54 protein-coding genes, 4 tRNA genes and 1 riboswitch (1 of these 59 running past the window's edge) are annotated in these 56,031 nt (G+C 73.0%); of the genes, 34 read left to right on the top strand and 24 right to left on the bottom strand.

Features of this window, described 5'->3' with window-relative positions:
• Positions 1–104: 104 nt before the first annotated feature.
• From gdhA to CCO02nite_RS12920, 4 genes are all read left to right on the top strand, one after another.
• The gene (gene gdhA / locus CCO02nite_RS12935) at positions 105–1,439 is read left to right on the top strand and encodes an NADP-specific glutamate dehydrogenase (RefSeq protein ID WP_146843566.1); all 1,335 of its coding nucleotides are present in this window, start codon (positions 105–107) and stop codon (positions 1,437–1,439) included.
• Between the two features lie 96 nt (positions 1,440–1,535).
• The gene (rsgA, locus tag CCO02nite_RS12930) at positions 1,536–2,567 is read left to right on the top strand and encodes a ribosome small subunit-dependent GTPase A (RefSeq protein ID WP_146843565.1); all 1,032 of its coding nucleotides are present in this window, start codon (positions 1,536–1,538) and stop codon (positions 2,565–2,567) included.
• A 134-nt stretch (positions 2,568–2,701) separates the two neighbouring features.
• A complete protein-coding gene (locus CCO02nite_RS12925; RefSeq protein ID WP_146843564.1) occupies positions 2,702–4,501 on the top strand; it encodes a carboxypeptidase-like regulatory domain-containing protein in 1,800 nt (599 codons plus the stop codon).
• Positions 4,502–4,504: 3 nt separating this feature from the next.
• Entirely contained in the window at positions 4,505–6,412 is a 1,908-nt protein-coding gene (locus tag CCO02nite_RS12920; RefSeq protein ID WP_146843563.1) for an O-antigen ligase family protein, read from the top strand.
• A gap of 21 nt (positions 6,413–6,433) precedes the next feature.
• Here the strand turns inward: CCO02nite_RS12920 and CCO02nite_RS12915 are convergent, their stop codons facing one another.
• Both CCO02nite_RS12915 and CCO02nite_RS12910 read right to left on the bottom strand, forming a co-directional pair.
• A complete protein-coding gene (locus CCO02nite_RS12915; RefSeq protein ID WP_146843562.1) occupies positions 6,434–7,369 on the bottom strand; it encodes a hypothetical protein in 936 nt (311 codons plus the stop codon).
• Entirely contained in the window at positions 7,362–8,144 is a 783-nt protein-coding gene (locus CCO02nite_RS12910; protein WP_146843561.1) for a hypothetical protein, read from the bottom strand. The genes CCO02nite_RS12915 and CCO02nite_RS12910 overlap by 8 nt, the downstream gene beginning before the upstream one ends.
• A gap of 110 nt (positions 8,145–8,254) precedes the next feature.
• On the opposite strand from CCO02nite_RS12910, the gene CCO02nite_RS12905 reads away from it, so the two are divergent.
• From CCO02nite_RS12905 to purM, 4 genes are read left to right on the top strand one after another with little or no spacing between them, the layout of a single operon-like run.
• Positions 8,255–8,632 (top strand): sterol carrier family protein, encoded by a 378-nt coding sequence (locus CCO02nite_RS12905; protein WP_146843560.1) that lies wholly within the window; start codon positions 8,255–8,257, stop codon positions 8,630–8,632.
• 14 nt (positions 8,633–8,646) lie between these two features.
• Positions 8,647–9,042: a histidine kinase gene (locus tag CCO02nite_RS12900; RefSeq protein WP_246117539.1), complete on the top strand. Its 396-nt coding sequence runs from the start codon at positions 8,647–8,649 to the stop codon at positions 9,040–9,042.
• Positions 9,043–9,071: 29 nt separating this feature from the next.
• Positions 9,072–10,622 carry an amidophosphoribosyltransferase gene (gene purF / locus CCO02nite_RS12895; protein WP_146843559.1) on the top strand — a complete coding sequence of 517 codons (1,551 nt, stop codon included), beginning with the start codon at positions 9,072–9,074 and terminating at the stop codon, positions 10,620–10,622.
• The gene (gene purM, locus CCO02nite_RS12890) at positions 10,619–11,758 is read left to right on the top strand and encodes a phosphoribosylformylglycinamidine cyclo-ligase (protein WP_146843558.1); all 1,140 of its coding nucleotides are present in this window, start codon (positions 10,619–10,621) and stop codon (positions 11,756–11,758) included. The genes purF and purM overlap by 4 nt, the downstream gene beginning before the upstream one ends.
• Before the next feature lie 211 nt (positions 11,759–11,969).
• On the opposite strand, the gene CCO02nite_RS12885 is transcribed toward purM, so the two are convergent.
• Positions 11,970–12,173 carry a DUF3073 domain-containing protein gene (locus tag CCO02nite_RS12885; RefSeq protein WP_146843557.1) on the bottom strand — a complete coding sequence of 68 codons (204 nt, stop codon included), beginning with the start codon at positions 12,171–12,173 and terminating at the stop codon, positions 11,970–11,972.
• Positions 12,174–12,606: 433 nt separating this feature from the next.
• Between CCO02nite_RS12885 and CCO02nite_RS12880 the strand changes: the two genes are divergently transcribed.
• The gene (locus tag CCO02nite_RS12880) at positions 12,607–12,810 is read left to right on the top strand and encodes a BldC family transcriptional regulator (RefSeq protein ID WP_146843556.1); all 204 of its coding nucleotides are present in this window, start codon (positions 12,607–12,609) and stop codon (positions 12,808–12,810) included.
• A gap of 132 nt (positions 12,811–12,942) precedes the next feature.
• On the opposite strand, the gene CCO02nite_RS12875 is transcribed toward CCO02nite_RS12880, so the two are convergent.
• From CCO02nite_RS12875 to CCO02nite_RS12845, 7 genes are all read right to left on the bottom strand, one after another.
• Positions 12,943–13,293 (bottom strand): DUF3618 domain-containing protein, encoded by a 351-nt coding sequence (locus tag CCO02nite_RS12875; protein WP_146843555.1) that lies wholly within the window; start codon positions 13,291–13,293, stop codon positions 12,943–12,945.
• The gene (locus tag CCO02nite_RS12870; RefSeq protein WP_146843554.1) at positions 13,290–13,685 is read right to left on the bottom strand and encodes a phage holin family protein; all 396 of its coding nucleotides are present in this window, start codon (positions 13,683–13,685) and stop codon (positions 13,290–13,292) included. The genes CCO02nite_RS12875 and CCO02nite_RS12870 overlap by 4 nt, the downstream gene beginning before the upstream one ends.
• Positions 13,686–13,801: 116 nt before the next feature.
• A complete protein-coding gene (locus tag CCO02nite_RS12865; protein WP_146843553.1) occupies positions 13,802–14,242 on the bottom strand; it encodes a phage holin family protein in 441 nt (146 codons plus the stop codon).
• 34 nt (positions 14,243–14,276) lie between these two features.
• Entirely contained in the window at positions 14,277–15,512 is a 1,236-nt protein-coding gene (locus tag CCO02nite_RS12860; protein ID WP_146843552.1) for a cation:proton antiporter, read from the bottom strand.
• A 105-nt stretch (positions 15,513–15,617) separates the two neighbouring features.
• Positions 15,618–15,690, bottom strand: a tRNA-Phe gene (locus CCO02nite_RS12855).
• Between the two features lie 53 nt (positions 15,691–15,743).
• A tRNA-Asp gene (locus tag CCO02nite_RS12850) sits at positions 15,744–15,817 on the bottom strand.
• A gap of 31 nt (positions 15,818–15,848) precedes the next feature.
• Positions 15,849–15,921 (bottom strand) — tRNA-Glu (locus CCO02nite_RS12845).
• Positions 15,922–16,097: 176 nt separating this feature from the next.
• Here CCO02nite_RS12845 and CCO02nite_RS12840 point away from each other — a divergent pair.
• The 6 genes from CCO02nite_RS12840 (at position 16,098) to CCO02nite_RS12815 (ending at position 23,101) form a co-directional block, all read left to right on the top strand.
• A complete protein-coding gene (locus CCO02nite_RS12840) occupies positions 16,098–16,448 on the top strand; it encodes a metallopeptidase family protein (protein WP_146843551.1) in 351 nt (116 codons plus the stop codon).
• Between the two features lie 884 nt (positions 16,449–17,332).
• Positions 17,333–18,241, top strand: coding sequence for an LLM class flavin-dependent oxidoreductase (locus CCO02nite_RS12835; RefSeq protein ID WP_146843550.1), 909 nt, complete (start codon positions 17,333–17,335; stop codon positions 18,239–18,241).
• 52 nt (positions 18,242–18,293) lie between these two features.
• Complete coding sequence (locus CCO02nite_RS12830; protein WP_307724051.1) at positions 18,294–18,776, top strand: NUDIX hydrolase; 483 nt, start codon at positions 18,294–18,296, stop codon at positions 18,774–18,776.
• A 27-nt stretch (positions 18,777–18,803) separates the two neighbouring features.
• On the top strand, positions 18,804–19,448 hold the full coding sequence (locus tag CCO02nite_RS12825; RefSeq protein WP_146843548.1) for a TetR/AcrR family transcriptional regulator: 645 nt from the start codon (positions 18,804–18,806) through the stop codon (positions 19,446–19,448).
• A 96-nt stretch (positions 19,449–19,544) separates the two neighbouring features.
• On the top strand, positions 19,545–21,854 hold the full coding sequence (locus CCO02nite_RS12820; RefSeq protein ID WP_146843547.1) for an MMPL family transporter: 2,310 nt from the start codon (positions 19,545–19,547) through the stop codon (positions 21,852–21,854).
• A gap of 146 nt (positions 21,855–22,000) precedes the next feature.
• Positions 22,001–23,101, top strand: a complete 1,101-nt coding sequence (locus CCO02nite_RS12815; protein WP_146843546.1) for a DNA glycosylase AlkZ-like family protein — start codon at positions 22,001–22,003, stop codon at positions 23,099–23,101.
• A 90-nt stretch (positions 23,102–23,191) separates the two neighbouring features.
• Here the strand turns inward: CCO02nite_RS12815 and CCO02nite_RS12810 are convergent, their stop codons facing one another.
• Positions 23,192–23,926, bottom strand: a complete 735-nt coding sequence (locus CCO02nite_RS12810; RefSeq protein WP_146843545.1) for a GntR family transcriptional regulator — start codon at positions 23,924–23,926, stop codon at positions 23,192–23,194.
• Between the two features lie 144 nt (positions 23,927–24,070).
• Here CCO02nite_RS12810 and CCO02nite_RS12805 point away from each other — a divergent pair, with 144 nt between their 5' ends.
• The 4 genes from CCO02nite_RS12805 to dhaK all read left to right on the top strand — a co-directional run bounded on the left by CCO02nite_RS12805 (position 24,071) and on the right by dhaK (position 27,396).
• Positions 24,071–24,925 (top strand): class II fructose-bisphosphate aldolase, encoded by an 855-nt coding sequence (locus tag CCO02nite_RS12805; RefSeq protein WP_146843544.1) that lies wholly within the window; start codon positions 24,071–24,073, stop codon positions 24,923–24,925.
• Entirely contained in the window at positions 24,922–25,698 is a 777-nt protein-coding gene (locus CCO02nite_RS12800) for an HAD-IA family hydrolase (protein WP_146843543.1), read from the top strand. The genes CCO02nite_RS12805 and CCO02nite_RS12800 overlap by 4 nt, the downstream gene beginning before the upstream one ends.
• Complete coding sequence (gene dhaL / locus CCO02nite_RS12795; RefSeq protein ID WP_246117538.1) at positions 25,695–26,315, top strand: dihydroxyacetone kinase subunit DhaL; 621 nt, start codon at positions 25,695–25,697, stop codon at positions 26,313–26,315. Before CCO02nite_RS12800 ends, dhaL begins: the two co-directional genes overlap by 4 nt.
• Before the next feature lie 85 nt (positions 26,316–26,400).
• Positions 26,401–27,396 carry a dihydroxyacetone kinase subunit DhaK gene (gene dhaK, locus CCO02nite_RS12790; RefSeq protein ID WP_146843542.1) on the top strand — a complete coding sequence of 332 codons (996 nt, stop codon included), beginning with the start codon at positions 26,401–26,403 and terminating at the stop codon, positions 27,394–27,396.
• Positions 27,397–27,442: 46 nt separating this feature from the next.
• Here the strand turns inward: dhaK and CCO02nite_RS12785 are convergent, their stop codons facing one another.
• Both CCO02nite_RS12785 and CCO02nite_RS12780 read right to left on the bottom strand, forming a co-directional pair.
• Positions 27,443–28,078 (bottom strand): cysteine hydrolase family protein, encoded by a 636-nt coding sequence (locus CCO02nite_RS12785; protein WP_146843541.1) that lies wholly within the window; start codon positions 28,076–28,078, stop codon positions 27,443–27,445.
• Complete coding sequence (locus CCO02nite_RS12780; protein ID WP_146843540.1) at positions 28,075–30,942, bottom strand: FAD-binding and (Fe-S)-binding domain-containing protein; 2,868 nt, start codon at positions 30,940–30,942, stop codon at positions 28,075–28,077. The genes CCO02nite_RS12785 and CCO02nite_RS12780 overlap by 4 nt, the downstream gene beginning before the upstream one ends.
• Positions 30,943–31,045: 103 nt before the next feature.
• Between CCO02nite_RS12780 and CCO02nite_RS12775 the strand changes: the two genes are divergently transcribed.
• Both CCO02nite_RS12775 and CCO02nite_RS12770 read left to right on the top strand, forming a co-directional pair.
• The gene (locus CCO02nite_RS12775) at positions 31,046–31,741 is read left to right on the top strand and encodes a GntR family transcriptional regulator (RefSeq protein WP_146843539.1); all 696 of its coding nucleotides are present in this window, start codon (positions 31,046–31,048) and stop codon (positions 31,739–31,741) included.
• 81 nt (positions 31,742–31,822) lie between these two features.
• Positions 31,823–32,464, top strand: a complete 642-nt coding sequence (locus tag CCO02nite_RS12770; RefSeq protein ID WP_146843538.1) for a DUF2510 domain-containing protein — start codon at positions 31,823–31,825, stop codon at positions 32,462–32,464.
• A gap of 13 nt (positions 32,465–32,477) precedes the next feature.
• On the opposite strand, the gene CCO02nite_RS12765 is transcribed toward CCO02nite_RS12770, so the two are convergent.
• Positions 32,478–32,897, bottom strand: a complete 420-nt coding sequence (locus tag CCO02nite_RS12765; RefSeq protein ID WP_146843537.1) for a VOC family protein — start codon at positions 32,895–32,897, stop codon at positions 32,478–32,480.
• 170 nt (positions 32,898–33,067) lie between these two features.
• Between CCO02nite_RS12765 and CCO02nite_RS12760 the strand changes: the two genes are divergently transcribed.
• Positions 33,068–33,403, top strand: coding sequence for a hypothetical protein (locus tag CCO02nite_RS12760; RefSeq protein ID WP_146843536.1), 336 nt, complete (start codon positions 33,068–33,070; stop codon positions 33,401–33,403).
• Positions 33,404–33,465: 62 nt separating this feature from the next.
• Here the strand turns inward: CCO02nite_RS12760 and CCO02nite_RS12755 are convergent, their stop codons facing one another.
• On the bottom strand, positions 33,466–35,019 hold the full coding sequence (locus tag CCO02nite_RS12755; protein WP_246117537.1) for a vWA domain-containing protein: 1,554 nt from the start codon (positions 35,017–35,019) through the stop codon (positions 33,466–33,468).
• A gap of 1,052 nt (positions 35,020–36,071) precedes the next feature.
• Here CCO02nite_RS12755 and CCO02nite_RS12750 point away from each other — a divergent pair.
• Complete coding sequence (locus CCO02nite_RS12750; protein ID WP_146843591.1) at positions 36,072–37,394, top strand: DUF6421 family protein; 1,323 nt, start codon at positions 36,072–36,074, stop codon at positions 37,392–37,394.
• A 436-nt stretch (positions 37,395–37,830) separates the two neighbouring features.
• On the opposite strand, the gene CCO02nite_RS12745 is transcribed toward CCO02nite_RS12750, so the two are convergent.
• Positions 37,831–38,943 carry a YcjF family protein gene (locus tag CCO02nite_RS12745; protein ID WP_146843534.1) on the bottom strand — a complete coding sequence of 371 codons (1,113 nt, stop codon included), beginning with the start codon at positions 38,941–38,943 and terminating at the stop codon, positions 37,831–37,833.
• Between the two features lie 167 nt (positions 38,944–39,110).
• Here CCO02nite_RS12745 and CCO02nite_RS12740 point away from each other — a divergent pair.
• The 6 genes from CCO02nite_RS12740 to CCO02nite_RS12715 all read left to right on the top strand — a co-directional run bounded on the left by CCO02nite_RS12740 (position 39,111) and on the right by CCO02nite_RS12715 (position 43,868).
• A protein-coding gene (locus CCO02nite_RS12740) for an IS3 family transposase (RefSeq protein WP_186812694.1) occupies positions 39,111–40,270 on the top strand; the annotation gives its coding sequence in 2 pieces (ribosomal slippage) (positions 39,111–39,389 and positions 39,392–40,270; 1,158 coding nt in all).
• A 117-nt stretch (positions 40,271–40,387) separates the two neighbouring features.
• Positions 40,388–41,059 carry a hypothetical protein gene (locus CCO02nite_RS12735; protein ID WP_146843532.1) on the top strand — a complete coding sequence of 224 codons (672 nt, stop codon included), beginning with the start codon at positions 40,388–40,390 and terminating at the stop codon, positions 41,057–41,059.
• 675 nt (positions 41,060–41,734) lie between these two features.
• A tRNA-Lys gene (locus CCO02nite_RS12730) sits at positions 41,735–41,807 on the top strand.
• A gap of 42 nt (positions 41,808–41,849) precedes the next feature.
• Complete coding sequence (locus CCO02nite_RS12725; protein ID WP_246117536.1) at positions 41,850–42,461, top strand: class I SAM-dependent methyltransferase; 612 nt, start codon at positions 41,850–41,852, stop codon at positions 42,459–42,461.
• Between the two features lie 49 nt (positions 42,462–42,510).
• Entirely contained in the window at positions 42,511–42,906 is a 396-nt protein-coding gene (locus CCO02nite_RS12720) for a PadR family transcriptional regulator (RefSeq protein WP_146843589.1), read from the top strand.
• Positions 42,903–43,868, top strand: coding sequence for a permease prefix domain 1-containing protein (locus CCO02nite_RS12715; protein ID WP_146843531.1), 966 nt, complete (start codon positions 42,903–42,905; stop codon positions 43,866–43,868). Before CCO02nite_RS12720 ends, CCO02nite_RS12715 begins: the two co-directional genes overlap by 4 nt.
• Here the strand turns inward: CCO02nite_RS12715 and CCO02nite_RS12710 are convergent.
• Positions 43,826–44,476: a GyrI-like domain-containing protein gene (locus CCO02nite_RS12710; RefSeq protein ID WP_146843530.1), complete on the bottom strand. Its 651-nt coding sequence runs from the start codon at positions 44,474–44,476 to the stop codon at positions 43,826–43,828. The genes CCO02nite_RS12715 and CCO02nite_RS12710 overlap by 43 nt on opposite strands.
• A gap of 64 nt (positions 44,477–44,540) precedes the next feature.
• Positions 44,541–45,125, bottom strand: a complete 585-nt coding sequence (locus CCO02nite_RS12705) for a hypothetical protein (protein WP_146843529.1) — start codon at positions 45,123–45,125, stop codon at positions 44,541–44,543.
• Positions 45,126–45,182: 57 nt separating this feature from the next.
• Positions 45,183–45,298: riboswitch (SAM riboswitch) on the bottom strand.
• A 94-nt stretch (positions 45,299–45,392) separates the two neighbouring features.
• On the opposite strand from CCO02nite_RS12705, the gene CCO02nite_RS16245 reads away from it, so the two are divergent.
• Positions 45,393–46,193 carry a M15 family metallopeptidase gene (locus tag CCO02nite_RS16245; protein WP_281284602.1) on the top strand — a complete coding sequence of 267 codons (801 nt, stop codon included), beginning with the start codon at positions 45,393–45,395 and terminating at the stop codon, positions 46,191–46,193.
• Here the strand turns inward: CCO02nite_RS16245 and CCO02nite_RS12690 are convergent.
• Positions 46,190–46,606: a PNPOx family protein gene (locus CCO02nite_RS12690; RefSeq protein WP_146843527.1), complete on the bottom strand. Its 417-nt coding sequence runs from the start codon at positions 46,604–46,606 to the stop codon at positions 46,190–46,192. The genes CCO02nite_RS16245 and CCO02nite_RS12690 overlap by 4 nt on opposite strands.
• Before the next feature lie 952 nt (positions 46,607–47,558).
• On the opposite strand from CCO02nite_RS12690, the gene cysS reads away from it, so the two are divergent.
• Genes cysS through CCO02nite_RS12670 form a run of 4 tightly spaced genes read left to right on the top strand, consistent with a single transcriptional unit; the run spans position 47,559 to position 51,247 of the window.
• Positions 47,559–48,980, top strand: coding sequence for a cysteine--tRNA ligase (cysS, locus tag CCO02nite_RS12685; RefSeq protein WP_146843526.1), 1,422 nt, complete (start codon positions 47,559–47,561; stop codon positions 48,978–48,980).
• Complete coding sequence (gene rlmB, locus CCO02nite_RS12680; RefSeq protein ID WP_146843525.1) at positions 48,980–49,978, top strand: 23S rRNA (guanosine(2251)-2'-O)-methyltransferase RlmB; 999 nt, start codon at positions 48,980–48,982, stop codon at positions 49,976–49,978. The genes cysS and rlmB overlap by 1 nt, the downstream gene beginning before the upstream one ends.
• Positions 49,978–50,445 carry a PTS sugar transporter subunit IIA gene (locus tag CCO02nite_RS12675; RefSeq protein WP_146843524.1) on the top strand — a complete coding sequence of 156 codons (468 nt, stop codon included), beginning with the start codon at positions 49,978–49,980 and terminating at the stop codon, positions 50,443–50,445. Before rlmB ends, CCO02nite_RS12675 begins: the two co-directional genes overlap by 1 nt.
• 1 nt (position 50,446) lies before the next feature.
• Positions 50,447–51,247 (top strand): copper homeostasis protein CutC, encoded by an 801-nt coding sequence (locus CCO02nite_RS12670; RefSeq protein WP_246117535.1) that lies wholly within the window; start codon positions 50,447–50,449, stop codon positions 51,245–51,247.
• On the opposite strand, the gene CCO02nite_RS12665 is transcribed toward CCO02nite_RS12670, so the two are convergent.
• From CCO02nite_RS12665 to CCO02nite_RS12645, 5 genes are all read right to left on the bottom strand, one after another.
• A complete protein-coding gene (locus CCO02nite_RS12665) occupies positions 51,213–52,508 on the bottom strand; it encodes a DUF4032 domain-containing protein (RefSeq protein WP_146843523.1) in 1,296 nt (431 codons plus the stop codon). The genes CCO02nite_RS12670 and CCO02nite_RS12665 overlap by 35 nt on opposite strands.
• Positions 52,509–52,622: 114 nt before the next feature.
• Positions 52,623–53,747, bottom strand: coding sequence for an ABC transporter ATP-binding protein (locus CCO02nite_RS12660; protein WP_146843522.1), 1,125 nt, complete (start codon positions 53,745–53,747; stop codon positions 52,623–52,625).
• Between the two features lie 148 nt (positions 53,748–53,895).
• Positions 53,896–55,410 (bottom strand): outer membrane protein assembly factor BamB family protein, encoded by a 1,515-nt coding sequence (locus CCO02nite_RS12655; protein ID WP_146843521.1) that lies wholly within the window; start codon positions 55,408–55,410, stop codon positions 53,896–53,898.
• Positions 55,410–55,952 carry an outer membrane protein assembly factor BamB family protein gene (locus CCO02nite_RS12650; RefSeq protein WP_146843520.1) on the bottom strand — a complete coding sequence of 181 codons (543 nt, stop codon included), beginning with the start codon at positions 55,950–55,952 and terminating at the stop codon, positions 55,410–55,412. The genes CCO02nite_RS12655 and CCO02nite_RS12650 overlap by 1 nt, the downstream gene beginning before the upstream one ends.
• 31 nt (positions 55,953–55,983) lie before the next feature.
• Positions 55,984–56,031: the 3' portion of an outer membrane protein assembly factor BamB family protein gene (locus tag CCO02nite_RS12645; RefSeq protein WP_146843519.1), read on the bottom strand. The gene runs 1,464 nt beyond the window's last position; only the last 48 of its 1,512 coding nucleotides appear in the window; the start codon falls outside the window, past its right edge; its stop codon occupies positions 55,984–55,986.

Genomic DNA, 56,031 nt, shown 5'->3' with positions numbered 1-56,031 from the left:
TCGTCCCGCCCCAGTGGTCCCGTCGGACGCCCGGTGACGGCGGTTAGCCTGGCCGTTCCTGAGCAGAGCAGAGCAGAGCAACGCGGAGCAGAGCGGAGCCCACCATGCAGGTCCAGCTGGAGCGTGCGCGCGAGCAGGTCCTCGCGCGCAACCCCGGGGAGCGCGAGTTCCACCAGGCCGTTCACGAGGTCTTCGACTGTCTCGAACCCGTGCTCGCCAAGCACCCGCAGTACGTCGACGGCGCGGTGCTCGAGCGGCTGTGCGAGCCGGAACGGCAGATCATCTTCCGCGTGCCGTGGATCGACGACGCCGGCCAGGTGCAGATCAACCGGGGTTTCCGGGTGGAGTTCAACTCCGCGCTCGGGCCGTACAAGGGCGGGCTGCGCTTCCACCCGTCGGTGTACCTCGGGATCGTGAAGTTCCTCGGGTTCGAGCAGGTGTTCAAGAACGCGCTCACCGGCATGCCGATCGGCGGCGGCAAAGGTGGCTCGGACTTCGACCCGCGCGGCAAGTCCGACGGCGAGGTCATGCGCTTCTGCCAGTCCTTCATGACCGAGCTGTACCGGCACATCGGAGAGCACACCGACGTCCCGGCGGGTGACATCGGCGTGGGCGGCCGGGAGATCGGCTACCTGTTCGGCCAGTACAAGCGCATCACCAACCGCTACGAGTCGGGGGTGCTCACGGGCAAGGGCCTGACGTGGGGCGGTTCGCTCGTGCGCAAGGAGGCCACCGGCTACGGCACCGTGCTGTTCGCCGAGCGCATGCTCGCGACGGCGGGGGAGTCGTTCGACGGTCGTCGGGTCGTCGTCTCCGGCGCGGGGAACGTCGCGCTGTACGCGATCGAGAAGGCCCAGCAGCTCGGCGCGCACGTGGTCGCCTGCTCGGACTCGTCGGGCTACGTGCTCGACGAGCGCGGCATCGACCTGGACCTGCTGCGTCAGGTCCGCGAGGTCGAGCGCGGGCGCGTGAGCGAGTACGCCGAGCGGCGGGGTGCCGTGCACGTGGCGGACCGGCGGGTCTGGGAGGTCGGCGCGTACGTCGCGCTGCCGTGCGCCACGCAGAACGAGCTCGACGACGACGACGCGCGCGGGCTCATCGCCTCGGGTGTGCGGGTGGTGGCGGAGGGCGCCAACATGCCGACGACCCCCAAGGCCGCGGCGCTGCTGCAGGAGGCGGGCGTGCTGTTCGCCCCGGGCAAGGCGGCGAACGCGGGCGGGGTCGCGACGTCTGCGCTCGAGATGCAGCAGAACGCGAGCCGCGACTCGTGGACCTTCGAGTACACCGAGGCGCGGCTGGCCCGCATCATGCACGACATCCACGACCGCTGCCTCGAGACGGCCGACGAGTACGGCGTGCCCGGCAGCTACGTCACGGGCGCGAACATCGCGGGCTTCACGAAGGTCGCCGACGCGATGCTCGCGCTCGGGATCGTCTGAGCGCACGGACCGGGCGGGCTCGCGGGCTCGCTCCGGCGGGCGCGCGCGGTCCGAAATCGGTGGAACCCGGTGGGGTGTCGGCCTAGCGTCGGCGATGTGGTCGAACGGGTCCGGGTGGTGCGCGCCGACAGGGGCGCGGTCCTCGTGCTGCCCGCGACGAGCGCCGGGGACGGTTCCGGGCCCGACGAGGGTGGCGCGGCGGCCGAGCGCGTGCCGCTCGACCGGGACGGCACGCTGCCCCTGCTCGACGCGCGGTCGCACGACGTCCCCTCGGTCGGCGACTGGCTGGTGCTGGCCGACGGGCACGCCCGCATCGAACCCCGCCGGACCGCGCTCGTGCGCGACAGCGCCGGGCGCACCGCGCAGACCCAGACGCTCGCGGCGAACGTCGACGTCGTGCTCGTCGCCGAGCACCTCGACCCCGACCCCGACCTGGGCCGCGTCGAGCGGCTGCTCACGCTCGCGTGGCGATCGGGGGCGACGCCCGTCGTCGTGCTGACCAAGGCCGACCTGGTCCCGGACCCCGACGGGATGACCGCCGACGTCGCCGCGGTCGCGCTCGGCGTCGACGTGCACGCGGTGAGCGTCGTGCGCGACGAGGGGCTCGACCCGGTCCGGGCGCTGCTGACGCCCGGCGCGACGCTCGTCGTCGTCGGGCCGTCCGGCGCCGGCAAGTCCACGCTGGTCAACGCGCTCGCGGGCCGGGAGGTCATGGCGACGGGCGGCCGACGGGCCGACGGTCGCGGTCGGCACACGACGACGCACCGCGAGCTCGTCCCGCTGAGCGGGGGCGCGGTGCTCATCGACACCCCCGGCCTGCGCGGGATCGGCCTGGTCGCCGACGCCGACGCGCTCGCGACCACGTTCGCCGACGTCGACGCGCTCGTGCGATCGTGCCGGTTCTCCGACTGCACCCACGAGCGCGAGCCGGGCTGCGCGGTGCTCGAGGCGCTGGCGCTCGGCGATCTCTCGGAGCGCCGCTACGACTCCTGGCGCCGCCTCGAGCGGGAGGCCGCCTACCAGGAACGCCGCGCCGACGCCCGGCTGGCGGCCGCCGAGAGGGCCCGCTGGAAGCGGATCACCCAGGACCACCGGCGCGGGCGTGGCCCGGGCGCACCCCGCCCCTGAACGTCGCAACATCCGCAGATCGGGCGCCCCCTGACGCATTCGGGTGACGAGGGGACCGTGCCCGGCCGGACGCCGGGATCGCGCCGCTAACCTTGCGCGGTCGGCGCCCGTGCCGATCGGACGAGAGGTGTGTCATGAGGTTCGCGAGGGCGATCGCGCTGGGGGCCGTGACCGCGGTGACGGGGGGCCTCCTGGCAGCCGTACCGGCAGCGGCGCAGGCCACGGGAGCGCCGGCGGCGAGCGCCGCGGCCACCGTGTCCGTGACGCTGACCGGCAAGGCGGTGCGGGCCGACGGGCGCGCGGTCGACGAGGTCGGCGTGTTCGTCGTACCCGCCGCGAGGTGGGTCGACGAGGACGCGGCGCCGGTCAGCACCGCGCTGGTCGCCGACAACGGGCGGTACTCCGTCACGGCGTCGGTGGCGGCGGGCAGCTCGCTCTACGTGCGGGTGGACGACTGGACGTCGTCGGACGGGTACATGGACCGCCTGTTCGTCGGGAAGGGCGGCAAGGCCGCGTTCACGTACGTGGGGCTCGCGCCGATCGCCGCGAAGGCCGGGACGATCGAGCTGGGCACCGCGACCGCGCCGAAGCTCAGCACGGTCCGGGTGACGACGTCGGCACCCGTGCACTGCGCCAAGCTGTTGCGCAAGAACGGCACGCTCGCCGCCATGGAGTGCGACTACACCGTGGACAAGAAGGTGTTCACGTTCACGGGGATGTACCCGGGCGAGTACACCGTCGGTGCGATGTGGAGCAGCTGGACGGATGCGCGCGCGACCGTCGACGTGTCGGCGAAGAAGGGCGTCACGACCGCAGCGATGCTCACGCTCGAGTCGCCGACGACGATGACCGGTGTCGTCCAGGACACGCAGGGCAAGGCTCTGGAGGGCATCGCCGTGTGGGCGAACGGACCCGACTCGCCGCGGACGGTCACGGACGCCACCGGCCGCTACGCGTTCAAGGGCCTCACGGCCGGGTCCTACGTGGTGGACTACTCCGGCGCCTCGGGCATGTCGAGCGCGTACCGCGACTACGTGACGCGGACCTCGACGGTGTCGGTCACCTCGGGCCGGGTCACGACCGCCGGGTCGACCCTCACCAAGGGTGCGCAGGTCACCGGCTCGGTGACGCCGCTCGCCAAGGAGACCTACGGCACGATCGTCGCGCTCGCGGCCGACGGTCACGTGCTCGCCTCGGACTCCTACTGGTCGTCCGACGGCAAGAAGCGGGACTTCGCGCTGCACGGTCTGCCGACCGGCACGCACACCGTCGTCGTCCAGGACGCCGCATCGGGTCGGTATGCCAAGTCCACCGTCGTGGTCTCCGGCACCTCCGCGCGCACCGTGGGTGCGCTCAAGCCGGCCGCCGCGCCCGTGACCGTGCGCGGCACGGTGGAGGGGACGACGGCAGGCTTCGTCTCGCTGCGCTACGGCACGTCCCCGCTCTACCGTGGGGCGATCGACGGCGGAGACGTCAAGCCCGACGGCAGCTACGCGATCACGCACGTCGTGCCCGGGATCTACGCGCTGCGGTCGCACCGCACGACCTCGACGGCGGGGTACGAGGGCAATCTGCTGAGCGTGACGGTCGGTGACGGCGTGGCGGTGCGCAGGATCCCGCAGCCCACCCGCAAGGTCCAGACGCTGCAGACCCTGGTGCGCACGAGCGTGACCTTCGACGGGCGCGCGCTCCCGGGCGTGGTCCCGTTGCCGCGCCGGACCCCCGCGGACCTGTGGGGCAACTGGACGAACGAGAAGGGCGTCGGTCAGGCGCCCTGGACCGGTCGCGCCTGGGACGCGGTGGTCCTCGAGGACGTGTTCTTCGCCTACCACTCGCCGTACTACTTCGTCGTCAAGTCGCCCACGAGCGTGACCAAGCCGGGCGATCTTGCCAACGTGACGGTCGCGCGGGTCGCGGGAGGGCCGACGGTCTAGCGCGTGGGCACCGTTCGCACCAGGGTGGTCGAGCCCGACGACGACACGGGCCACCGGGCTCGCGTCGCCGTCGGGCTCGTCGTCGCGGGCAGCGCGGCCTGGCTGCCGGGCGCACAGTTCGCGTTCGTGCTGCCCAAGCTCACGGTCGTGCTCGTCGGCGTCCTGGTCGCGACGACGGCCGCGGCGCGCGGTCGGCTGCCGCGTGGCGCGGCGGCGCTGCTCGGGGTCGGTGCGACCTGGCTCGGCGTCTGCGCGCTCCTCGGCGAGCGGCCGTGGACGGCGCTCGTCGGCGCGTTCGGCCGGTACGAGGGGATCCTGGCGCTCGCCGCCTACGGCGGTGCCCTGTGGACCGGCGCGCGACTGCTACGCGGTCGCACGAGCGATGCCGCCGCAGGGCCGCCAGCGCCCTGGCGCACGCTGGAGCGCACGGGTGCGGTCGTCGCGGTCGTCGTCGCGGCGGGAGCGCTCGTCGAGGCGACCGGTGCGCGACCGTTCGCCGGGTCCGCCGCCGAGCGCACGGGCTCGCTGCTCGGCAACGCCACGGACCTGGGCGTGGTCGGTGCACTGCTGGCGGTCCTGCTCGTCCGACCGGTGCTCGACGGGCTCGGGCCGGCCCGTCGGTCGCGCGGCGCACGGTCGGCCCCCACCGCGGACGCGGTGCTCGCGTGCGCCGGCGTGGTCGGCGGGCTCGTCGCCGTCGTGCTGTCCGGCTCGCGGGCGGCGCTGCTCGCGCTCGTCGTCGGCGCGGCCGTGGCGGCGGGCCTCGGGTGGTTCCTGGCGCGGGCGCGGGCCGGCGGCGCGGCCCGAGCACCGGTGGTGGCGCTGAGCGGTCTCGCCGCGGTCGGCGTGGTGGGCGCGCTCGTCGTGCCGGCGACCGCCGCCCGCCTGCTGGGCGAGGACGGATCGGCAACGGCGACGGTCTCGGGGCGATGGCTGATCTGGGAACGCACGCTCGACGTCGTCGGCGCGCACCCCTGGTTCGGGGTCGGCCCGAGCGGGTTCGCGCACGCGATCCTCACGGTCTCCGATGCCGAGTGGGCGCGGCGCGTCGGGTTCGAGCGACCGCTGGACTCGCCGCACTCCTGGCCGCTGCAGGTGCTCGTGGCGGGCGGGCTGCCGCTCGCGCTGGTGGCGCTCGCGCTGCTCGTCGTGCTCGCGCGGGCGTGGTGGCAGGCGGCCCGGGCGGACGCGGATCCCTGGCGGGCCGCGACCGCGACAGGCGCCGTCGCCACGGTCGCGGTCGCGCTGCTGACCCACGTCACGGGGGTCTCGACGCTCGGTCTCGCGCTGCTCGTCGCGGGCGGTCTCGTCTCGCGACGCGCGCCGGCCGACCGGACCCGCGCAGCGGCGGCGACGCGGGTGGCCTGGGGGTGCGCCGCGGCGGCGCTCGCGTTCGTCGCGGTGCTGGGCGTCGTCTCGCAGTGGCCGCAGCGCGCCGCCGGTGACGCCGCAGCGGCGGGGGACGCCGCGGCGTTCGTCGTCTCCTGCGACCGCGCCCAGGCGCTGCGCTGGTGGGACCCGGCGACGTCCTCGGTCTGTGCGCAGGACGCGGCCGCCGCGGTCGACGTCACCGTCGTCGCGGGTGTGGAGCCCGACCCCGCTCTGGTCATGGCGGCCATCGCGGCCGCCGACCGGGCCCTGCGCGCCGACCCCGACGACCGCGGGGCGCTGGCCGCGCGCGCGGTGCTGAACCAGTCCGTGGGCGAGCTGGAAGCCGCACTCGCCGACCTCGACGCCGTGCTGCGGCTGACTCCCGACGACCCGGCGACGCTGCTGCGCGCCGGGACCGTGCGTGCGTACCTCGGCGACGTCGACGGCGCGATCGCCGACTTCGAGGACGTGCTGCGCATCGACCCTGAGAACGAGGACGCGGCGGGCAACCTGGAGATCGTCCGCGCAGCGCGCGGCTGATCGCGACGACGGGAGACCAGATCAGTCGGGGGCGTCGTTCTGGAACTGGAACTGGACCCGCGCGGTCGAGTCGTCCGGGACGACGAGCGTCGTCGCGCTGGCCGACCACGTGTCGGGCACCAGGAACATCGCGTCCGGTCCCTGCACCAGGAGCCGCAGACCGCGGTACCGGTAGCGCGGCTCGTCGGTGCGAGCGGCGCACTCGGCGTCCGGTCCGTCGGCACCGGCCGGGAAGCACAGGTCGTCGGGCGGCGGGACCGTGTTCTGCAGCCGCATGTCCTGCGGCGTGTCCAGGATGACGGCGGGAAGCTCGTCGAGAGTGCGCGCGATCTCGTGCGCCCGGCCCGTGCCGGCCCACTCGGCGGCGGTGGACACGGACCAGAGCGTCGCGACGATCGCCATGGCCCACAGGGTCGCGACGAGTCCGGGCAGGTGCGCAGGCGCATGCCGCAGCCCGACGGCGGCGACGACCGCGCCGAGCGCGATCGCCAGGGTCGAGACGAGCTCGAGCTCCGGCGTGCGGTCCCGCCACCACGGGTAGGCGAGCAGGAGGGCCAGACCGATCGCGATCACGACGCACCCGACGAGCACCGCACGCCGCGCGAGCGCGACCACGCGTGCCATCCCGACGCCGCTCGGCCCGCCGGCCTCCGCGATCGCCGCGTCCTGCCGCCGGATCGCGGTCACGCGTCGCTCGACGCGGGTCACCGCCGCGGTCGCCCCGACCGACGCCGCCGTCAGGACGAGCAGCGGGAGCACGAGCGGCTGCGGGCTGCGCAGCACGAAGTCCTGCGTGGTCAGGCCGATCGTGGCCACGTCGACGCCGAAGTACGCGAACTGCGCGCTCGTGAAGACGTACCCGAAGTAGAACAGCGTCGCGCTGACCACCGTCAGTGGCGCCGCCACCTGCGTCGCGAGGCCCAGCCACGACGGGAGCGCGCGCGGCCCCTCAGCCATCGGTCGACCCGGTCGTCGGCTCGGATGCCGGTTCGGTCGTCGGTTCGGTCGTCGGCTCGGGCATCGGTTGTTCGAGCGTCGGTTCCGGGCTCGCCGACGAGGAGGTGTCGGCCGGCTCGTCGGGGACGAGGCCGTCGGGCGAGAACGGCAGGACCGCGCCGGTGGCCGTCTCGAACTGCGCGACGAGGTCCGCGCACGCATCGTCGTCGAGCGGTGGCCCGCAGGTGAACGTGCCGGCCACGCTCACCTGCGGCAGGTCGGCCGGGTCCGCCGCACCGTCGTGCACGAACCCGAGAGTGCAGCTGGTGGCGTCCGGGCCGAGGGTCGGGCACGCCGCGTCGGGGCAGCCCGTGGCGTCCAGCCGCCAGGCCGTCGTCGTCGAGAACGTGGCGCCGGTGACCTCGAAGGTGACCCCGTCCACGAGCTCGGGAGCGCCGGTCTCGGTGACCCACGAGTAGAAGAGGCACGCGGTGGTGAGGTCCGCGGCGAGCACCACGGTGCCGTCCCCGGGTGCGGCGTTGGTGAACGCGGGCTGCGGGCCGAGCTCGGGAAGCGGCGACTCGAGGCCCGTGCGGGCGGGCTGCGGCTCCTGGACGGGTGGCGGGCTCGGGGCAGCCGTGGTGGTCGGGTCGTCACCGGTGGAGCCGTCCGGGGCCGACGAGCACGCGGCGAGCGGCCCGAGGGCGACGAGGACGGCCGCGACCAGGCATGTCGCGATGCGGGAGGCGGTCGCGCTGCGCGCTCGTCGCCGTTCGGTCAGGTGCGATCGCATCATCTCGCCCACCTCCGTGGGTGCGTGGACCTGCTCGAAGCAGAGGAGCACGCCGCCCCGCCCTCAGATACGACGCACCGCCGGTCGGTGAGCCCCGGGGTGAGAATGGCCCGGTGCCTCCTCGACGCCGAACCGACCCGGTGCTCGGCCGCGCCGCGCTCGCGGCCTGGCGGGCCGATCCGCGTGCGGCCGACGTGACGGACCGACGGACCGCGGTGCGGTTCACGCTCGAGGAGCTCGCGGACGTGGCTCCCGGCAACGCGGTCGAGGTGCGTGTCCCGCCGGACGGAGCGGTGCAGGCGGTGCAGGGCCCGCGGCACACGCGCGGCACGCCCCCGAACGTCGTCGAGACCGACCCGCAGACCTGGCTCGCGCTCGTCACGGGCGCGCTGGCCTGGGCGGACGCGGTCGCCGACGGCCGGGTGCGCGCATCCGGCGAGCGGGCTGACCTCACCGCCTGGCTGCCGCTGCAGGCCGCGCGGCAACGCTGACCTAGGATCCTGGGGTGCCTTCCGACCCCCAGATCTCCGACGAGCACGCGTCCGACGAGCACGCGCCCGACGAGCAGCCCGTGCCGTCCGAGGCCGAGCTCCAGCGGATCGCCGAGCCGGCCAGAGTGCGGCGCGCGCCCAAGTACAGCGTCTTCATCGGCGTGGGGGCTGTGGTCGGCATCGTCGTCGCACTGCTCCTGACGCTGTTCCTCGGCGAGGGAGACGAGGCCGACGGCGCCCAGGACGGCCAGTCGTCGTCGGTCGCCTCGGGGCAGGGGTTCATCTCGTTCCTCGACGGCCAGGGCACGATCCGGTTCGTCATGGCGCTCACGGGCGGGGTCGTCGGCGGCTTCGCGGGCGGCGCGCTCGCCGTCGCGGCGGACCGCCGCAGCCGTGACCCGCTCGCCTGACCGCCAGGTCGATGTGCGACCATAGGCGCGTGGCCCCCCGCGCTGACGGACGACTGAACCACGACCTCCTCCCGGACGAGAAAGGCCCCCAGGACGCCTGCGGCGTCTTCGGTGTCTGGGCTCCCGGTGAGGAGGTTGCCAAGCTCACCTACTTCGGTCTGTACGCGCTGCAGCACCGCGGCCAGGAGTCGGCCGGCATCGCGACGAGCAACGGCACCCAGCTCCTCGTCTACAAGGACATGGGTCTGGTCTCGCAGGTGTTCGACGAGACGGCGCTCAACGCGCTGCAGGGACACATCGCGATCGGCCACGCGCGCTACTCGACGACGGGCGCGAGCAACTGGGAGAACGCGCAGCCCACGCTCGGCGCGACCGCCGCGGGCACCGTCGCGCTGGGGCACAACGGCAACCTGACGAACACCGCCGAGCTCGTCGACCTCGTCGCGGAGCGCTACGGCAGCCAGCGGCGCGGCGAGCTCGCGCGGGGCAACACCACGGACACGGCGCTGATCACGGCGTTGCTCGCGGGCGACCCGGACCACACGCTCGAGGCCACGGCGCTCGAGGTGCTGCCGCGCCTGCACGGGGCGTTCTCGCTCGTCTTCATGGACGAGCGCACGCTGTACGCGGCGCGTGACCCGCAGGGCGTGCGCCCGCTGGTGCTGGGCCGGCTCGAGCGCGGCTGGGTCGTCGCCTCGGAGACGCCGGCGCTCGACATCGTCGGCGCGAGCTTCGTGCGGGAGATCGAGCCGGGTGAGTTCATCGCGATCGACGCGGACGGGCTGCGCTCCTCGCGGTTCGCGACGAGCGACGTGCGCGCGGGCTGCATCTTTGAGTACGTCTACCTCGCCCGTCCGGACACGACGATCGCGGGCCGGTCGGTGCACGCGGCGCGCGTCGCGATGGGTCGCCGCCTCGCGGTCGAGCACCCCGTCGAGGCCGACCTCGTCATCCCCGTGCCGGAGTCCGGGACGCCGGCGGCGGTGGGCTACGCGCAGGCGTCGGGCATCCCGTTCGGGCAGGGGCTGACGAAGAACGCGTACGTCGGCCGGACGTTCATCCAGCCGAGCCAGACGCTGCGCCAGCTCGGCATCCGGCTCAAGCTCAACCCGCTGCGTGAGGTCATCCGCGGCAAGCGACTCGTCGTCGTCGACGACTCGATCGTGCGCGGCAACACCCAGCGCGCGCTCGTGCGGATGCTGCGGGAGGCGGGCGCCGCCGAGGTGCACGTGCGCATCTCGTCGCCCCCCGTGAAGTGGCCGTGCTTCTACGGCATCGACTTCGCGAGCCGGGCCGAGCTGATCGCCAACGGCCTGGCGGTCGACGAGATCGGCGCGTCGCTCGGCGCGGACTCGCTCGGCTACATCTCGGAGGAGGGGCTCGTCGCGGCCACGGAGCAGCCGTCGAGCCAGCTCTGCACCGCGTGCTTCTCCGGGCGCTACCCCATCGAGCTGCCGCCCGCGGACCGGCTCGGCAAGAACCTGCTCGAGCAGAACGAGCTTCCGCTCGGCGCGCCCGAGGACGGCCTCGTCTCGATCCTTCCCGGCGCCGGCGGCGCCACGGCCCTGGAGCACCCGTGACCGACGCGACCACCGCACCGGCCCCGCTGACCTACGCCGCGGCGGGCGTCGACACCGAGGCGGGCGACAAGGCCGTCGAGCTCATGAAGGAGGCTGTGCGTGCGACGCACGGCCCGCAGGTGCTCGGCGGCGTCGGCGGCTTCGCCGGACTGTACGACGCGACCGCACTGACCCGTTTCCGCCGGCCGCTGCTCGCGACATCCACCGACGGTGTGGGCACCAAGGTCGCGATCGCGCAGGCGCTCGACGTGCACCACACCATCGGCTTCGACCTCGTCGGCATGGTGATCGACGACATCGTCGTGGTCGGCGCCGAGCCGTTGTTCATGACGGACTACATCGCGACGGGCCGCGTGGTGCCCGAGCGCATCGCGGACGTCGTGCGCGGCATCGCGGCGGCCTGCCAGGTCGCGGGCGCCGCGCTCGTCGGCGGCGAGACCGCGGAGCACCCGGGCCTGCTCGCGCCCGACGAGTACGACGTGGCCGGTGCCGCGACGGGTGTCGTCGAGGCCGACGAGCTGCTGGGCCCCGAGCGGGTGCGCGCCGGTGACGTGCTCGTCGCGCTCGCGTCCAGCGGCCTGCACTCGAACGGCTACTCGCTCGTGCGTGCCGTGGTCCGCCAGGCGGGCTGGGGGCTCGAGCGGCACGTCGACGAGCTCGGCCGGACGCTCGGTGAGGAGCTCCTGGAGCCGACGCGCGTCTACGCGGCCGACTGCCTCGCGCTCGCCCGCCGTGCCGGGGTTGCCGGACTGCACGCCTACAGCCACGTCACGGGCGGGGGACTGGCGGCGAACGTCGCGCGCATCCTGCCCGCCGGCCTGGTCGCCGAGGTCGCGCGTGGCGGCTGGGTGCTGCCGCCCGTGTTCACGCTCGTGCAGCAGCTCGGTCAGGTGCCGTGGACGGACCTCGAGGGCACGCTGAACCTCGGCGTCGGCATGGTCGCGGTCGTCGCGCCCGATGCGGTCGACGGCGTGCTCGCGCACGCCGCCGAGATGGGGCTGCCGGCGTGGGAGCTGGGCCGCGTGCGCGACGCCGACCCGCAGACCGACGTCCCGGGCGCCCCCGGCTTCGTCGCGGGCACCAAGGGCGTCGCCGGCGGAGCCGTGCAGCTCACGGGCGCGTACCGCACCGCCTGAGACCGCACCGTCTGAGACCGGAGCGCCTGAGACCGGATCGGCTGAGACCGGACCGCCTGAGACTGCACCGGCTGAGACCGGGCCGCCTGAGACCGGGCCGGCATGAGACCGGACCGGCTGAGACCGCACCGGCTGAGCACAGTGCTCCGCCCGAGCGCTTACGCGGAGCCGTCAGGCCACGTGCGAAGGCGCCGCGGCGAGTGACGCGCGCTCAGCGCTCGTCGTCGATCCAGCGACGGTAGTCGTCGTCGTCGTCGTCCGAGGGCGCGGCCACGGACGGGCTGCGTCGATCGAGATCGTGGTGGCTGTGCGACGTGAGCTCCTGCTCGAGAGCTCGGTAGTTGGTGTCCGGGCTGAAGTACTTCAGCTCCCTGGCCACCTTCGTCTGCTTAGCCTTCTGACGGCCGCGCCCCATGGCATCGACCCCCTCTTACGTGGAAGCGGGGCGGCTCCGTGCTTGCACGTGCGGCCCCGGGGTGCTGAATCGTCTCTTCGTGCGGCAACGGTACATGCTCGCCGCGTATTCCGGCCACTCGCACCGACGCGACGCGGGTCACGTCGGTCGGTGGACGGGCCGACTCGGAGCGGGCGCCCGCGGCGGTTCGCCGCGCGAGGGCGATTCGTCCGGTTTACGGTGAGTCGTGTGCGCGCTCACCTGCAGGTTCGTCGTTCCGCAAGTCCCGTGTGTACGCTTTTGTAACGAAATCGTGTCCCGGAATGCACTCTATGTGCAGTCTGGCCATGCTAGAGGGAGCGTGGTTCGGGAGTCCTCGGGGCGCGTGCACGAACAGACTTTCCGGGCGAGCCGGAACCGCCGACCCGACCCGTCGCACGCCAGGAGGCATCCCGTGACCGTCAAGCCAGCACCCACCGAGAACCTGCTGACACCCTCGGAGGTCGCGACCCTGTTCCGGGTCGACCCGAAGACCGTGACCCGTTGGGCGAAGTCGGGCAAGCTCTCGTCGATCCGCACGCTGGGTGGGCACCGCCGCTACCTCGAGTCCGAGGTGCGTGAGCTCCTCACGGGCGTCCCGCAGCAGCGTTCCGAGTGAGTCAGTTCGGGGTGAGTCAGAAGGGCGGCGTGCCGCACTGAGGGGCGGTTCGTCGTCCCACGAGTGATCGGCGCGTGAGGCTGATCACCCCTGAGTCAGTCCCGCGTCAACCCCGTGCGCAGCGCGTCGCCGTCAATCGCGACCGCGTGCGCGCAGGTTCCAGACCACGCTCGACGCGACGACCACCACGACCGACGCCAGCACGATCCGAGCGCGACGACGCGCCTGCGGGTCGGCGTCGCCGGACACCGCGTCCGACACGAGTTGCTGCACGTTCGTTCGCGCGCTGCGCACGAGGTTCCGCGGCGTCAGGCGGCCGGTGAGTTCGTCGATCGTCTCCGCGAGCGCGAGGCGCGTCGCGGCGACGTGCGCCTCGATCGCCTCCATCTCGGGGGTGCGGAACGGCGGCTGCAGTGCGGCGGTCGTGTCCGCGTCAACGGTGGCGTCGCCCGGCTCCCGGTTCGCTCCGTGGTGTGTGCTCACGACGCCAGCCCGCCCTTCAGGGTCTCGATGTCCTCGTGGACGCTCTCGATCGCCGAGGTCGGCGCCGAGGCATGCTCGAGCCGCCGGCGGCCGAGCAACGCGAGCACGGCGATCACGATCAGCAGCACCACGGTCACGATCAGCGCGGACAGCCACAGGTCGACGACGAGCGCGAGCGCGATGATCGCCGTCGCCAGGATCGCCGGGATCACGTAGAGCGCGAGCAGGCCGGCGGCGGCCAGCAGGCCGGCCCCGGCGCCGGCGACCTTGAGCCGCCCGGTGACCTCGGCCTTCACCAGGTCGATCTCGGCCCGGATCAGGCGCGAGGTCTGTTCGCTGAGGTCGCTGAAGAGCTGGCCGAGCGACTTCTCGGGTGCCGGCTGCTTGGTCATGCTCCGCCTCCTTCGAGGGGTGCTGTGGGTCCTGACGTCACAGTCTGGTGGTTGGTTCCCGTCCACCGCGAGGCGAGCGGGCGACCGACCGGTCGATCAGCCGGTCGATCAGCCGGTCAGTCCGCCCAGGGGTGGACCTGCTCGCCCGCGGGGTGCAGCGGCTCCTTGACCCGGCTCACCTGGAACGGTGTGGACCTCGGCAGGTGGTTGCGCGCCCAGGCGGCGAGCCCGGCGCCGATGAGCACCAGCGCGATGCCGACGAGCAGCGCGGCGAGCCACGGCTCGACGACGTGCGCCAGGCCGAGCACCGCGGAGGTCGCGAACAGTGCGAGCCCGAAGACGGTGCTGAGCGCGGCTGCCGCGAACGCGATCGCGGACGGGCGCACCTGGACCGCGCGGGCCCGCACGCTCACGCCGACGGCGTCGATCTCGGCCTGGATCGCGTCACGGACGCGGTCCTCGGCCTGCTCGATCTTCTCGCGTGCGCGGTCGGCGATCGGGTCGGTGATCCGGTCGAACAGGCTGCGGTGCTTGTCGGGACCAGGGGTGGTGGTCACGTCTTTCCTCCAGGACGGGTGGCGTCCCGCCAGCCTAGTCAGCGGTGGGGTTGTCGTGCCGGGACTCCGGTCCGACAGGCGGCGGTCGCGGATCGGTGCGCGGCGGTGCGTCCTGGGCCGGGCCGCCGGCCGCCGCGGGCGCCAGGGTCCGCGCGAACAGCGGGAACGCCACGACGGTGATGACACCTCCGCCGACCAGGCACGCCGCGATGGAGGTGGACATCGAGCCGTCGTCGACCGCGATGCCCGTGAGTGCGACGAGCAGGGGCAGCGTCGTCGAGGTGTACAGGCCGAGGCGGACGCGGTCGCGAGCGGGCAGCCGCCCGCGGTACCAGAGCAGCCCCGGAACACCGCGCGCGACGAGGATGATCAGTGCGAACACGACGGGGAGCAGCGGGTTCTCGACGATCGCGTCGAGGTCGAGCCCCATCCCCGACGACACGAAGAAGATCGGGATGAACACGCCCCACCCCACGACGTCGAGCTTGCGTTCGAAGTCGTGGTTGTCCGCGGGTGCCCACGATCGCAGCACCATCCCGGCGAGGAACGCGCCGAGCACGGCGTCGAAGCCCATGGCCGTGGCCCATGCGAGCAGCGCGACGAGCAGCAGGAGCGTGAACCTCATCTCACCCTGCCCGGTCCCGTCGCCGAGCGGTCGCACGATCGCCTGCACGCGGGCGAACGTCGGACGCCGGCGGGCCAGCGTGAGCCAGACCACGCCCGTCGAGAACAGCGCGAGCGAGACCAGCGCCCCGGCGGTGCCCTTGGTGCCGAGGAACAGCGCCATCGCGACGATCGGCGCCAGCTCGCCGAGCGCGCCGTTCGCGATCACGTGCCCGCCGAGGGTGGTCCGGGTCAGGCCTTCGTCGCGCAGGATCGGGACGAGCACGCCGAGCGCGGTCGTCGTACCCGCGATGATCAGCGGCAGCCACGCCGAGACGGTGACGAACTGCGCCAGCAGCGCCACGAAGGCGAGCCCGATGACCGCGGAGGTGAGCCACGAGACCGCGGCGAGCCGGCCCTCGGGGCGGCGGCCGATGCCGGGGTCGATCTCGTAGCCCGCGAGCAGGAACAGGAACCCCATGCCGAGGTCCGAGAGCAGCGCGACGTCGGCCGCCGACGACAGGTGCAGGACCTCCGGACCGATCAGTGCACCCCCGACGAGCAGCACGACGACCTGCGGCAACCGCGACCTGGCCGGCATCGCGGCGACGACGACGAGCGCGATCGCGGACACGGCCACCACGGGCAGCAGGCGGGCGAACTCCATGGCGGCTCCAGGTGCTCGGGACTCGGCCCATTGTGGCGCGCGCGGCCGGGGAACCTGGGAACGACGAAGCCCCGCCGGCTGCTGCTGGCGGGGCTTCGTGGACGGTGGCTCCGACGGGCGTCGATCCCGTGACCTCACGATTTTCAGTCGTGCGCTCTACCAACTGAGCTACAGAGCCGCGGGGCATCCCCCAACGACGACGCCGGCCACGAATGACCGGCGCTTGTCGAGCGACCCCGACGGGACTTGAACCCGCGACCTCCGCCGTGACAGGGCGGCGCGCTAACCAACTGCGCTACGGGGCCTCGTGATGAGACCTTTCCACACACGTACTCGTACCCCCAACGGGATTCGAACCCGTGCTACCGCCGTGAAAGGGCGGGGTCCTAGGCCGCTAGACGATGGGGGCGTTCCGCCCCTGACGTCGAGGCGTCGGATGACCGGTGTAGAGCATACGGTCTGAGCCCCGGAACTCCAAAGCGGGCTCCGGGACCGCGGTCGGACCGGCCCGACGGGCGGTCCGACGACGGTCCGACGGGGGTCCGACTGAGGTCCGAGGGGGGCCGACCGGGCAGGATGGGCACCATGGTGGAGATGTCGCGCGAGGAGTTCGAGGACGCGGTCCGCGACGCGCTCGACGAGATCCCCGACGAGCTCGCGGCGATGATGGACAACGTCGTCGTGCTCGTGGAGGACGACCCGCCGCCGGGCGAGGACCTGCTCGGGCTGTACGAGGGCACCCCGCTCACCGAGCGCACGTCGTTCTGGGCGGCCGGCTCGCTGCCGGACCGCATCACGATCTACCGCAACCCCACGCTCGAGCTGTGCGAGGACCGCGACGACGTCGTCGAGGAGGTCGCCGTCACCGTGGTCCACGAGATCGCTCACCACTTCGGCATCGACGACGACCGCCTCCACGCCCTGGGCTGGGACTAACCCCCACCCCCTACCGCGCGCCCAGCCACCACCCCCCGCAGCGCGCCCACCCCCCGCCGCGCGCCCACCCACGCGCCGCGCCGCCCGTCAGTGCAGGGATCGGTGCAGGTCTCGGCGGGTGGGCCGTGCGAGTCCTGCACCCACAGCTGCATCGACGGGCTCGTCGCCAGCTTCGGCACTGACTCGTCGGGCGGGCGGCGCGGGTGCCCGCGCGGTTCGTCGGGGCTGGTGGGCGTGGGTGCAGGGATCGGTGCAGGTCTGGGCGGGTGGGCCGTGCGAGTCCTGCACCCATGGCTGCATCGACGGTTCGACCGGCGCCCTGCACTGGCTTGCCGTGGCGGGCGCTCGTCGGTGTGTGCGCGGGTCGGCGGGGCCGGTGGGCGGGGGGCAGGGATCGGTGCAGGTCTCGGCGGGTGGACCGTGCGGGTCCTGCACCCATGGCTGCATCGACGGGTTCGTCGCCAGCTTCGGCACTGACTCGTCGGGCGGGCGGGCGCGGGTGCCCGAGCGGTTCGTCGGGGCTGGTGGGTGTGGGTGCAGGGATCGGTGCAGGTCTGGGCGGGTGGGCCGTGCGAGGTCTGCACTGATGGCTGCATCGATGGGTCCGACGGGTGGTCGGCTCCGTCATGCCGGGGCTGGTGGGCGGGGGTGGGTGGGGGTCGTCGGGGTGGCGGGGATCGGTGCAGGGGTCGGTGCAGGTCTGGGTGGGTGGACCGGGCAGGTGCTGCACTCGTAGCTGCATCGACGGGCTTGGGCTGCGTCGGCGGGCTTGGGCTGCGTCGGTGGCGTTGGGTGCATCGGCGGGGTTGGGGTGCGTCGGGGGTTTGGGGCTGGTGAGGGTGCGTGGATGGGTGGGGGCGGGGCGGGGCGTTAGGGTCGGGCGCATGGTGCGGGTCGGGGTGGTGCTGCTGCCCGAGGAGCGGTGGGTGCGCGATCGTGCGCGCTGGCGGCAGGTCGAGGACTGGGGCTTCGACCACGCGTGGACCTACGACCACCTGAGCTGGCGCTCGCTCGCCGACGGCCCGTGGTTCGCGACGGTGCCGCTGCTCGCGGCTGCGGCCGAGGCGACGAGCAGGGTCGCGCTGGGCACGTTCGTCGCGACGCCCAACTTCCGGCACCCGGTGCCGTTCGCGAAGGACGTGCTCGGCCTGGACGACGTGAGCGGCGGCCGGCTCCTGCTCGGCCTCGGCTCGGGCGGGACCGGCTACGACGCGTCGGTGCTGGGGCCGCCGCCCACGCCCGGCGAGCGCACCCGACGGTTCGAGGAGTTCGTCGCGCTGCTCGACGCGCTGCTCACGCAGGACCGGACCAGCGCGCAGGGCGAGTTCTACACGGCCGACGACGCGCGCATGGTCCCCGGCACGCTCGCGCGGCCGCGGCCCCCGTTCGTCGTCGCGGCCGCCGGCCCGCGCGCGATGGCCGTGGCGGCCCGCTACGGGCAGGGCTGGGTCACCTACGGCCCGAGCTTCGCGCCCGACGAGACCGCCGCGGACCCGGTCGCGGCCCAGGACCGCTGGTGGGACGGCGTCGCCGGCCAGGCGCGCGCGTTCGACGACGCGCTGGCCGCGCACGGTCCGGCGGACGCGCCCGCGCCGCGGCGCTACCTCAACCTGGACGGGGCGCCGGTGTTCTCGCTCGCGTCGGTCGAGACGGCGCTCGAGGGGATCGCGCGGGCGCAGGCCCTGGGCTTCACCGACGTCGTCGTGCACTGGCCGCGCGCCGACGGCGTGTACGCGGGGGACGTCGCGGTGCTCGAGGCCCTCGCCGGCCGTCGGCCGCCCGCGTCGGCGTGACGGTGCCGATCGGACAGGGCGTGCCGGCCGGACAGGGCGTGCCGTGGGTGCGGTGAGCGCGGGGCTGCTGCTGCACCGGGCCGGGGTCGCCGGGCCGGAGGTGCTCCTGGTGCACATGGGCGGCCCGTTCTGGGCTCGTCGTGACCGGGCGTGGAGCATCCCCAAGGGACTCGTGGAGGCAGGGGAGGACCCGCACGCGGCCGCGCTGCGGGAGTTCGCCGAGGAGCTCGGAGTCGCTGCGCCCGCCGGTGTGGACGTGCCGCTGGGCGAGGTGCGGCAGTCCGGAGGCAAGGTGGCCGTCGCGTGGGCGCGCGCGGCCGACCTCGACGTGGGCGACGGGGTGCTGCACGGCAGTACCGCCGTGATCGAGTGGCCACCGCGGTCGGGCCGGAGCATCGAGGTGCTCGAGGTCGACCGCGCCGCGTGGTTCACGGTGGACGAGGCGCGCCCGCTCGTCGTCGCCGCGCAGACCGAGCTGCTGGACCGGTTGGTTACGCACGTCACATCGGCCGGGGGCCAGCCAGACTTGCACTAAGTGCAGTTACGGGCGCACTCTGGACCGGTGAGCACGCAGCGGTCCCGCCGGGACACCAACCACGACGCCCTCGCGGTCGTCGCCTTCGGGCTGGCGCGCGAGCACGGCCTGGACGGCTTCACGGTCGACGACGTCGCACGCGAGGCGGGCATCTCGCGGCGCACGTTCTTCAACCACTTCGCCGCCAAGGAGCAGGCGGTGTGCGAGTTCGCCCGGATCCACCTGCGCGCGGTGCTCGACCAGGTGATCGGGTCGTCCGAGCTCGTCGGGTGCGACCCGCGCGAGATGATCGACGCGGCCATCCGGGTCCTGCTGTCCCCGCCGCTCGTGGCGGACCTGCGCGCGCTCGCCGCGCTCGCGAAGGCGCACGTGACCCTGGTCCCGTACCTCGCGGTCGTGCAGCACGAGGCCGCCGACCAGGTCGCCCATCTCATCGAGAGCGTGCCGCCGCCCGGCGGCGAGGAACCTCTCGCCGACCTGCCGCTCGCCGTGCGCCGCGTCCTGCTGTTCGCCATCCCCGGCGCGGTGCTCGCCGCGGTGTCGTCGGTCTACGTCGGCCGCTACCCGCTGCGCGAGATCGACGGTGACGTGCCGGGAGCCGTCAGCACCGACGAGATCATCACCGCGCTGCGCCTCCTGCTGCCCGACACCACCCCCGCCGTACCTGCCTGACGGACGTACCTACCTGACGCACGTGCCTGCCTGACCTGCGTACCTGGCTGACCCCCACACCTGCCTGACCATCCCACGAACCTCTCGGAGCCCCTCGTGTCCTCGTTGTTGTACCGCCTCGGCAAGTTCGCCTACCGCGCTCGCGGTCGCGTCCTGCTCGGCTGGCTCGTCGTCCTCGTCGGCGTCATGGCGGCCCTCGCAGCGAACCCGCCGCAGACCTCCGCCGAGTTCACCATCCCCGGCACGCCGTCCCAGGAGGTGCTCGACCAGCTCGCGACCGCCATGCCGGCGTCCTCCGGGGGATCGGCGAGCATCACGTTCGTCGCTCCGGCCGGTGAGCGGCTCGACACACCCGAGCGGGCCGCCGCGATCGCGGCGGTCGTCGCCGATCTCGCCGACGTGCCGAACGTCGTGACCGCCGACGCCGCGCAGCAGCAGGAGGTCCCGGAGGACCTGGCCGCCGCGCTCACGCCCGCCGGCAACCTCACGATGGGTCCGCTGATGGACGGCGAGGCGCCCGTGACCGGGGTCTCGCTGTCGTCGGACGGCTCCGTCGCGGTCCTCAACGTCTCGTTCGACGACCAGCTCATCAACGTGCCCGAGGAGTCGACGGCCGCGGTCGTCACGATCGCCCAGGAGGCGACCGACGAGGGCATCACCGTCCTGCCGAGCGAGCAGCTCACGCAGGAGATGCCGGCGCCGTTCGGACCCGGTGAGGGGATCGGCCTGCTCATCGCGGCGATCGTGCTGTTCATCACGCTCGGCTCGCTCGTCGTCGCGGGTCTCCCGCTGGCCACGGCCATCGTCGGCGTCCTCGTCGGCGTCGGTGCGGCCTACGCGCTGTCCAGCGTGATCCCCATGACCTCGATGACCCCGGTGCTGGCCCTGATGATCGGGTTGGCGGTCGGCATCGACTACGCGCTGTTCATCGTGAACCGCACGCGGCGGCTGATCCTCGAGAAGGGGCTCAGCGCGCACGAGGCGACCGGCCGCGCGGTGGGCACCGCTGGTTCCGCCGTCTTCTTCGCCGGCCTGACCGTGCTGGTCTCGCTGTCCGCGCTGTCGATCGTCGGGATCAAGTTCCTCACGGTCATGGCGCTGATCGCCGCCGGCACCGTGGCGATCGCGGTGCTCGTCGCGCTCACGCTGCTGCCCGCGCTGCTCGGCTTCGTCGGCGACCGGGTGGTGCCGGACAAGCAGCGCGCGGCGTACGCGGCCCGCTCGGCCGCCCGCGGCTCGGACGACCCGCACGGCCCCGCGACCCGCTGGGCGCAGGGCGTCGTGAAGCACCGTTGGCTCGCGACCGGTGGCGTCGTGGTGGTCCTCGGCGCGCTCTCGCTGCCGGTGCTCGCGATGAACCTCAACCTCCCGTCCGCGGCGTCGGCCAACCTCGACTCGGTCGAGCGCCAGGCGTACGACGCGACCGCCGACGCCTTCGGCGAGGGTCTCAACGGCCCGCTGCTCGTCGTCGCCTCGTCGGACCAGGCCCTCACGCCCGACGAGATCGCGAACGCGCGTGACGCGCTCGTCGAGGTCGACGGCGTGGCGTCCGTGATCCCCGGCGGGATCTCGCAGGACGGCACGCTCGCGATCTACACCGTGATCCCGACGACCGGCCCGACCGACGCTGCCACGGCCGACCTGGTGAACGAGCTGCGCTCGGACGCGACCGCGCAGGCGGCGGGTACCTCGATCGGCGTCACCGGGGTGACGGCGATCAACATCGACATGTCGAAGGTGCTCTCCGACGCGCTGGTGCCCTACCTCGCGATCATCGTGCTGGTGTCGCTGGTGATCCTCATGCTGGTGTTCCGCTCGATCTTCGTGCCGATCACCGCGACCCTCGGCTTCGTCCTGACGATCGGTGCGGCGCTCGGTGCGACCACCGCCGTGTTCCAGTGGGGGCACCTGCACCAGCTGTTCGCGTTCGACACCCCCGGCCCGCTGCTGAGCTTCCTGCCGATCATCGTGACGGGCATCCTGTACGGCCTCGCGATGGACTACCAGGTGTTCCTGGTGTCCTCGATGCGGGAGTCGCACGTGCACGGGCACCCGGGCGTCAAGGGTGTCGTGCACGGCTTCCATGGCGCGGCCCGCGTCGTGGTCGCCGCGGCGGTCATCATGGTCTCGGTGTTCGGGTCGTTCATCTTCGGCGACGAGGCGATGATCAAGCAGATCGGCTTCACGCTGGCGTTCGGCATCCTCATCGACGCGTTCGTCGTGCGCATGACGCTGATCCCGGCGGTCATGGCGATCGCGGGGGAGAAGGCGTGGTGGCTGCCGCGCTGGCTCGACCGCCTGCTGCCGAACCTGGACGTCGAGGGCGACAAGCTCGTCCGTCAGCTCGAGGCGCAGGTCGCGGCCGAGGAGGCCACCGAGCCCGGGCGCGAGCCGGCCACCGTCTGACGCGCTGCCCCGCGACCGCCACCCGTCTGACGCGCTGCCCCGCGCCGCCACCCGGCGGTCGCGGGGCGGTGCGCTGTCGGTCGCCGGCGGACTCGCGGGCGCGGTGGACGATCTGCGCCGCAGCAGCCCGCTCGTAGGCTCGCGGCATGGAACCTGTGGCGCTGAGCCGGGAGGACGCGCGTCGCGTCGCCGTGCGTGCACAGGCGCTCACGGCGGACCGTCCGGACGGCGTGCTCGACACGGTGCGCCGGCTCGGGCTCGTCCAGCACGATCCCGTGGCGGCCGTCGCGCCGAGCGCCTACCTCGTGCTGTGGAGCCGGCTGGGCTCCCGGTTCCGGCCCGCGCAGCTCGACGACGCGCTCGACGCGCTGGATCTCGTCGAGCTGAGCGGACTGATCCGCCCCGCGCAGGACCTCGTGCTGTACCGCGCGGAGATGGCGGCCTGGCCCCTGCCGGACGCGCCCGACTGGCAGCACGCCACCTGGCAGTGGCTGCAGGACAACCGGCGCTGCCACGACGACGTGCTGGAGGCGCTGCGCGCGGATGGCCCGCTGACCGCGACCGAGCTGCCGGACACCTGCGCGCGGCCGTGGCGGTCGTCGGGCTGGAACAACCACAAGAACGTGCAGATGCTGCTCGCGGTGATGACCGAGTCGGGCGAGGTCGCGGTCGCGGGTCGGCGCGGCCGCGAGAAGCTGTGGGACCTCGCGGAGCGCATCTACCCCGACGAGCCGCCGCTCCCCGTCGAGGAGGCCCGGCGCGAGCGGGACCGGAGGCGGCTGCGCGCGCTCGGCCTCGTGCGGTGGACGGCGCCGACGACGATGGTGGAGCCGCTCGGCGCGGGCGACGAGGGCGTGCCCGCGGTGATCGAGGGGGTCCGAGGCCGCTGGCGGCTCGACGTCTCGTGGCTCGACGAGCCGTTCGCGCCGCGCACCGCGCTGCTCTCGCCTCTCGATCGACTCGTGCTGGACCGGGTGCGGATGGAGCGCGTCTTCGAGTTCGACTACACGCTCGAGATGTACAAACCCGCAGCGCAGCGACGCTGGGGCTACTACGCGCTGCCGGTGCTGCACGGTGACCGGCTCGTCGGGAAGGTCGACGCCAAGGCGGACCCCGCCGGGGGCACGCTCACCGTGCACGCCGTCCACGAGGACGGCGAGTGGTCCACGGCGATGCGCGCGGACGTGCAGGCCGAGCTCGACGACCTGGCGCGCTGGCTCGAGCTCGACCTGCGACTCCCGGGCTGAGTCGCGTGTGGCTGCCCGGGCCGGCGGTCGCAGGCGTCCTCGAAGTCCCAGAGCTCGCCGAGCGCTTCCTGGTGGAGAGATGTGCCGGGATCAGCGCTCGTAGTCGAAGCGCAGGCGGAGCTTGTCGCCGCGGAAGACGATCGACGAGTACTCGAACGGCCGCCCCTGACCGTCGGAGATGACGTCGTGCAGGAGCAGCGCGGGCTCGCCGCGGTGCATGCCGAGGTGCTTGGCCTCGGTCGTGGTGACGGCGTGGGCCTCGAGGTGCTCGCGCACGCGCCGCATGGGCAGCCCGTAGCTCTCCTCGAGCACGACGCAGAGCTGTCCGGTGACGACGTCATGACGGTCGAGGTCCGGCGCGAGCGCGGCGGGCACGTGCGAGCGGTGCAGGCTGATCGGCTCGTCCTGCACCGAGCGGACGCGCACGATCGTCCACGCCTCGTCGCCGTCGCCGAGCCGCAGCTCGGCGCGCACGCCGCTGGAGGGTGCCTCGAGCGCGCACGAGACGAGCTGCGTGGTCGTCGAGTAGCCGAGGCCCTCGAGCTGTTCGCGGACACCGCCGTACGCGGGGGAGACCGCGTCGATCTTGTGCGGCGCGACGTAGGTGCCCTTGCCCGGCACGCGCAGGAGCAGGCCGTCGTTGACGAGCTTGGTCAGGACGCCCCGGACGGTCATGCGGCTGAGGCCGTAAAGGCGGTTGAGCTCGTTCTCGGACGGGATCCGCTGGTTCGGCAGCCACTCGCCGCCGACGATCTTGGCGTGCAGGATCGCCTCGAGCTGGACGTAGAGCGGCACGGCCGAGCCGCGCTCGAGCACCTCCGTCACGACCCCTCCGTCCCCTGCTGCGCCCTGAACCGTCGCCGCATCGTAGCGGGGCACGTCCGAGCGTTGACCGGACTTGAGTAGACCTGTATAGACTGCCACACGATCCGGACGATTCGGACGTACGCCTCGACGAGGAGGTCTGCGATGTTCGCCTCGACCCTCGAGCTGGTCCGACGAGGCCGCGAGCAGGGGTATGCGGTGCCGGCGGTCAACGTGCTCGACGACCTGAGCCTGCGGGCCGTGGTCGCCGCGGCGGTCGCGGTGCGCTCGCCGCTCATCGTGCAGATCTCGGTCAAGACCGTCCGGTCGATCGGCACCGAGCTGACCACGACGATGTTCCGGCTCGCGACGCGCGACCAGCCCGTGCCGATCGCGCTGCACCTCGACCACTGCCCGGACCGCGCCGTGATCGACGACGTCGTCGCGGCGGGCTGGTCGTCGGTCCTGTTCGACGCGTCCGACCGCGACCTGGCGACCGCCGAGCGGGAGACCGCGGAGGTCGTCGCGCAGGCGCACGCGGCGGGCGTCGACGTCGAGTCCGAGATCGAGAACATCATCGGCGTCGAGGACGGCGTCGGCTCGGACGTCGCGCTGCACGCGTACACCGTCGAGGAGCTCGCCGCGGTCGCGGAGCGCACGGGTGTGGACCTGCTCGCCCCGCAGCTCGGCACCGCGCACGGCGAGTACCGTTCGGCGCCCGTGCTGCGCCCGGACCGGGTGCGCGCGCTCGTCGCGCTGACCGACCGGCCGGTCGTGCTGCACGGCGGCACGGGCCTCTCGGCCGACGACTTCCGCACGTTCATCGAGGCCGGCGTGTCCAAGATCAACATCTCTACCGCGGTCAAGACGTCGTACATGCGCTCGGCCGAGAAGCACCTCGCGTGGGCGCGCGAGAACGGCAAGTGGGACCCGCCGTCGATGTTCCGCGACATCTCGTCGGCCGTGCAGGCCGCGATCACCACGCACCTCGAGGAGTTCGGCTCGGCGGGTCGGGCATGAGCGCCATCGTCTTCGACTGCGACGGCGTCCTGGCCGACACCGAGCGCGACGGCCACCTGCCCGCGTTCAACGCGACGTTCGAGCACTTCGGGCTGCCGCTGCGCTGGTCGCAGGAACGCTACGGCGAGCTGCTCGCGATCGGCGGCGGCAAGGAGCGCCTCGCGACGGTCTTCGACGACGTCGACGACCTGCCGACCGACCCCGACGAGCGGCGCGAGCTCGTCGCGCAGTGGCACCGCGAGAAGACCGCGCGCTACACGCGCATGGTCGCCGACGGCGTGCTGCCCGCGCGGCCCGGCATCGCCCGGATCGTCGAGGAGGCGCACGCGGCCGGGTGGACGCTCGCGGTCGCGTCCACGTCCGCCGAGGCGTCCGTGCGCGCGGTCCTCGAGCACGCCGTGGGTCCGACGAGGGCGCGCGACGTCGCCGTGTTCGCCGGCGACGTCGTGCCGGCGAAGAAACCGGCCCCCGACATCTACCTGCTCGCGCTGCACGAGCTCGGGCTCGACCCCGACGACGTCGTCGTCGTCGAGGACTCGTCGAACGGGTTGCGCGCCGCGCTCGCGGCCGGTGGCCTCACCACGGTCGTCACCGTCAGCAGCTACACCGCCGACGAGGACTTCACGGGCGCCGCGCTCGTCGTCGACTCCCTGGGCGATCCCCCAGCGGTCCCGACGAGCGTGCTCGTCGACCCCCACGGCGTCGGGCCCCTCGACCACGTCGACCTGACCACCCTCACCCGCCTGCTGACCGCCCGGAAGGAGCACCTGTGAGCCAGGAACGCGTCGAGTACGTGATGAGGACGATCACGGACCAGTGCCTCGAGAACGAGAAGTACTTCGGCGACCTCGACGCGGTCGTCGGCGACGGCGACTTCGGCTACTCGCTCGCCCGCGGGTTCGAGATCGTCCGGGACCAGTGGGACACGTTCGACCGCTCCGACGCCGGCACGTTCCTGCAGAAGGTCGCGGTGACCATGAGCGGCCGCATCGGCGGCACGTCCGGGCCCATCTGGGGCACCGCGGTGCTGCGGGCGGCGGGCGTGGTCAAGGGCAAGACCGAGGTCACGGGCGACGACGTCGTCGCGATGCTGCGGGCCGCGATCGTGGGCATCCAGGCCCGGGGTGGCGCCGAGCTCGGCGACAAGACGCTCCTGGACGCACTCGCCCCGATGGCGGACACGATCGAGGAGCAGCTCGCCGCGGGTGCCTCGTCGGACGAGATCGCGAAGGCGGCCGCGACGAGCGCGCGCGCGGCCGCCGAGGCGACCAAGGACCTGCAGGCACGGCGCGGCCGCGCGTCCTACACGGGCGAGCGCAGCATCGGCTCGGTCGATCCGGGAGCCGTCGCGGTCGCGGTGCTGGCCGAGAAGATCGCCGAGGGGTGGTGATCGACCGTCGCACCGGCAGGACGCCGCACGCGGGGGCTGCGGCCGAGGAACCCACATCGTCGTGAGGCCCAGGAAGGCAGCTGAGATGAAGAAGTTCGTCAACGACCCCAGGAGCTTCGTGCCCGAGATGCTCACCGGCATCGCGCTCGCGAACCCGGACACGCTCAAGTACGTCCCAGAGTACAACCTCATCTACCGCGCGGACGCGCCGCGCGACGACAAGGTGTCGGTGATCCAGGGGTCCGGCTCGGGCCACGAGCCCGCGCACGTCATGGTCGTCGGGAAGGGCATGCTCGACGCCGCGTGTCCCGGTGACGTGTTCGCGGCGCCACCCATGGAGTACGTGCTCGAGACCGCCAAGCTGCTGCGCTCCGAGAAGGGCGTCCTGCTGCTGGTCAACAACTACACGGGCGACAGGATGGCCTTCGAGATGGCCCAGGAGCTCGCCGAGGCCGAGGGCATGCTCGTCAAGACGCTGTTCATCAACGACGACGTCGCGGTCCAGGACTCGACGTGGACCGTCGGGCGCCGCGGCGTGGCGGGCAACTTCTTCGTCATGAAGGCCGTGGGCGCCGCGTCCGAGGCCGGCGCCGACCTCGACGACGTCATCCGCGTGGGCGAGAAGGTCAACTCGGTGACCCGCACCATGGGCATCGCCCTGACCGCGTGCACGCCGCCCGCCAAGGGCTCGCCCCTGTTCGAGCTCGGCGACGACGAGATGGAGATCGGCGTCGGCATCCACGGCGAGCCCGGCCGCCGGCGCGCCAAGCTCGCGAGCGCCGACGAGATCGTCGACGAGCTGCTCGGCGCGGTCGTCCCGGACCTGCCGTACGCGTCGGGCGACGAGGTCGCGCTCATGATCAACGGCCTGGGCGGCACGCCGATCAGCGAGCTCTACATCCTGTACGGGATCGCGCACCGCAAGCTCGAGGAGAAGGGCATCCGCGTGTGGCGGTCCTACGTCGGCGAGTACTGCACCTCGCTCGACATGGCCGGCGCGAGCCTCACGCTCGTCAAGGTCGACGACGAGATCAAGGGCCTGCTCGAGGCGCCGGCCGAGATCGCGATCCGCGTCTTCTGACGGCGTCGGCGGGCGCGCGGCCCCGGGGTCGCGCGCCCGCCGTGCGTCAGTAGCCGCGTGAGCTGTCCGCCGTCGCGGCCGCACCCTGCAGCGTCGCGACGTACTCCGCGGTCGTCATCGGCTTGGAGAACATCGGGTAGTCGTAGGTGATCGCGTTGGCGTGCTCGGCTTCGGAGGTCGCGCCGACCGCGTCGGTGAGCGTGACGACCTCGAACCCCTTCTCGTAGGCCGAGCGCATCGTCGACTCCACGCAGCAGTTCGTGAGGAAGCCCGCGAGCACCACGGTCGTGATCCCCTTGGACCGCAGGATGAAGTCGAGGTTCGTCGAGCCGAACGCGTCCAGGCCGCGCTTGCCCTCGATCACGATGTCGCCGTCGACCGGCGCGACGTCCTCGACGATCGCCGCACCCCACGAGCCCTTGACGAACGCGTTGGAGTCCACGACGCCCTTGAGGATGCCGTAGGGGTGCGCGGTGATCTCGCCGTAGCCGGCCTGGAACGCGATCGGGCTGTGGATCACGGTGGCACCGGCAGCGCGCGTGGCCGCCAGGGCGGTCCTGGCGTGCGCGAGCATGTCGGTGCTGTCCATCACCGGCTGGACCGCGCCGTGCAGCACGCCGCCCTCGCTGGTGAAGTCGTTCTGGAACTCGATGAGGACGAGTGCCGTGGTGTCCGGGTTCATGCCTGCTCCCTTGCTGGATGTGAACTGGAGACGGAACCGGTGGTGCGGATCAGGGGGAGGGCCTGCTCGGCGAGCAGTTCGACGACGTGGCGGTACGGGACGCCGGTGGCCCGGGTCAGGCCGAGCTCGCAGGTGCGGTTGCAGCTCGCGTGCGCCTGCGCGCCGAGGCGCGTCACCTCGGCCGCCTCGCGACGGGTCGCGGACGCCGTGAGCTCCGGGTGCAGCATCCCGCGGTCGCCCGCGAACGCGCAGCAGCCCCAGTCGAGCGGCACGGTGACGTTCTCCGCGACCGCCTCGGCGACCGCCGTCAGCGCCGGGTTCAGGCCGAGCTGGGTCGACGAGCACGTGGGGTGCAGCGTGAGCGAGTCGAGGCGTCGGACAGGGCCGAGCACGGGCAGCACGCGCTCGGCGACGAACGCGACGACGTCGACCACGCGCGCCTCGTCGGCCAGCAGCTTGCGGAAGCCTTCCGTGCACGACGAGGCGTCGCACACGACCGGCAGGCGCCCGCCGTCCGTGGCCGCGCGGACCACAGGCAGCACCGCGTCGCGCATCGCGTCGTGGCCGGCGGTGATCCCCTTCGACGACCAGGGCGTACCGCAGCACAGCGCCTCGATCCCCTCGGGCACCAGGAGCGTGATCCCGGCCGCCGCGCACAGGTCCTCGAAGGCGACCTGGACGCCCGCACCCTCGTCGGGACCGAACATCACGTTGACGCAGGCCGGCAGGTAGACGGCGTCCGGGGCGGCGGTGGGGGCCGGCCGCCGTCGCGAGGCGCCACCGCGCGGGAGGTCCGGTGTCCAGCGGGGGACGGTGTCGTCGCCGAGCAGCGCCCGCCCGACTCCCGTCGCGGCCGTGACGGCGGGGGACAGCGGGCGGGGGACGGCGGCGGCGACCGTGAGCGCCGCCGACGCGGCCGCCGTCGTCGGACCCCAGCGCCGGGCGGCTGCGGTCCACGCGGCTGCGGTCGGCGCCGCCACGCGCTCGCGGCGCAGCTTCTTGACGAGCAGGCCCGTGTCGATCCCGACCGGGCACGCCGTGCCGCACATGCCGTCCACCGCGCACGTGTGCACGCCCGGGTACTCGTAGGCCCGCTCGAGGCGGCGCGCCGTCGCGGCGTCCCCGGCCAGCTCCGCGGAGCGGATCTCGCGCCGCGCGACGATGCGCTGACGCGGCGTGAGCGTGAGGTCGCGCGACGGGCACACCGGCTCGCAGTAGCCGCACTCGACGCAGCGGTCGACCTCGTCCTCGACCCGGGGCGCGAGCTTGATGTGCCGCAGGTGGGCGTGCGGGTCGTCGGACAGCAGGACGCCCGGGTTGAGCAGGCCGCGGGGGTCGAACAGGCGCTTGACCTCACGCATCACGTCGTACAGCTCGTCGCCGTACTGCCGCCGGACGAACGGCGCCATGACCCGGCCCGTGCCGTGCTCGGCCTTGAGCGAGCCGCCGTTGCCGAGCACGAGAGCGACGAGGTCCTCGGTGAAGCCGGCGTACCGCGCGAGCTGCTCGTCGGACTCGAACCGGTCCGTGAGCATGAAGTGCAGGTTGCCGTCCTTGGCGTGCCCGAAGATCACGGCGTCCTCGTACGCGTAGCGCGTGAACAGGCCGGTCAGCGACGTGCACGTGTCCGCGAGCCGCTCGACGGGGACGACGACGTCCTCGAGCAGGGCCGTCGTCCCGCTGCGGCGGGCGCCCGCGACCGACGTGTACAGGCCCTTGCGCAGGTGCCAGAGGTCGCGCCGGACGGCGGCGTCGCCGGTCAGCGCCGCCGGGGCCGCGGCGTGCAGGCCCGTGAGCGTCGGGCGCGCGGCTGCGGCGAGGTGCGCGAGCTCGTCGGGCGTCGTCGCCTGGTACTCGACGAGCAGCGCGGCCTGCCGGTCCACGGCGAGCGCCGCGACCGCGGCGGGGCAGTCCGCCAGGCCCTGCCCGACCCGCAGCGATGTGGCGTCCATGAGCTCGAGCGTCGCGGCGCCCGTCGCGACCAGCTCCGGCAGTGCGCGGCCGGCCGAGACGAGGTCGTCGAACACGAGCAGCGCGGTCGCGGCGTGCGTGCGCAAGGGGACCGTCCGGAACGTCGCGGACGCGACGAACCCGAGCGTGCCCTCGCTGCCGACGAGCAGGTGGGCGAGCAGCTCGGGCACGGTGTCGAAGTCGACGAGCGCGTTCAGGCCGTAGCCCATGGTGTTCTTCATCGCGAACTGCCGGCTGATCGTGGCGACCGACGCCGGGTCGTCCCGCACGCGGCGGCGCAGTGCGAGCAGGCCCGCGTGCAGGTCCGGCTCCCGTGCGCGCAGCAGTGCGTCCGCGTCGGCGGCGCCGGTGTCGACGACCGTGCCCGACGGCAGCACCGCGACCAGCGAGTCCAGCGTGCGGTACGTGTTCTCGCGCGTGCCGCACGCCATGCCCGACGAGTTGTTGGCGACGACCCCGCCGATCGTGGCGGCGACCTCGCTGGCGGGATCCGGTCCGAGCTTGCGGCCGTACCGGGCCAGCCGCGCGTTGACGTGCCGGACCGTGACGCCGGGCTGCACGCGCACGCGGGCGCCGTCGTCGAGCACCTCCACGCGCTGGAAGTGGCGGCGCACGTCGACCAGCACGCCGTCGCCGCCGGCCTGACCCGACAGGCTCGTCCCGCCGGACCGGAACGTGAGCGGCACGCCGGCGGCGGCCGTCTCGCGCAGCAGCCGGGCGACCTCGTCGGCGTCGCGCGGGGCGACGACCGCCTGCGGGACGAGCAGGACGTGCGACGCGTCGTGCGCGACGGTGCGTCGGCTCAGCTCGTCGGTGCGCACCTGCGCACGCTCGTCGACGCAGCCCCGCAGCAGGGCGGCGAGCGTGTCCGGCGTCGTTGCCGTCGGGGTCATGGAACTCCCGGGGATGGGGCGTGTTGCGATTGTCCGACAAGTAGACCTACATGACAATGGTCTCTTGACAGCGCAGGGTGGCGCATCTGCACGGGAGGACGCGATGGCGCGAGGGATCGTGGTGACGAGCCTCGTCGACGCCGTCGTCGAGGACCTGCGCACCCTGGTCGTGACCGGTGAGCTCGCTCCTGGCACACCGCTCACCGAGCTCGACGTCGCGACCCGCTACGACGTGGCCCGAGCGAGCGCGCGTGCGGCGATCGAGCGGCTGACCTCGGACAACGTGCTGGTCCGCGCCAACCACAAGACGGCTCGGGTCGTCGAGCTGGGGCCCGACGACGTGCGCGACATCTACCGCACCCGCACCTACCTCGAGTCCGAGGTGCTGCGCCGGCTGGCCGCGCGCCGGCTCGTCCCGGACGCGGCCCGCACGGCCAACGCCGAGATCGCCGCGCTGTGGGCGGCGGGGTCCTACGCCGTCGTCGAGCCGGACATGCGGTTCCACACGAGCCTCATCGACGCGCTCGGGAGCTCGCGCACCAGCGCGGTGTACCACTCGCTCGCGTTCGAGGTGAAGCTCTGCATGGCCCAGCTGCAGGGCCGGCAGCGGCTCAGCCCGGCGATCATCGTCGCCGAGCACGCGCGACTGCTCGAGCTCATCGGCGCGGGCGACGCCGACGGCGCCGCCGCGATGCTCGACGAGCACCTGGCGCGCGCGCGCGAGCTGCTCGCGGCATCCCTCGGTGGCGAGGCCGGGCCGGAGGCGTCCCTTCCGTCGTCGGCGCTGCCCCGCGACTGAGCAGCCGGCGCGGGCCCCGGCCCCTTCGCGACACGGCCCGGATGCGCGACCGGTGCCGGCAGGGCGGGCATCATCAGCGCCATGGACCCGACCGCGCCCGGCTGGTACGACGACGGCATGAGCCCGGGCATGCTCCGGTGGCACGACGGCGTGGACTGGACCGACCACGTCACGCCCGACCCGGGCGCTCGCCGCGGCTTCGTCGGCACGCCGATGCCCGCCCCGGTCACCGCGCCCGCACCGCCCGCCCCCACTCCGTCACCGGCGCCGCAGTCGGGCTGGGGCGCCGACGGTTGGCAGACCGGCTCGGCACCGACGGCGTTCGGCGCCGAGCCCGCCATCCGCCTGGGGCAGTCGGCGAACCTCGCGGACCGGGTCGTCGAGAACCCGGTCTACCAGCAGCACAGGGCCGAGGAGGCCCTCGCGCTACGTCGGCGCGCCCTGTGGATGTACGGGGGCGCGCTCGCGGTGCTCGGGGTCGTGACGGCGCTGGACGCCGCAGTGGGTCGGGCGGGTACGGAGTGGACGGTCGCGTTGGTCGTCGCCATCGTGCTCGTCGTGCGCGCCTTGCGGCACTACAGCAACGCCCGGCACCGGGGAGCTCCGCCGCTGGGCGCGCTCGGTTGGACGGCGGTCGCGGTCGCCGGCGTCGTCGTCGTCGGACTCTTCGTCGTGCTGCCCTGGCTGACTGCGATACAGGCCGTGAAGGACGCGACGACCTAGCCGCCCGCCGCGGTCAGGCGCTGGGTGCGGCCGAGATGTTGACCATCCACGCCGTGCCGAAGCGATCGGTCAGCATGCCGAACTCGTCGCCCCACGGCGCCACCACGAGCGGCTCGGCGATCGTCGCGCCCTCGGCGAGCCCGTCCCAGTAGCCCCGCAGCGTGGCCGCGTCGTCTCCCGAGAGCGAGATGGTGATCGACGACTCGGTGACCGGCTCGGTGCCGGCAGGCCCGTCCGACGCCATGAGCGTCAGGCCGCCCGGCGCGGTGAGCTGACCATGCATGACGAGGTCCTTCTGGGCGGGGTCCTCGCTCGCCTGGGACTCGCCGTACGTGGAGACGGTGAGCTCGCCGCCGAAGACGGACCGGTAGAACTCCAGGGCCTCGCGGGCGTTGCCGACGAAGCCGAGGTAGGGGTTCAGAGTGATGGACATGGTGTGCTCCAGGAATCGGGCGAACCGGACGCAGCCATCCTGCCCCCACCCACTGACACGCCCCATGGCTCGCATTCGGGCGGGCCGGGGCGGCATCGAACGAGAGACGGAACGGTGTCGGAACGGCGACATCGGCCATGAGCGGTCGACCTGCCCTCTACGGTGCGACCATGTCGAGCGAGCGCAGTGCGCTGCGGGTCCGGCTGCGCAGCGGGGCCGTGGTGATCGCCCTGGTCGTGGGCGCAGGCGCGAGCCTCGCCACCACCTCGGACAGCCCGGCGTGCCCGAGCACGACCGACGACGGCACGGTGAGCGACTTCTACGGCCCGCAGGAGAACGAAGCGGGCATGTGGCGACCGACGAGCCCGCAGGCGTTCGTCGGCGCCGGATACATCGCCAGGCACGTCCTGGCGCGACGGGCGCCCACGCCGCGGTCCGCCGTGTGGTCGCCGTGCTCGCGTGCGCCGCGGTCGTCGTCGTGCTGCGTCGATCCGTCCGACGCGTAGCGCGTCCGGTGGACGTGTGCGCGGCGGCGTCTCAAGCGAGCGTTGGCACGTAGCCCGGGACGTCAGCCTTCCTTCGACAACGCCTGATCGACGATCTCGCGGTACTCGTCGATCAGGCCGACGAACTCCGACCGCAGGCCGTAGGGGTCCTCGCCGAGGGCCGCCTGTGCGCGTTCGCGTGCCCGCCTCGGGCTGGCGTCCTCGGCGTTGTCCGACTCCGTCACCGCGAGGGCGAACTCGACGACGGCGGACGCGAACCGGAAGTCGGTCGTCGGGCGGGTGGTGTAGCTGTCGGCGCCGGCGCGGAAGACGACCTCGGTGCTCTCGTCGGCACCCGGGTGCTTGTAGCGCACGTGCACGGTGAGGAAGTCGCTCGAGTCCCCGACCTCGGAGCTCTGGTAGTCGAGGTCGTCGCCGTCCGTCTCGCCGTCGGCCGGCACGAGCTCGTAGAACGCCGTGACCTCGTGACCCGCGCCGACGTCGCCGGCGTCCTTGGTGTCGTCGGCGAAGTCCTCGTCGTCCAGCCGGCGGTTGTCGTAGCCGAGCAGCCGGTACTCGGCGACGGTTGCGGGGTTGAGCTCGACCTGGACCTTGAGGTCCTGGGCGACGACGAACATCGTCGAGTCGAACTCGTCGACGAGGACCTTGCGTGCCTCGTCGAGCGTGTCGATGTACGCGTAGTTGCCGTTCCCGTGGTCGGCGATGGCCTCCATCGTGTGGTCCTTGAGGTTCCCCATGCCGAAGCCGAGCACCGAGATGTAGACGCCCGTGCGGGCGTGCTGCTCGATCAGGTCCGTGAGCTGCTCCGGGGTGGACGGGCCGACGTTGAAGTCGCCGTCGGTCGCCAGGATCACCCGGTTGTTGCCGCCCTCGACGAAGTTCTTCGACGCGAGCTCGTACGCGGTCTCCAGGCCGGCCGCCCCACCGGTGGACCCGCCGGCCTCGAGGCGACGCAGGGTCTTCACCAGCTTGTCGTGCCTGTCGCCGCGGACGGAGTCGGCGAGCACCTGCTCGCTGCCGGCGTAGGTGACGATCGAGACGGTGTCGTCCTCGTCGAGCTGGTCGACCAGCAGCTCGAACGAGTCCGCGAGCAGCGGCAGCTTGTTCGGCTCGTCCATCGACCCCGACACGTCGAGGAGGAAGACGATGTTGTTGCCGCGGTCGGTCGCCCTGGTGTCGGTGGCCTGCACGCCGATCATCGCCAGCTGGTGGCCGGGCGCCCACGGCGCGTCCGCGACCTGCGTGGTGACGGTGAACGGGTCCGCGGCATCCGGCTCGGGGGCCGCGTAGTCGTAGTCGAAGTAGTTGACGAGCTCCTCGATGCGCACCCCCTCCGGCGCCACGCCTTGGTTCAGCTGGCGGCGCAGGTTGCTGTACGACGCGGTGTCGACGTCCGAGGCGAACGTCGACAGCGGGCTCGTCGTGACGTCCTGGAACGACTGCTCCGGCGAGTCGTCGTACTCCTCCTGCTCGTCCGTCGGGACGTCGCGCCAGCTCTCGGAGGAGTAGTCGTCGTACGCGATCCCCTCCAGCCCGGACGAATCGGCGCCGTCTCCGCCCGCGCTGCACGCGCCGAGCGCGCTCACGACGGCGACCGCCGCGACGGCAGCGGCCATTCGCACCGGTGTCTTTGTGTGAATCTTGACGCCCGAATGCCACCGAGCCGTCGCCTGTGCCTCCGTGAAAGACCGGCCGCGCATGGGAGCCCCCCCCCCCCTTGTCCGAGGACTAAATCCTCTCGGGCGTACAGGCCTGTGACCAGCACGGGTGCGTCACGCAAACATCCCGTTCGGATAACAGCAACGCTCGATCGTTATCTCGGTAGCAATCCCCGTGACCATTGTTATCGTTTCGATGCCCCAGGTGCCCCAACCTTTCGTGCGCGACCGTCCGCGCCTTCATGCCGCCGTCGGTGGCCGCGAGCGGCACCGACGAGCCCGACGACCGGCCACCTGGCAGCCGTGCTCGCTGGGTCACGCCGTGATGGCGCGCTCCTGCACCGGTGCGGTTGACGCGGTCGGCGCAGGCGCGGCAGGCTCGCACGTACCGTCCCGTAACGTCCCGTCCCGGATAGTGAGACCCGCCCATGAGGCTGTTCCCGACCGTCCACAGCACCTTCGAGCTCCCCGAGCCGCACCGCCGGCACGTCGAGCGGCACGGCGTCGTGCTGGTCGGCGCCGACGACGCGCCCGACGTGCTCCTGACGGACGGTGTGCTGCCCGCGGTGCCGACCGGCCAGGCGGCGCCGGCGCCCGGCGTCGTCGTGCTCGTCGGGCCCGGGATGCAGGCCGGACTGGAGCTGATGCTGCACTCCGCCGGGATCGCAGCCCGTCCGTCGTCGCGCGTCAACGAGGTCGTCGCGCGCCCGGTCGCTCGCACCGGCACGCCCACCGAGGAGGACGTCCTCGCCTGGACGACCCAGGAGCGGCACGACGTCGTCGCGACGCTGGACATCTCCGAGGCGGCGGCCCCGCTCGTCGCCGTGGTCCGGCCGCACGAGCCGGACGGCGCCGGCGGTCCCGTCGTCGTCGCAGGCGCCGAGGTGGCGGGCCGTCGTGTCCTCGCTACGGGGCTCGATGTGCTCGGGGACCTTGCCGACGGCCCCACCCTCCTGCTCGACGCCGTGCTGTGGGCGGCACCCCGGCCGGTCCCCGAGACTGACCGCCCCGTGCGCATCGCCGACGACGCGCTCGTGGGTTCTCACGCCTGGACCGAGCTGCGGGACGCCGCAGCCGCGGTCCGCGAGCTGCAGGTCAAGGACGGCTCAATACCCGACCGTGCCGACCACCCGCGTGCCCGCGCGCTCGTCGCGACCATGTCGTCGGCGCTCGATCTGCTCGCCGAGGCCCTGCCTCACGACGAGGACTACCTCGTTGCTCTCACCAAGGACGTGGCCCGCTGGGCCGACAGCGGCTTCGAGGTGCCCGACTTCCTGGACTCGCTCGTCCTGTTCCACCCGGAGCGTGACCGCGTCGACGGCCGCCGGCACGTCGTGCTGTTTCCCATGTACACCCAGAACGGCAGCACCGACCGGTTGCTCGAGGCGGTGCTTCTCGAGGTCCGCTGGCCGCAGACGGTCGCAGACCTGGAGGCGACCCGGTTCACCAACTCGATGTTCGTCCCCGTACGGTTCCTCGACTTCACCGCCGGGTACGACACCAACTCCGCCGTGCTGTTCCCGGAGACCGTCGCCGTCCGGGAGGTCCCCCCGTTCACCTGGGGCGCGATCTTCGCCGACCGCGAGGCCGCCCGGTTCCGCCGCGTCGTGCGTGCCGCCGCCGAGACCACCCGGCTCGCCCTGCCGCCGGACGCCGAGCGGCTGCTGTCCGACCAGCGGCTCGCCGAGGAGACGTTCATCCTGTGGGACGTCGTGCACGACCGCACCCACATGCGCGGTGACCTGCCCTTCGACCCGTTCATGATCAAGCAGCGGATGCCGTTCTTCCTCTACTCGCTCGAGGAGCTGCGCTGCGACCTCACCGCCTTCCGTGCGGCCGTCGAGCTCGAGAAGGACGGCGTGCCGCACGCCCGCTACGTGCAGTACGCCGTGGTGTTCGACCGGATCTTCCGCTTCCCCGTGACGGGAAGTCGCGTCCGCAACTACGACGGCCTGGGCGGGCAGCTCCTGTTCGCGTGGTTGCACCAGCACCACGTGCTCGACTGGACGGACTCGCGCCTGACCATCGACTGGCCCCGCGTACCCGAGGCGGTGATGGCGCTCGCCGAGCGCATCGAGCAGCTCTACTGGCGCTCGATCGATCGCCCGAAGATCGCGCACTGGCTCGCCGCCTACGCCCTGGTCTCCGAGACCCTCACGCCGCACCCGGCCTCGGTGTGGGCCCGCGGACCGGAGGCGTTGCCCCTCGACGGCCCGCCGCGCGCGCTGACGGACGCGGTGCTGGACGACGAGTTCCCGCTGTCGATGTTCTACGAGGCCCTCGCACGCAAGATCGCCGACGTCGTCGCGTCGACCTCGGGGATCACCGGCTGACCGCACCCGCGTGGGATCTGGGGCGTGGACTCCCAGAACGTGCCCGCCAGGCACCCCTAGACTGCGCAGGTGTTATCCCGAGGGCTCTCCCAGTTGTAGTCCCCGTCCACCGCCCCTGTGGGACATGAGTGGACTAACTCGTACCTGGAACGATGCCGGTGAGCTGCTTCCATGCAGTCGCTGCACCAGACCGCGATGGCGACGATGCGGAACGGCACCTCGTGTGTCGCGAGAACGCGGTAGCGCCCGAGCCGGAACGCCGCGCCCACGAGGCCGCAGCGATCACGGTCTCGTGGGCGCCAGAGCCACCCAGCCCGGGCAGAGGCGGGACCCTCACACTGGACGCGGAACAGTCACCGCCTCGTGCAGTAGACCCGCTGGACCCGCTGGCCGCCCCGGGCCGGCATCGGCGGGCGCACCCGCCGACTCATGAGTCTCATGGTGTGACGTCGGGGACCCGCTCAGCGCCCTTGCCTGCCTTGACGTAGCCCGTGAACATGTCGGCAAGGTCAGCGACCTGCTGGGCGTCGTCGAGATCGATCTTCCCCGTGAAGACCCGCTCGGCGGTCGCGCGCCAGCTCTCGCCGACGACTCCAGTGATCGTGGCGGCCACGCCGGCCGAGATGACCGACCCCACTCCCGGAACGAGCTTGACCAGGCTGCTGGCCGCGAGCTTGCCGCCCATGGCGGCGGCGGCGGTCGAGGTGCCGACGAGTGTGGCTGCCTTCTCCTTGGAGATCCCGTAGACCCCGGCGATCTTCGCCATCATCGCCGCCTGCGCCGGGACGAGCACGACCGCGTCAGCGACCGGGATCGGGGTCGCGCCCACACCCCCGGCGAACGCGACCGCGCCGGCGATCCACGACCGCGCGTACCGCGCCTTGATGGCCAGGTCGATCTTCTGCGCAGCTGCCAGGGCGATGCGCTGGGCCTCCGGGACGACCCCGTAGGTCACGTCGAGCAGCGCCTCCAGCCCGTACCGACCCGTGCCGTTGAACGCATCGTCGACAGCGGCCGTCACCACCGGCCGGCCAGTGACGATCGGCAGTCCCATCGCCTCGATCGCGTCCGCGAGCGCCACCGCCGCCGGATCGACGACACCGTCGCGAACAGAGACCTTCGTCAGCACGAGCACCACAGGGATCCCCCGCCGCGCGACCTCCTGGATCACCTGACGCTGGCCCTGCTCGAGGCGATCGGTCTTGCTGTTCACGCAGTACCAGGCCACGTGGATGAGAGCGTCGTCGTCCCCCCGCCGGTTCCGGCTGATCCGCCGACGCAGGTCACGCACCGGGGACTTGTCACCGAGCTCCAGGCCAGCACCGTCGTAGATCGCGAGCGTGCCGGCCTCGTTGGTGAACATCTGCGTGGCGCTCGTCACGGGCTCACCCACACCCGTCTCGGCGAACGACTCCCCGAAGATCGCGTTCAGTAGCGTCGACTTGCCCGCCCCGGTCGCCCCGTACAGGGCGATGTTCGCGCGCTGCGTGACGGACTCGTCCTCGATCGCGGAAGCCAGGCCGCCGTTGGCCGCAGGCGCTACTGCCATCGTTCCCCCATCGTCGAAGTCGGGCCGGGTGCTGCGGCAACGACACTACGGGTCACGAGGCGGGAGGTCGGCAGAACCCGGCCCGCTGAGGTGAAAAGGGGGTCTGCTGCACGGATAGGTGACACCTGACCTGTGGGGACGCGGTCCCCGCTGGAAGGATGTGCACCGTGCCCAGACCCCACCCCAAGGAGTTCCGCGACGACGTCGTGGCGATCGCCCGCCGCGGGGAAGCCCCGGTCTCGCAGATCGCGAAGGACTTCGGCATCTCCGACTCGTGCCTGCGCAACTGGATGCACGCTGCCGACGTCGAGGACGGCAACCGTCCCGGTGTGACGGCTGGCGAGTCGGTCGAGCTGCGTGAGCTGCGCCGCCGCAACCGGCTGCTCGAGCAGGAGGTCGAGGTGCTGCGCCGCGCCGCGGCCTACCTGTCCCAGGCGCATCTGCCGGGAAAATGATGTACCCGCTCGTGAGTGAGCTCGCCGCCGACGGTGTCCCCGTCACGGTGACGTGCCGGGTCCTCAAGCTCGCCCGACAGCCCTACTACCGCTGGCTGGCCGCCCCGGTGACCAGGCACGACCTCGACGAGGCGTATCTGGCGAACGTGCTGTTCGACGCCCACCGTGACGACCCCGAGTTCGGCCACCGGCTGCTCGCCGACGAGGCCGCTCTGGCCGGCCTGTCGGCGTGTGACCGGCGGGTGTGGCGGATCTGCCGGGACAACCGCTGGTGGTCGGTGTTCGGCAAGGCGCGAGGCAAGAACGGCAAGAAGCCCGGGCCGGCGGCCCACGACGACCTCGTGCGCCGCCAGTTCCGGGCCGACGCCCCGAACCGGCTGTGGCTGTGGGACATCACCGAGCACCCCACAGCCGAGGGCAAGCTGTACCTGTGTGCGATCAAGGACGTGTACTCGGGCCGGATCGTGGGGTACTCGATCAGCGACCGCATGAAGTCCCGGATCGCGGTGAATGCCCTGGTCAGCGCCGTGCAACGCCGCGGTGACGTAGCCGGGTGCATCGTGCACTCGGACCGAGGCAGCCAGTTCCGCAGCAGGAAGGTGCTGCGTGAACTGACCCGCCACGACCTGGCCGGATCCATGGGTCAGGTCGCCTCCGCCGGGGACAACGCCGCCATGGAGAGCTTCTTCTCCCTGCTGCAGAAGAACGTTCTGGACCGGCGCCGCTGGGCCACCCGCGAGGACCTACGCCTGGCGATCATCATCTGGATCGAACGGACCTACCACCGCCGACGCAGACAAGCCCGCCTCGGTCGACTGACCCCCATCGAGTACGAGACCATCAACACCCCTCAGGTCGCACTCGCCGCCTGAGACCGACTGTCACCTATCCGTGCAGCAGACCCAGGCGCCCAGTCCAGGGCGTCGGCAGCGCACGAGTCCGTGCTCAGAAGCTCAACCCGGCGCGTTCTCCCCGGTCATACTTGGGCGGTGGACGACGACCAACGACGCGTGGAGTTCGTGCTGGTCCCGGACTGCGCAGACACCCGACTGTTCATCGAGCTGTCCAGCCACGCGGCCGACCTGACGGAAGCTCGCGAAGCACTCACGCTGGCGCTGAGCGCAAGCGCAGGGAACACGGGACTACCCGGCGGTGTGGAGCGGTCGCTCATCGCGAACGCGGTGATGGCGTACTGCCGAACGTTCTTCGCTTCGAAGGTGCGCACGCCTGTCACGTCGTTCGTCCAGGTCCCCGAGGAACTGGTCGCGACGCACGACCTCGTCGCACGGTTCCGGAACCGCACCATCGCCCACTCACAGTCCGACCTGTCGGTCACCTACCCGATCGGCATCCTCGACGCGAAGACACTGAACGTCCTCGACGTGAGCGCGCCCACCGTGTGCAACACCATGCCCACCGAACAGGTGAACAGCTTCATCACCCTGATCGACGAGATGCGACGCCGGCTCGATGACGTCATCGAGCCCATCCGAGACCGACTCAAGGCCATGCTCACCGATGCAGATCGCGCCGCCCTCGTCGAGAGGGGCCCGAGGCCGAACGCTGACCTGCTCCAGGCGCAGGCATTCGCCCACCCGGCAACACGGTCGCCGTACCCCCGGTCGCATCCGCTGTACCTCTCGGGCAGCCCCCATCCCTGAGCCCTCCCCCCGCGGCCCGCCCGGCGGCGCGGTGGGCCGTTCATGGCACGCGGCGACCGTTCGACCGAACCGTGGCGGCCAAGTGCCCGCCGACCGGCCGACGCGCCGCCTAGGGCGTGGCCATGCCCGCTGATGACGCCACGCGCCTCGCGGCCGAGCAGCGGGCACGCGTCCTGATCGACGCGCAGCTGACCGCCGCGGTCTGGTCCGTGCAGGACCGCGGCTCTGACCGGAACTCAATCTCGTCGTCGAGGTCTACGAGCGCCAGCACGATCACCCCGTCGCACACTTCGACAAGCCAGACCGGCTTACGGTCAGCGGGGCCACCGCGGCGAGCAGCGCCGCATCTACGACGACCGCCGACGCGTGCAGGTACCGGCCAATGGGCTGACGCTCCTGATCGTCAGGACCGCGCACCGCACGCTCGACCGACGAGGCGGCCTGCTCCGCGGCCCTGCCGCCGACGACCTCGTCCTTCGCGGCCTCTTCAACGAAGCACATGCCGCACCCGGTCAACTTGTCGAGCGCCCGGCGAACGCCGCCCAGGAGCAGGCGTAGCCCTCGCCCGCGTGGCTCGCAGGTACGCTGCCGACGGGACAGGCGGCGCCCAGCGCACTCTGCGACTTCTCCCTTTGTCTTCGCCTAGGGAGGTTCAGGTACATTCCCGCATGACCCGGGCCTCTAGCTCAACTGGCAGAGCAGCGGACTTTTAATCCGCGGGTTGTGGGTTCGATCCCCACGGGGCCCACCCGACGCTGGACCGACTCACTCCGCGACGATCGGGGCACCCGTGGACGACGGACCGCACGTCGAGTACTGGGACCGGATGGCCGGTGGGTACGACCGGGCGACGGCGTTCGTCGAGCGCCGGTTCCTGGCTGGTTCACGCGTGTGGGTGGCCGAGCGGGTCGTCGGACGGACGCTCGAGGTGGCGGTGGGCACCGGGGCCAACCTGGCCTACTACGGCAGCCGGGCCGACGAGCTGGTGCTCACGGACCACAGCGCGCAGATGATCGCGATCGCCCGGCGGCGTGCCACGGACCTCGGGCTGGCCGCCGAGTTCCATCGGGGGGACGCGGGCGGGCTCCCGTTCGACGACGAGGACTTCGACACCGTGGTGTGCACGCTCGCGCTGTGCTGCGTGCCCGACGAGGTGGCGGTGCTGCGCGAGCTCGCGCGCGTGGTGCGGGCCGACGGCCGGGTGCTGCTCGTCGACCACGTCGCTTCGTCGTCGCGGTTCTGGCGGACGGTGCAGCGCGGGGCGGACCTGGTCGGCCGGCGCAACGGCGAGCGGTACCTGCGCCGGCCGTTGCTGCGGCTGCCGGAGGCGGGGCTCGTGGCGGTGGAGGAGTCGGCGACGCGGGCGCGGCTCGTCGAGCGGGTCGTCGCACGCCGGGCGTGAGAACGGCTGGTTGTCGTCTAGTAGTTGATCAGATACAGTACTCGTCGTGATGCACTCGACCGACGCCCGCGCGGACGACGCCTTCTCGGCGGACCTGCTGCGCGGCCACACCGACACGATCGTGCTGGCGACCCTGCGCCGCGGGGACCGCTACGGCTTCGAGATCTACAAGGCGATCCGCGACGCCACGGGCGGTGCGCACGAGATCAAGGAGGCCACGCTCTACGCGACCTACCGTCGCCTCAGCCACGACGGCCTCGTCGAGGCGTACTGGGGCGACGAGTCGCAGGGCGGGCGCCGCAAGTACTACCGGATCACCGACGCAGGCCGGGCCGTGTACCGGCGCAACGTCGCCGCCTGGGTCGCGACGCGCGACGTCATCGACGCGCTCCTCGACGAGCCCGGCCCCCGCACCCCCACGTCCACGAAGGGCACCGACTCATGAGCACCGTCCACCGCCTCCTCGACGACGCCTTCGCCGGCGTCGACCTCACCCCCGAGGTCCAGGACCTCAAGGAGGAGATCCGCGCGAACCTCGAGGCCCGCGCACTCGAGCTGCAGGCCGCGGGGGTCGCGCCCGACACCGCGTCGCGGCAGGCTTTCGACGAGCTCGGCGACGTCCGCTCGCTCGTCGCCGACACCTTGAGCGACGGCACGGCGCACGGACCCGACGACAGCGGCCCCGCGACCCCGCGCGCCGCGACGACCGCCGCGCAGCGTCACGCCGACGCCGCCCGCCGGAACAAGGTGCGGCCGCGTCCCGGGTTCGTCGTCGGCGTCGTCCTCGCCTCGCTGGTCGGCGTCGGTGCGCTCGTCGTCGCGGCGCTCGGTGCGGTCGAGGCGATCGACGTCGCCGACCCGGTTGTGCTCGCCGCGCTCGTCGTCGCGGCGCTCGCGGTCGGCTGGATCGTCGGCGACTCGCTCGTGCAGGAGACCACGACGAACCACCCGCTCCCGCGGGCCCGGGCGGCGGGGTACGGCGCGGGGTCGGGACTCGTCGTCGGGGCGGTCGGCGTCGCCGCGGTGACGGCGCTCCTGCCGCTGGCCGCGGCCTGGTACGCGGTCGCCGCGCTCCTGCTCGTCGGAGGCGTGTGCGCGCTGTCCGCGCTCGGCGCGACCCAGACGAACCGCAAGAAGGCCTGGGCCCGGGACGCCGAACGCGCGGCCGCCGCGGGGAACCGCTTCGAGCAGGACCCGGCTGCGGCCGCGCGGTTCGGCATCTACACGGTCGTCATCTGGACGTTCGCGTCGCTCGTCTTCCTCGCGATCGGGTTCGCGGGCGGCTGGGCGTGGGCGTGGCTCACGTTCGTCGGCGCCTCGGCGGTGTGGTTCCTCGTCCTCGCGCGCATGCTCTTCGCCCCGGGTCACGACGAGCGTGGCGGGTCGGCCGCGCGCACCCCCTCCTGAGGGTCGGGTTCGACGGGCTGGCGCAGGATCGTGCGGAGCTTGTCGGGCGCGGTCCGACGCGGGTCGTTGAGGTAGATCTCGTGGTGCCGGCCGGTCATCCGCAGCGACCGGGACGGGATGACCTCGTGGTGCATCGCGGCCAGGACGGGGGCCTCCGCCTCGTAGGAGCCGACGTGCAGGGTCTGGACGACCAGGCCCTCGTCGAGAGTCTCGAGCCGGAGCGCGGCGGGCGGGGGCGCACCGCTCCTGCGTCGGACCGTCTCCTGCGCGGCCGCGACGTCCTCCGCGGTGAGCCACTCCGGCACGAGGCTCAGCACCGTCCAGTCCCAGCGGGACCTGTCGCGGGCGGTGGTGAAGGCGGCCATGTCGTCGGACCACCAGAGCGCCTCGAGCGGCATCACGGTGTAGTCGCGACCCGAGCTCTTGCTGAGGAACTTGAGCGCGTACGCGACGGGATACAGCGTCGCGAGCGCGTCGGCGAACGCCGGTCCGTCGGGGTCGCCGTGGCCGTCGACCATGAGGTACTGCAGCGGCGGCACCGTGACGAGGTCGAAGCGGCCGTTCCGCGCGGCGTACGACGGGAGCTCCTTCTTGAGGTCGAGGGCCATCGGGTCGCTCCTCTCGTCGTCGGACCGCGTCCAGCACCAACGGTAGGCGCCCGGCCGCGCCCGCTCAGTCGCAGCGCCACGGGGTGACGCGGACGACGTGCTCGAGCCACCCCGGCTCGAGCAGCCGCGGCTCGACCTCCAGCGCCCACGCGTGCACCAGCGTGAGGTAGGTGCGGTAGGCGCGGACCGACGCGTCGAGCGACGGCGGGAAGCGGCGCCGCCACCGCGGCCAGTCGACGAACGACGTGTGCCGCGGCGCGTGCGGGCTCGTCACGACGAGGTAGCGCAGCCCCTCGGCCTCGGCCAGCGCACGCATGGCCTCCAGCCCGGCCCTGTGCTCGGCGACCAGGCGCGCGTGCCGCGACTCGTCGCCGTCGCCCCAGAGCCGGTGGTAGAGCACGTCGTCGGTACCGCGCGTGTCCAGGGGCGTGAACAGGTCGGTGCGGAAGCGCGCGCCGAGCGCGGCATCCACCGCGAGGCACAGCTCGCACGCGAGCGCACCAGCCGGGGTGATGCGGGCGCGCCGGCAGACGTGGCACAGCTCGTCGGACGTGACGGCGGCGCGCCCCAGGGGCGTGACGACGACGAACGGCGCACCGGGGTGCGCCGGGGTGTGCGCGGCGGTGCGCGCGCTGGCGGAGGGCGGCATGGACGACCTCTTCTCGTCCGCCCGACGAGAACGGTGAGGAACCGCGCGTCGTCGGACGCTCGTGACTTCCTGCGCCGGGTGGCGCGGGCGGGTCTTCCTCCGGGGGCACCGTGCCACGAGCGGCGCGGTTGCCGGCCAGCGAGCCGGAGGGCTTGACGCTGGTCCTCTTGACCGCCACCGAGCCTAACCGACGAGCTCCGGCCGTGCCAGGCCGATCTGCCCGCGGACGCGTGTCGTCGGGCGACGAAGGGCTCCTAGCATGGCGAGGTGACCAGGTTCGGCAACGGCGTCCACCCACCCACGGTGGCTGCGGCGGTCGTCGTGATCGTCGGGCTCGTACTTGCGGGGTGCACCCGTGGGGCCGACGAGACGGGCACGTCCGGGGCGACGCCCACGCCGGTCCCGACGACGACAGCGACGGCTCCCGGCGTCACGCCGACGCCCGACCCTGTGGCGACGTCCGAGCCGACGCCCACGCCCACACCGACGCCGACTGCGCCGGTGTTCACGTCGCGGATCGCACTGATCGACGACGCGCTCGCCGAGCGGATGCAGCCGTCGTGGTGGCCGGGCTGCCCGGTGCCGCTCGAGGACCTGCGGTACGTCACGGTGACCTACGTCGACTTCGACGGCGTGGCGCAGGAGGGCGAGCTCGTCGTGCATGCGGACGTGGCGGACGGGATCGTGGGCGCGTTCGCGCGGCTGTACGAGCTCGGCTACCCGATCCGGTCGATGCGGCTCGTCGACGACTTCGACGCCGACGACGACGCGTCGATGGCCGCGGACAACACCTCGGCGTTCAACTGCCGCGCAATCACGGGCGGAACCGGCTGGTCCGAGCACGCGTACGGGCGGGCGATCGACGTGAACCCGGTCGAGAACCCGTACGTGCGGGGGAGCCACGTCGCACCGCCGGCTGGCGCCGCGTTCGTCGACCGCACCTCCGCACACGGCGTGATCCTGGCCGACGACGAGGTGGTCCGCGCGTTCGCCGCGGCCGGCTGGCTCTGGGGCGGCGACTGGGAACGCCCGATCGACTACCAGCACTTCTCGACGACGGGCCGCTAGCCGCGAGGGGTGCGGGCGCGACGGGTGTCGAGCCGGGTGCGCACCGGGAGCACGACGAAGTCGTCGACCCGGACCACGCGAAGCGCGAGCCGGGTCCACGCCGGAACGAGCCGCGCGCCGTCGGCGCCGTGCACCCGGACCGGGGCGCCGAGCACGTACACCTTCCCCCGTCGCACCAGGCGGCTCTCGCCGGCCTCGACGTTGCGCAGCCACTGCACGTCGGGGCCGTACGTCAGCGCAATGACGATGCCGCGCGGCGACTCGAACGCCAGCACGGGGATCCGGTAGCGGCGGCCCGTGCGCCGCCCGACGTGGTGCAGCGCCGCAAGCGGTGCGACGTCGTCGGCGAACAACCCGAGCACACGGTTGGCCACGTGCGGGTTGGACCGAGCAAGCCACCGCGGCAGGACCACCCCCCGACCCTACCGACCACCCCCGGGCCCCCCGACGCCCCGGTCCCGCCGACCGCCGCCGACGCCGGCCTGGTGACCCCGGCGACGTCTGCTGCCCCGCCCCGACACCGTCGATGCAGGGATGGGTGCAGATCCCGGCGGGTGCACCCGGCGAACCCTGCACCCATCTATGTACCGACGTCATCAGGACCACGCCCCGGCTCTCCCCACCGCCGCCGACGCCGGCCCGGCGACCCCCGCCGCCGTCCCGGCGAGCTCGGTGACGCCCGCGGGCCCGCCCCGACGCCGTCGATGCAGGGATCGGTGCAGACCCCGGCGGGTGCACCGGGCGAACCCTGCACCCATCCCTGCACCGACGTCACCACGACCACGCCCCGGCCCTCCCCACCCCCGCCGGCGCCGGCCCGGCGACCCCCGCTGTAGGCCCGGCGAGCTCGGCGAGGCCCCCGCCCCTGCCTTGACGGCGTCGGTGCAGGGATGGGTGCAGATCCTGGCGGGTGCACCGGGCGAGTCCTGCATCCATCTCTGCACCGACGGCACCAGGACCATGCCCCGGCTCTCCCCGCCGCCGGCGCCGGCCCGGCGACCCCGCGGTGGGCCCGGCGAGCTCGGTGACGCCCGCGGGCCTGCCTCGACGGTGTCGATGCAGGGATGGGTGCAGATCCCGGCGGGTGCACCCGGCGAACCCTGCACCCATCCCTGCACCGACGGCACCAGGACCACGCCCCGGCTCTCCCCGCCGCCGGCGCCGGCCCGGCGACCCCGCCGTGGGCCCGGCGAGCTCGGTGACGCCCGCGGGCCCGCCTCGAGGGCGTCGGTGCAGGGATGGGTGCGGATCTTGGCGGGTGTACCCGGCGGAGCCTGCATTGATCGCTGCCGTCATGGGTGGGCGGGGCGGTGGGTGTGCGGGGGGTGGGGGGCTGGGGTGTGGGGGCGCCGGTAACCTTGCGGGGTGAGCCTCCGACTGTTCGACACCGCGACCCGCACGGTGCGCGACTTCGTCCCCCTGGTCCCGGGTGAGGTCGGCATCTACCTGTGCGGTCCGACGGTCCAGGCGCCGCCGCACATCGGCCACCTGCGCTCGGGCGTCGCGTTCGACGTGCTGGTGCGCTGGCTGGGCCGCACGGGGCATCGCGTCACGCTCGTGCGCAACGTGACGGACATCGACGACAAGATCCTGGCCAAGGCCGCGGACGCCGGTGAGCAGTGGTGGGCGTGGGCGCTCGCGAACGAGCGGGCGTTCACGGCCGCGTACGACGCGCTGGGCGTGCTGCCGCCGACGTACGAGCCGCGCGCGACGGGGCACGTCCCGGCGATGGTGGACCTCATGCGTGCGCTCGTCGAGAGCGGGCACGCGTACTCGACGGGGGAGGGCGACGTCTGGTTCGACGTGCGCTCGTACCCGGAGTACGGCGCGCTCACCAACCAGCGCGTGGACGACATGGTTCCCGCGCCCGACGAGGGCTCGAAGCGGGACCCACGCGACTTCGCCCTCTGGAAGGGCAGCAAGCCGGGCGAGCCAGCGACGGCATCCTGGGACACGCCGTACGGGCGGGGCCGGCCGGGCTGGCACCTGGAGTGCTCGGCGATGGCGCAGCGCTACCTCGGCGACGAGTTCGACATCCACGGCGGCGGCCTCGACCTGCGGTTCCCGCACCACGAGAACGAGCAGGCGCAGTCGCGCGCGGCGGGTCTGGGCTTCGCCCGGTACTGGCTGCACAACGGCTGGGTCACGCAGGGCGGCGCCAAGATGAGCAAGTCGCTCGGCAACGGGCTGCTCGTCGACGTCGTGCTGGCGGGCGTGCGGCCGGTCGTGCTGCGGTACGCGATGACGGCGGTGCAGTACCGCTCGATGCTCGAGTGGACCGACGACACGCTGCGCGAGGCCGAGGCCACCTGGGACCGGCTCGCGGGGTTCGTCGGGCGCACGGCCGAGCAGGTGGGGCACGCGTCCGACGAGGAGGTGGCGGCCGCCGAGCTGCCCGCCGACTTCGTCGCCGCGATGGACGACGACCTCAACGTGCCCGCCGCGCTCGCGGTGGTGCACGAGGTGCTGCGTGCGGGCAACACCGCGTTCGCGGCACGGGACGACGACGAGGCCCGCGCGGCGATGGTCGCGCTGCGCGCGATGCTCGACGTGCTGGGCCTGGACCCGGCGGGACCGCAGTGGCGGGCCGACGCGGGCGACGAGCGCTACGTGCGGGCGCTCGAAGCGCTCGTCGGGGCCGAGCTCGAGGCGCGCGCGCAGGCGCGGGCCGCACGTGACTTCACCACCTCGGACGCGATCCGGGACCGCCTCGCGGCGGCCGGCGTCGTCGTCGAGGACTCGCCGCAGGGTGCCCGCTGGGCGCTCGCGGCCCGATCGGAGGACTGATGGCCGGCAATTCCCAGCGCCGCGGGGCGACCCGCAACTCGGGCACCAAGAAGGCCGCCACCGCCGGCACCGGTGGCAAGGGGCGCAAGTCGCTCGAGGGCAAGGGCCCGACGCCCAAGGCCGAGGACCGCGTCTACCACGAGGCGCACAAGCGCAAGGTCGCCGCCGAGCGCCGTGCGGCGACGGGTCGGTCCGGGCGCCCGGCGTCGGGTGCGTCGCGTTCGGCGGCCGGCGGTCGCGGTGGCCGCACGTCGTCGACGCACGAGATCGTGAGCGGCCGCAACTCGGTGCTCGAGGCGCTGCGCGCGGGGATCCCCGTGAGCACGGTGTACCTCGCGTCGCGGCTCGAGGCCGACGACCGCACGCGCGAGATCGTCGCGATCGCCGCCGACGCGCGCTACCCGCTGCTCGAGGTCTCCCGCACGGAGCTCGACCGGCTCACCGACGGCTCGGTCCACCAGGGCGTCGCGATCCAGGTGCCGCCGTACGAGTACGCCGAGCTCGACGACCTGCTCGACGCCGCGGAGCGGCTCGGCCAGGCGCCGCTCGTCGTCGCGCTCGACGGCGTCACGGACCCGCGCAACCTGGGTGCCGTGCTGCGCTCGGCGGGGGCGTTCGGTGCGCACGGCGTGCTGGTGCCCGAGCGGCGTGCCGCGGGCGTGACCGGCGCGGCCTGGAAGGTCTCGGCCGGCGCCGCCGCACGCGTCCCGGTCGCGCGGGTCACCAACCTCACGCGCACGCTGCAGGAGTACAAGCAGGCGGGCATCTTCGTCGTGGGCCTGGACGGTGGCGGGGACACCCCGCTGGCCGAACTGCCGTACGCGACCGACCCGCTCGTGCTCGTCGTCGGCTCCGAGGGCAAGGGCCTGTCGCGGCTCGTGCGCGAGCAGTGCGACGCGATCGCGAGCATCCCGATCGCCTCGGCGATCGAGTCGCTGAACGCCGGTGTCGCCGCGGGCATCGCGCTCTACGAGGTCGCGCGGCAGCGGTCGTCCTGATGCACGCGATCCCGACCGCGGTCCTGGCACCCGTCGCCGGGTTGGCCGTCGCGATGGGCGACGTGCCGGACCCGGTGTTCGCGCAGGCCCTGGTCGGACCCGGCATGGCGATCGACCCCCCGCGCGCCGCGGGGGTCCGCGTCGTCGCGCCCGTCACGGGCACGATCGTCAAGCTGCACCCGCACGCGTTCGTGCTGCAGTCCGACGAGGGCCGCACGGTGCTCGTGCACCTCGGCATCGACACGGTGCGGCTGCGCGGCGAGGGCTTCGAGCTGTTCGTGGCCGAGGGTGATCACGTCGAGGCGGGTCAGCACGTCGTGACGTGGGATCCCGCGGCGGTCGCGGCGGGCGGCCGCTCGCCCGTGTGCCCGGTCGTCGCGCTCGAGGCGCTGCCCGAGGCGATCGCGCTGCTCGTGGAACCGGGTGACCCGGTCACGGCCGGCGAGCCGTTCCTGCGGTGGGGCTGACGTGACGCGCTCGTCCGACGCCGAGGTGGCCTCGAGCCAGGTGCTGCTCGAGATCGCGGTGCAGGACGTGGCCGGCGCACGTGCCGCGGTCGCGGCGGGTGCGGACCGGCTCGAGCTGTGCGTCGCGCTGGCCGCGACGGGCGGGCTCACCCCGAGCGTCGGGCTGCTCGCGGCGGTCGTCGCGGCCGTGCCGGGAGTCGGAGTGCACGTCCTGGTCCGGCCCCGGCCCGGCGGGTTCGTGTACGACGAGACCGACCTCGACGTCCAGGTGCGCGACGTGCGCGCCGCGGTGGCGGCCGGCGCCGCGGGCGTGGTGGTCGGCGCGCTGGGCGCGGACGGGGCCGTGGACCGGCGGGCCGTGGAGCGGCTCGTCGCCGCCGCCGCGGGCCGCGAGGTGACGTTCCATCGCGCGCTGGACGTGGTGGGCGACCTGCCGGGAGCCGTCGACGACCTCGTCGGGCTCGGCGTGGCGCGCGTGCTCACCTCGGGCGGCGCCGCGCGCGCGGCGGACGGGAACGACCGGCTGCGCACGACGATCGAGCGCGCCGACGGCCGGCTCCAGGTGATGGCCGGCGGCGGCGTGCGCGTCGGCGACGTCGCGGCGCTCGTCGGGCTCGGTGCGGACGCGGTCCACCTGTCGGCGTCGCGGCACGTCGCGGAGCCGGGCGGACCGGGCGGCGGCGCGGACGCGGGCTACACGACGACGGACGCCGCGGTGGTCGCGGCAGCGGCCGAAGCTCTGCGCGACGCGCGCCGGACCGTGCTGGTCACGACTCGTCCGGGCTCGCGATCTCGTCCGTGATGCGGGGGATCGGCACGGTGTCGCGCAGGTCGCCGGGCTGCAGGCCGAGGATCGCCTCCTCGTCGGGCCGGTTCGGCAGGATGTGCTTGACGTAGCTCTTCGCCGCCTCCTTCATCGGCACGTCCCGGTTCTGCTGCTCGGACATGAACCAGCGGTGGTCGAGAAGCTCGTGGAAGATCTGGGCGGGTTCGAGCTTGCCGCGCAGCTCGCGCGGGACCCGGCGGACCGCGGGCTCGAACACCTCGGTGAGCCAGTCGTGCGCGACGAACGACTCGTCCTCGGCCTGCCGGTCGGTGGCCGCGCGGTACTCGTCGAGGTCGTTGAGCAGGCGGCGGGCCTGGTTCTCCTCGACGTCCAGGCCGGTGAGGCGCATGAGGCGCCGCGAGTGGTGCCCGGACTCGACGACCTTCGGCTGGATGCGCACGCTCGTGCCGTCGAGGTCGCTCGTGATGTCGAGCTCGCCGACGTCGAAGCCGAGGTCGTTGAGCCGGTCGATGCGGGCCTTGACGCGCCAGCGGTCGCCGAAGCCGAACGACTCGACCTCGGTGAGCGCGCGCCACAGGTCGGCGTACCGCTCCGCCAGCGCGTCGCCGATCGCGACCGCGTCGACGTCCTCCTCCAGGAACTGCCCGGCCTGCAGGTCCATCAGCTCGCCGATGATGTTGACGCGTGCGACCTCGAGGTCGTAGCCCCGCTGCCCCACGCTCAGGCGTTCGTGCAGGTCACCGGTCTCGGCGTCGACGAGATAGGCGGCGAAGGTCTCGGCGTCGCGCCGGAAGAGCGTGTTGGACAGCGACACGTCTCCCCAGTAGAAGCCGACCAGGTGCAGTCGCACGAGCAGGACGGCGAGCGCGTCGATGAGGCGCGTGGCGGTGTCCGGGCGCAGCGACTGGCTGAAGAGCGAGCGGTAGGGCAGCGAGAACTGCAGGTGCTGCGTGATGAGGACGGCCTCGAGCGGCTCGCCCTCGGGGGAGCGGCGGCCCGTGATGACGCCGACCGGCTCGACCGACGGGACGTCGAGCCGACGAAGCTGACGCAGCAGCTCGTACTCGCGGTACGCGACGGTCTCGCCGATCTCCTTGATCGCGATGACGCGTCCCGACAGGCGCGCGAACCGCACGATGTGCCGCGAGATGCCGCGGGGCAGCGCCGCGAGCATCTCCGCGGGCCAGTGCTCGAGCGGGATGTGCCACGGCAGGTCCAGGAGTGCCGGGTCGGGCGAGGCCGCCGTGATCTGGAGCTGTTGGCGGGCTGGGCTCATGCCCCCGATCCTCTCAGGTCGTCACGCGTTCGCGCGGGCCGGCCCACAGGCCCGCAAACAGACGAGCGTGCGACCCGGTCGAACCAGGTCGCACGCTCGTCGGAGCAGGTGGGGTCAGCCGATGCGCTCGCCCGAACCCGCGTGGAACAGGTGCAGCTCGCCGGCGCGGATGCGCACCCAGATCGTCTCGCCCTTGCCGGGCACCTGACGGGGGTCGACACGCACGATGATCTGCGCGTCGCCCGCGCCCGAGTGGACGGCGTCGGCGTGGCCGAACTCGTTGGTGAGCGAGCCGTACACGAACGCGTCCGAGCCGAGCTCCTCGACGATGTTCACGATCACCGGGATCGCCTCGGGGGTCGTCGCCTCGACGACGTCGAGCGACTCGGGGCGGAACCCGACGGTGATGTGGTTCTTGTCGTCGGGCTCGAGCGTGCCGAGCACGTCGCGGGCCATCGGCACGCGAGCGCGACCGAGGTTCGCGTAGCCGTCGAGCACCGGGAAGGTGCCGATGTTCATGGCGGGCGAGCCGATGAAGCCGGCGACGAACACGTTGGCGGGGGTGTCGTACATGTCCCGCGGCGTGCCGACCTGCTGCAGGATGCCGTCCTTGAGGACCGCGATGCGGTCGCCCATGGTCAGGGCCTCGGTCTGGTCGTGCGTGACGTAGACCGTGGTGACGCCGAGGCGGCGCTGCAGCGACGCGATCTGCGTACGCGTCTGGACGCGGAGCTTGGCGTCGAGGTTCGACAGCGGCTCGTCCATGAGGAACACCTGGGGCTGACGCACGATCGCGCGGCCCATCGCGACACGCTGACGCTGGCCACCCGAGAGGGCCTTCGGCTTGCGGTCGAGGTACTGCGACAGGTCGAGGATCTGGGCGGCCTCCTCGACGCGCTGGCGGATCTCCGACTTCGGCGTGCCGGCGATCTTGAGCGCGAAGCCCATGTTGTCGGCGACCGTCATGTGCGGGTACAGCGCGTAGTTCTGGAAGACCATCGCGATGTCGCGGTCCTTGGGCTGGACGTCCGTGACGTCGCGGTCCCCGATGAGGATGCGACCGGCGTTGACGTCCTCGAGGCCCGCGAGCATGCGCAGGGAGGTCGACTTGCCGCAGCCGGAGGGTCCGACGAGGACGAGGAACTCGCCGTCCTCGATGTGGAGGTTGAGCGCGTCCACCGCGGGACGCTCCGTGCCCGGGTACACCCGGGTCGCGTGGTCGAACGTGACCGTAGCCATGGTTGCTACCGATCCCTTCACCGGCAGGTACGTGCCGGACGATCCGTTGTGAAAGGTGATGTGTCAGCGATGACACGTGAGGCGCCGAGGAAGACCCTCGTCGGCCCCGGCCCATGATGCCATACGTCCGACAGGACCCGGTGGGCCCTCAGTCCGATCCCACCAGGACGGTCTCGCCCGACGGCCCGCCGAGCACCAGACGCCCGCCCCAGGACGTCGCGCCGTAGTACGACCCGATCTGGACGACGTCGCCCTCGGGCCGGTCGATGTCCTTGAGCGCGGTGCGCCACAGTTCGTGACCGTCGGCGAGGTCCAGCGCGATCACCGCCTCGGAGGAGATCGCGAGCACCTGGTCGCCGTCGGTGGCGAGCGACGTGGCGGAGGTGTCCGGCACCGTCCAGAGTGCGTCGCCGGTGCGGGCGTCGCGCGCGGTCACGGTGCCCGACGCGTCGATCACGGTGCCGTCGAGCACGAGCGGGACGTTCTGCGACCTGCCCGTCCACAGCACCCGGCCGTCGCGCAGGTCGCGGGCCTCCAGCCCGCTGATCCCGTCCGCCGCGGACAGGAGCGCCACGTCGGGCACCGAGCCGTCGTCGAAGGCGATCGTCGCGGGGTACGAGTCGGTCTCGACGGTGGCACCACCGGGGAGCAGCAGCGCACCGGGTCCCGGCTGGTCGCCGGACGACATCCGCAGGATCGCGCCCGAGCCCACCGGCATCGCCCAGCCGTCGTCGTCGAAGGTCTCGTGGTGCGTGACCGTGCCCGCGGCGTCGAGCACCCAGAGCTCGTCGGGCGTGCCGACGAGCAGGCTGTCGCCGGTGGCGAACGCCGTGACGTAGTCCGAGTCGTCCGAGTCGCGTCCCGACGAACGCGCCGGCAGCTCCCGGCGCCAGAGCGTCGCGCCGGTCACGAGGTCCGCCAGCGTCACGGTCGGCCCGGTCCCGTCCGACGCCTCGTCGGCGCGCAGCAGGCCGCCCGGCGCAGGGGTCCAGCTCGTCGCCGTGTCGCCGTCGAGCTGTCGCACGACCGTGCCGTCGCGCGAGTCCACGACCGCCGTGCTGTCGGTGACGGACTCCCAGATGTCGCCGTCCTGGTGCACGTGCGACCGGGAGCACAGGACGTGGCGGTCGTCGAGCGCGTCGGCGCAGCCGAGCCACGACTGGGCACCCGGCTCGGTCTCGCCGGGGAGCTGCTGGCGCCACAGGACGACGCCCGTGCCAGGATCGCGCCCCACGAGCTCGGGTACCGCGACGGCCGGGCCGTCGTCGGAGCGCACGGAGAAGGCGTCGTCCTGCACCGAGACGGCGACGCCCGCGATCGGACCGGTGCCGACGAGCATCTCGGTCGCCTCGGTGCGCCACAGCTCGCGCAGCTCCGGGCCCAGCGGGTAGAGCAGCCCGGGGGTCTCGGCGACCCGTGCGCGACGCTCACGCTCCTGCCGGTCGAGCACACCCTGCCCGACGACGAGCGCGAGGATCACGGCGGCCGCCACACCGCCGGCCACGAGCGCGCGGCCGCGACCGCGTCGTCGCGCACCGGACTCGGCGCCGTCGTCGCCCCCGGACCCGTCGGCCCCGGCCCGGGCGACCGTGGCACCGTCGACCTCGATGTCGAGCTCGACCTCCTCGAGCTGCACCGTCTGCCGCTGCCCGTCGGCGCGCATCAGGGGCGACCGACGATCGCGGGGACGTCGTCCGTGGTGGGCAGCACGAGCCGGCCGCCCCAGCCGCCCCCGGCGACGTAACCGCCCGAGAACGGCACGACCATGCTCGTCGAGGACGCGATCTCGGCCGGCAGCGGCGCCCGCCACCGCTGCTCGCCGCCGACGAGGTCGAGCGCGACGACGTCCTGGTCGGAGTGCACGAGCACGACGTCGCCGTCGGTGCCGACGACCGCGGCGGACTCGACCTCGGTGCTCCAGCGGACCTCGCCGGAGCGCACGTCACGCGCGCTGACCTCGTCGCCCGCCTGGGTGACGAGCAGCCCGCCGATCAGGGCGGACATGGTCTGCGCATGCTCGTCGCCCCAGAGCCGACGACCCGTGGTCGCGTCGCGAGCCACGACCCCGTACGTCTCGTCGTCGGACCCGTCGTCGGACCCGTCGTCGGACCGGCGCCGCGCGGACCCGGGCGCGGGAAGGTCGTCGACCTCCTCGACGACGACCTCCTCGAGGTGCACCGTGCCCAGCCGCCCGTCGTGACGCATGCGCACACCGTAGGCCCGCGACCGCGGAAGGTCAGGCCGGTCCGACGAGGACGCTGCTGCCGCCCATGCGGCCGACGTC

The organism is Cellulomonas composti, assembly GCF_007990245.1.
GTDB classification, from domain to species: domain Bacteria; phylum Actinomycetota; class Actinomycetes; order Actinomycetales; family Cellulomonadaceae; genus Cellulomonas; species Cellulomonas composti.
Note: the sequence above shows the minus strand (reverse complement) of the source record. Positions and strands in the feature narration are given on the sequence as shown.

Coding starts and splice junctions, on each gene's coding strand:
- CCO02nite_RS12660 (WP_146843522.1), bottom strand. CDS start 53,747: ATGGCTACGGTCACGTTCGACCACGCGACCCGGGTGTACCCGGGCACG.
- CCO02nite_RS12775 (WP_146843539.1), top strand. CDS start 31,046: ATGGCGCGAGGGATCGTGGTGACGAGCCTCGTCGACGCCGTCGTCGAG.
- dhaK (WP_146843542.1), top strand. CDS start 26,401: ATGAAGAAGTTCGTCAACGACCCCAGGAGCTTCGTGCCCGAGATGCTC.
- CCO02nite_RS12785 (WP_146843541.1), bottom strand. CDS start 28,078: ATGAACCCGGACACCACGGCACTCGTCCTCATCGAGTTCCAGAACGAC.
- CCO02nite_RS12760 (WP_146843536.1), top strand. CDS start 33,068: ATGTCGAGCGAGCGCAGTGCGCTGCGGGTCCGGCTGCGCAGCGGGGCC.
- gdhA (WP_146843566.1), top strand. CDS start 105: ATGCAGGTCCAGCTGGAGCGTGCGCGCGAGCAGGTCCTCGCGCGCAAC.
- CCO02nite_RS12910 (WP_146843561.1), bottom strand. CDS start 8,144: ATGATGCGATCGCACCTGACCGAACGGCGACGAGCGCGCAGCGCGACC.
- CCO02nite_RS12665 (WP_146843523.1), bottom strand. CDS start 52,508: ATGAGCCCAGCCCGCCAACAGCTCCAGATCACGGCGGCCTCGCCCGAC.
- CCO02nite_RS12815 (WP_146843546.1), top strand. CDS start 22,001: ATGGAACCTGTGGCGCTGAGCCGGGAGGACGCGCGTCGCGTCGCCGTG.
- rlmB (WP_146843525.1), top strand. CDS start 48,980: ATGGCCGGCAATTCCCAGCGCCGCGGGGCGACCCGCAACTCGGGCACC.
- CCO02nite_RS12870 (WP_146843554.1), bottom strand. CDS start 13,685: ATGACCAAGCAGCCGGCACCCGAGAAGTCGCTCGGCCAGCTCTTCAGC.
- CCO02nite_RS12770 (WP_146843538.1), top strand. CDS start 31,823: ATGGACCCGACCGCGCCCGGCTGGTACGACGACGGCATGAGCCCGGGC.
- CCO02nite_RS12860 (WP_146843552.1), bottom strand. CDS start 15,512: ATGGAGTTCGCCCGCCTGCTGCCCGTGGTGGCCGTGTCCGCGATCGCG.
- CCO02nite_RS12745 (WP_146843534.1), bottom strand. CDS start 38,943: ATGGCAGTAGCGCCTGCGGCCAACGGCGGCCTGGCTTCCGCGATCGAG.
- CCO02nite_RS12925 (WP_146843564.1), top strand. CDS start 2,702: ATGAGGTTCGCGAGGGCGATCGCGCTGGGGGCCGTGACCGCGGTGACG.
- CCO02nite_RS12840 (WP_146843551.1), top strand. CDS start 16,098: ATGGTGGAGATGTCGCGCGAGGAGTTCGAGGACGCGGTCCGCGACGCG.
- CCO02nite_RS12705 (WP_146843529.1), bottom strand. CDS start 45,125: ATGCCGCCCTCCGCCAGCGCGCGCACCGCCGCGCACACCCCGGCGCAC.
- CCO02nite_RS12650 (WP_146843520.1), bottom strand. CDS start 55,952: ATGCGTCACGACGGGCGGCTGGGCACGGTGCACCTCGAGGAGGTCGTC.
- CCO02nite_RS12885 (WP_146843557.1), bottom strand. CDS start 12,173: ATGGGGCGCGGCCGTCAGAAGGCTAAGCAGACGAAGGTGGCCAGGGAG.
- CCO02nite_RS12755 (WP_246117537.1), bottom strand. CDS start 35,019: ATGGCCGCTGCCGTCGCGGCGGTCGCCGTCGTGAGCGCGCTCGGCGCG.
- CCO02nite_RS12765 (WP_146843537.1), bottom strand. CDS start 32,897: ATGTCCATCACTCTGAACCCCTACCTCGGCTTCGTCGGCAACGCCCGC.
- CCO02nite_RS12915 (WP_146843562.1), bottom strand. CDS start 7,369: ATGGCTGAGGGGCCGCGCGCGCTCCCGTCGTGGCTGGGCCTCGCGACG.
- CCO02nite_RS12715 (WP_146843531.1), top strand. CDS start 42,903: ATGAGCACCGTCCACCGCCTCCTCGACGACGCCTTCGCCGGCGTCGAC.
- CCO02nite_RS12655 (WP_146843521.1), bottom strand. CDS start 55,410: ATGCGCGCCGACGGGCAGCGGCAGACGGTGCAGCTCGAGGAGGTCGAG.
- CCO02nite_RS12805 (WP_146843544.1), top strand. CDS start 24,071: ATGTTCGCCTCGACCCTCGAGCTGGTCCGACGAGGCCGCGAGCAGGGG.
- CCO02nite_RS12720 (WP_146843589.1), top strand. CDS start 42,511: ATGCACTCGACCGACGCCCGCGCGGACGACGCCTTCTCGGCGGACCTG.
- CCO02nite_RS12710 (WP_146843530.1), bottom strand. CDS start 44,476: ATGGCCCTCGACCTCAAGAAGGAGCTCCCGTCGTACGCCGCGCGGAAC.
- CCO02nite_RS12835 (WP_146843550.1), top strand. CDS start 17,333: ATGGTGCGGGTCGGGGTGGTGCTGCTGCCCGAGGAGCGGTGGGTGCGC.
- CCO02nite_RS12800 (WP_146843543.1), top strand. CDS start 24,922: ATGAGCGCCATCGTCTTCGACTGCGACGGCGTCCTGGCCGACACCGAG.
- CCO02nite_RS12780 (WP_146843540.1), bottom strand. CDS start 30,942: ATGACCCCGACGGCAACGACGCCGGACACGCTCGCCGCCCTGCTGCGG.
- CCO02nite_RS12675 (WP_146843524.1), top strand. CDS start 49,978: ATGCACGCGATCCCGACCGCGGTCCTGGCACCCGTCGCCGGGTTGGCC.